This is a genomic window from Anaerosolibacter sp., assembly GCF_029240175.1.
GTDB lineage: Bacteria > Bacillota > Clostridia > Peptostreptococcales > Thermotaleaceae > Anaerosolibacter.
This window is the reverse complement of sequence record NZ_JARBTM010000026.1, coordinates 57,672-101,057: the sequence shown is the minus strand read 5'-3', so window position 1 is coordinate 101,057 and position 43,386 is coordinate 57,672. Positions and strand designations below refer to the sequence as shown.

The following is a 43,386-nucleotide window of genomic DNA, read 5'->3' as shown; positions in this document are numbered from 1 at the left end:
GGGGTCACACCTGTTCCCATACCGAACACAGAAGTTAAGCCCTTCAGCGCTGATGGTACTTAGGGGGTAGCCCCTTGGGAGAGTAGGTCGTCGCTGGTTGTATCCCGGGCGCATAGCTCAGCTGGGAGAGCACCTGCCTTACAAGCAGGGGGTCATAGGTTCGATCCCTATTGCGCCCACCATTTAAATAAGTTTAAGGTTAAGATTAAGGTTAAAACCTCAACCTTAAACTCAACCTATATTTACATCATGCGGGTGTGGCGGAATTGGCATAAGCAGAGAACCCAAATCTATGATTTGGAGTGAATCGCTTAGTTATATCCCACATTCAAGAAAAACAGTAGTTGGCAAAAGTTAAGCTTTTTACCATGCGGGTGTGGCGGAATTGGCAGACGCACTAGACTTAGGATCTAGCGCCACGTGCGTGGGGGTTCAAGTCCCTCCACCCGCACCATTTGCTTTTTTGAGCAATATTTATGGAGAAGTACTCAAGTAGGCTGAAGAGGACGGTTTGCTAAACCGTTAGACCGGGAAACTGGTGCGAGGGTTCGAATCCCTCCTTCTCCGCCAATAAAAAAACATCTACTAAAAGTAGATGTTTTTTTCTGTATATATATATAAGTTTGTATTTATAGGAATAAAAATATGTAGGCATACACCCTAATAACGTCGATGTACTTCATGATTTGTCATCCTGAGCGGAGTACAACGGAGTCGAAGGATCTATGACTTAAAAGAAATAGCCTGTAAAAGTATTAAAGGATATAATTTGTGGACAAACAGATTCTTCGCTATCGCTCAGAATGACATCCACAACAGGACTTTTAGAGGAATTTAGATAGAATTATTCTGTAGGATGCCAAAGGTGCTTTTTCATATCAATGGCACCGCTTTTTAGAAAAGTAACACCTTCATCCTCCAACAATGCTCGCTGTACGCTTTGGCTGCCGAAGGCATAGTGAGGCGCGAGGAATCCTGATTGATTTACCACACGATGACAGGGCAGGTCTAACCCATCAGGGGCAGACCTCATGGCCCATCCCACAACCCGAGCACTTCGTGGATGACCGAGTAAGGCGGCAATTTGACCATAGGTAGCTACGTTACCCTGGGGGATCATGGCTACGACTTCATAAATTTTTTCAAAAGATAGTTTCATGTTTTTCGCCTCCTGAGGGAGAATATATAGTAGAACGCAGCATATCTATTTCATTATACTTTCTGTATCATGGAAAAGCTAGAGCACAACTATAGGCCGGAAGGAAAGAAATCTTTAGGAAAGGAATCGAACATGGTATAATGAATGGTATGGATGTTATACTGTATCGTAGAGGAGCGCAAATAGGATGAGAAGAAGAAAGAAACCTGGTGCAAAGGAAAAATTATTGACCCATGAACTGCACCTTTGTAAGGAACCAGAAAAATATAAAGGCCATTGGCAGGGATATTTTTTAGAAAAGAAACCCATTCATGTAGAGTTAGGAACTGGTAGGGGACAATTCATTACAACCTTGGCAGCAAAACATCCAGATATCAATTTTATTGGTATTGAGATTAAGGAGGAAATTTTGCTGAAAGCAGTGGAAAAGGCTGTTGCTCAGGGACTAAGGAATGTCACTTTCCTCTGGTATGATGTAAATAAATTAGATCAAGTATTTGCTGAGGGTGAATTAAATAGAATATATATTAATTTTTGTGATCCATGGCCCAAGGCTAGGATGGCCAAAAGAAGACTTACCCATAGGAACTTCATAGAGAAATATAAAACATTTATGGGAGAACAGGGTGAGATTCACTTTAAGACAGATAATGAGAAGCTCTTTGAGTTTTCTTTAAACGAGTTTGCCGCCTGTGATCTTCGCTTAAAGAATATTATCTTTGATCTGCATCAAAGTGATATGAAAGATAATACCACCACAGAATATGAAGATAAGTTCGCAGCTATGGGAATGAAAATATATCGATGTGAAGGTAGAAAAAGAAACTAAAACTTCAACAAGCCTATGATCTGATAGGTTAGGGCTTGCCTTGAAAATAGTATACATATAAACCGATAAAATATAAAATAGTTATACAGAGTGGGGTGGAAAGAAATGAGTCGTGTAGGTGAAAGATTAAAGCAAGAACGCTTAAAAAAGGGAATGACCCCGAAACAATTAGGGAAGAAATGTGGTGTAACAGAATCTTTTATTTTAGATATTGAGACAGGGAAGAAGATTGTTAATGAAAAGCTTTTGGCCCAAATATCTAAAGCACTAGGGGCAAATCTAGAGGAGGACATGGTATTGGAAGCTCCTGCTGAGGAAGCTAAGCTTCAGACGGAAAACCAGCCTAAACCTATGAAGGCGGTGGAGGCAGTATCTCAACGGCGGCCTGAGGTGGTACCTTTAAATCAGTGGGAGGATGCACTTTCTAATATTATTAAGAAGGTACCCGTCTATGATATAGAGATGAAGCAGATAAAAGGCCATAAAAACTTTCCAATTATCGATAAGAAGGTGGAGGGATTTCATCCTGATAAGCTCGTTTATATAGAAGTATCTGATGATACTATGCTGCAGTATAGAATAAAAAAAGGTGATCGAGCACTGATTTATCTAAACCATGAATTTATGAATGGTGCTTTTCAGGTGGTGGAGTATGACGGAAAACGAAGGTTACGAAAGCTAAAAAAGATAGAAGGAAATAAAATGCAACTCCTTGACGGTGAAGGACAGGGCATAACAAAGGAAATGAAAGCGGTTAAGATCATTGGAAGAGTTATTCGGGTAGAAATTGATTTTTAGACCATAAAGCTATGGAGGACGGGATTCTTCATAGCTTTTGTTATTAGTAGTGACATTATAAGAATTTTGGGTATTTGTACTATAAATAAGAAAAGGAGGACAAGAATTCTCGGTGATACCATGGGTATACTAATATAGTTATAGAATATATCTACAGACATAGCAACAAACAAAAATGAAGTATCGTATAATAATAATAAAAGGTGAGATGGCGTGGTGATTAGGGTGAAAAATCTGCCAATAAAATGGGTAGTCGGATTTGTGATATTGCTATTTGTAGTTCTGCCGATTTCAGCAGATGCAATGGATCGTGATATGTTAATGGGCGGGGAAACTGCCCAAGGAGAAGTAGGAAGCTTTTTTCATCGGTTTGAGATGCTTATAGGAACAGTGTTTACGTTCTACACAATATTTATTGCACTGGTTATTTTTATGGAAAATAGAAATCCATCCAAGACCATTGCATGGCTACTGATATTATTCCTTGTACCAGTGGTAGGATTCATTTTTTATTTATTTCTAGGACAGAATTTTCGTAAGAGAACTATTTTTAAAAAGAAAAGAGATATAGATTTTGAAAAATTTCAAGATATTGCAAAACATCAGCGGCAAGCCATTAAAGACAGAGACTTATTTAAAGACGATGAAAGCTTCGTAAAAAAACGGCTGATCAGTCTTATTTTGAATAATGCCAATGCACCCTTTACCGTAAATAATCAATCTAAAGTACTCACAAACGGCGGTGAGACCTTTGAAGAGATTACCCAGGCTTTAAAGGCTGCAAAGCATCATATACATCTGGAGTATTTTATTATCAAAGAGGATGGTATCGGCGGTGTAATCAAGCGGATACTGATAGATAAGGCCAAAGGCGGCATAAAGGTTAGATTGATTTATGACAGCGTTGGGAGCTGGCGTTTGAGCAAAGCATATTTGAATGAAATGAAGGAAGCGGGTATAGAAATACACAGCTTCTTACCTGTGTATTTCCCTATTATGAGCCGCGAATTAAACTATCGAAATCATCGAAAAATTATTGTAGTAGATGGAAAAACAGGGTTTTTAGGGGGATTAAATATTGGGGATGAATATTTAGGCGGAGATCCTCATCTTGGATTCTGGAGAGATACCCATCTGCGAATTGAAGGAGAAGCAGTCTACGGGTTGCAAAATATTTTCTTTAAGGATTGGCATTTCGTTTCAAAGCAACAACTCCCTTATGATGATGTATTTTTTCCAAAGCTGCCTCATTTCGGAGAACAGTTGATTCAGATCGCAGCCAGCGGGCCAGATTCCGACTGGGAATCAATCATGCAGGCTTATTTTGCCACCATATCATCGGCAGAAGATAGAATATGGATTAATACGCCTTACCTAGTGCCTGATGAGAGTATTATGATGGCATTACGAACAGCGGCATTAAGCGGTGTCGATGTGCGGATTATTCTACCCAGTTATCCAGATCACCATATGGTGTTTTGGGCATCCATGTCAAACATTGAAGAGCTCCTTCGCGCTGGAGTGAAAGTCTACAAGTATACCAAGGGCTTTATGCACGGAAAGATATTGCTGGTGGATGGTATCGCTGCATCCATAGGAACAGCCAATCTAGATATACGAAGTTTTCAAATAAATTTTGAGGTAAATGCTTTTATTTATGACAAGGAAATTGTTGAACGAATGGAGAAAGACTTCTATATGGATATTGAGGACAGTAAGGAACTGATTTTGGAGGAGTATTTAAAAAGGCCCATACTGGAGAAGATTAAAGAAGCCACAGGAAGATTAATGTCGCCGCTTTTATAGGACGAAGTTAAGGAATGAGGGGGAGCAAAGACTTGAGCACAAAGGAAATTACACTAATTGCAGGCACAGAAGAAACACGTAAAACCTTATTAGATCAATTAAAAGGATATATTGGTGAATATACACACATGAAAAGCTATGCCATCGACGAAGGGATTACGGAGTCCATTCAGTCAGACTTAATCATTGTTTCTTCGGATTTGGTCTATGGGGAAGCAGCGCCTTATCTGGAGGACTACAATAGGCATAAAATTATTTCTGTAAGAAGAACCATCAATTATAATTTTATTGATAAATTGCTATTTATCCCAGAAGGAACAGAAATACTTTTTGTAAATGATGTGGCAGAAACAGTTTTTGATTCTATTGCAAAATTAAAAGAGATGGGCATTAACCATATTAAGTATATTCCCTATTATCCTGGGATCAAGGGAGTCAAGCCTGTTAAAATTGCAGTAACACCTGGAGAACTAGATAAGGTGCCTTCTTTTGTAGAGGAAGTCATTGATATTGGGCCGAGATTGATAGATATGACCTCCATGACAGAAATTCTAAGACGTTTGGATATGTTGGAGGAAAAGGCGGATGAAGTATCACAGAAATACATGGGGAAAATTATTCAATTGGGAAAACGTCTGGTGGAGTCTACCAAAGAAACCCATCGGTTTAATAGAAATCTAAATATTGTCCTTGAAGGTGTAAACGATGGTTTACTAGGGGTAGATACCAAGGGCGAAATCAAGGTATCCAATGGCAATCTAGAGAAGATTATCAATACCCCTATACCCTTGACCATGGGAAAAAATATTAAACAGATTATAAAGAATCGTGAGTTGATTCATTTTTTACTCACCCATGGAGAGAGCAATAATATGATTCTTAATATTGATAATGTAGACATTCTCATTAATAAGTTTTTTATTGAGGAAGAGAATCTAATCGTGACGACCTTTAAGAATATCAAAGAAACCATGGATATGGAGCGGCAGCTTCGCCGGGAGCTAGTCAAAAAGGGACATATCGGTAAATATTCCTTTGTAGATATCATTGGGAACAGTGAGGGAATGAAGAATAAGAAAAAAATAGCTGTCAAGCTGGCCGCCAGTGAGCTAAATATTTTGATCGAAGGTGAGAGCGGTACAGGGAAAGAGCTATTCGCCAGTGCTATCCATAATGCATCCCCTAGGAGGGATGGACCTTTCCTTGGTGTTAATTTTAGTGCACTGCCGGAAGATCTAGTGGAGAGTGAGCTTTTTGGGTACGAAGAAGGTGCCTTCACAGGCGCAAAAAGAGGTGGTAAGAAAGGCCTTTTTGAGCAGGCAGATCGAGGAACACTTTTTTTGGATGAAATCGGCGATATTTCACCAAAGATACAGGCCAGACTTCTACGTGTGCTTCAAGAAAAGGAAATTATGCGGGTAGGAGGTTCTCAAATCATTCCTGTTGATGTGAGAGTTATCGCAGCCACCAATAAAAATCTAGTAGAAATGATTGAAAATGGGAAGTTTCGCCAAGATCTATATCATCGACTAAAAGTACTATATCTTCAGCTGATCCCCCTCAGGGAGCGTAAGGAGGATATTGAGGATCTGATCCAATGCTTTATCCGTCAAAGCAGGAAGAATCATGCCATGATTAAGGACGAGGTTATACAGAAATTAAGGTATTACAACTGGTATGGGAATGTAAGAGAGCTAAAAAATACCATTGAGTATATGCTGGCTGTTTGTGAAGATGACGTGATAAAACTCAATGATATACCAGAGGATAGCTTTTTTCAGATAAAGTTGTTTGACAGATTTCAGCAGCAGGATGAGGATGAAATTGAAAATCTAGGAAATCCTGAAGAACTCTATTTTATACTGAATATGCTGTATGAAAGTATGTTAAGCCATCAGTTGCTGGGAAGAAAACAGATTGCACAGATGGCCAGGGAAAATGGTCTAAATCTCACAGAACCACAGGTACGGCAGCGAATGAATATTTTGGAAGAACATGGATATCTTTTGAAAAGCAAAGGAAAGGCTGGAACCAAGCTTACCAGAAAAGGGAAAAGAGCTGCAGAAAGACAACAGTAAATGGTGTATAAAGGTCACTAATGGTGATTTGCTTACAAAATCTCTGTCCATTTGAGTCATAAAATAAAGAAAATTCCTCAGAAACCCAATGGCATAAGAATTGCATTGTACATAGGGCATTGCATTGAATCGATAATAAGCTTATGCCACTTCATTTGCAGCATATGCCTTTAATTGGAAAGGGGAACAGTTATGATAAAATTGATCAAAGGTGGGGAAGTCTACGGACCTCACTATATGGGGAAGATGAATATACTTATTGTTTCAGACAAGATCGGGGCGGTAAAGAAGGACCTGTCCGTAGGAGATGATACACTGGAGATAGAGGTCATTGATGCTGCAGGAAAGTATGTAATGCCTGGATTGATAGATGCTCATGTCCACATCATTGGTGGCGGAGGAGAAGGAAGCTTCCGCACGAGAACACCTGAGATTATGCTTTCTCAAATTACTTTGGGCGGAGTAACAACCGTAGTAGGATGTCTTGGTACCGATGGTACAACACGGGATATGAAGGGATTATTAGCTAAAGCAAGGGGATTAGAGGAGGAAGGAATCAGTACCTATATATATACAGGTTCCTACCAAGTACCAGTGAAAACCATTACAGGCAGCCCAATGGACGATATTATTTTGATTGATAAGATTATTGGCGTAGGGGAGATTGCCATATCTGATCATCGGTCCTCTCAGCCCACGGTTGAAGATATTGCAAAGCTCACCGCCGAGGCTAGGGTAGGGGGAATTCTTTCGGGGAAAGCAGGAATTGTTAATATCCATATGGGGGACGGTGAACGCCAATTGGATGATCTGATAGAAATCATAGAAAACACGGAGATACCAACAACCCAGTTTTTGCCAACCCACATCAATCGCAGTATTAAATTGATGGAAAAAGGAATTGCCTATGGAAAGATGGGTGGTTTAATGGATTTAACCACAAGCTCAGATCCTGACTTCTTAGAAGAGGATGAAGTAAAGGCCAGCACTGGACTAAAAATGGCCTTAGATGCAGGGGTTCCTATTGAGCAGATTACTTTCTCATCTGATGGACAGGGAAGTATGCCGATTTTTAATAAACACAGAGAATTTGTTGGTCTAGGGGTTGGAAAGGTATCTTCCCTATATAGAGAGATCAAAGATGCAGTGCTCATAGATGGGGTATCCATGGAAGATGCACTAAAGGTAGCCACATCAAATCCTGCCAGAATTCTAAAACTTAAAAATAAAGGAAGTATTGAAGTCCGTAGGGATGCAGATCTTATCCTAGTGGACCAGAAAACCTTGAGCATCGATACGGTGATTGCCAAGGGAAAGGTCATGGTTCAGGGAGGGCAGGCTGTTGTTAAGGGTACATTTGAAGAATAGAAAAAGGCACACGATGTGTGCCTTTACTAATTTCTAGAAGCTTTCGCTCTAGCATTTTTATCTAATAGTTTTTTACGAATACGGATGCTTTTCGGTGTTACTTCTACCAATTCATCCTCGGCAATAAACTCAAGGGATTGTTCTAAAGACATAGGTTTCGGCGGTGTTAGCTTCATAGAATCATCAGAACCAGAAGCTCTCACGTTTGTAAGCTGCTTACGCTTGCATACATTGACAGCCATATCGCCAGCCCGTGCATTTTCACCGATGATCATACCCTCATACACCTCTGTACCAGGAGCTATGAAAAGGGTTCCTCTCTCTTGCGCATTAAACAGACCATAGGTTACTGCCGTTCCTGATTCAAAAGCAGTAAGCGAACCTCTTAATCGGGATTTAATATCACCTTTATAAGGCGCATAACCATCGAAGATATGATTCAATATACCATTTCCTCTAGTATCCGTTAAAAACTCGGAGCGGTAGCCAATCAAGCCTCTAGCAGGAATCCTAAATTCTAGCTTTACGGAACCATTAGAATTCGTAACCATATTGACCATTTCACCTTTTCTTTGGCCTAAGGTTTCAATGACAATACCCATGTATTCTTCAGGTACTTCTATGGTAACATGCTCCATAGGTTCTTGAAGAACACCATCGATAGTTTTCATAATTACCTCAGGTCTAGAAACGGAGAGCTCGTAGCCTTCTCTACGCATAGTCTCAATTAAGATGGAGAGATGTAATTCACCTCTGCCTGATACCTTAAAACTATCAGCGGAATCTGTCTCCTCTACTCGAAGGGCAACATTGGATAACAATTCCTTTTCCAATCGATCCTTTAAATGCCTGCTGGTTACATATGTGCCCTCTCTACCAGCAAAGGGGCTATCATTGACGATAAAGTTCATGGCAATTGTCGGCTCGTCAATCTTTATAAAAGGAAGAGGCTCTATTTTATCGGTAGAGCAGATGGTTTCTCCGATATTGATGTCATCATTTCCAGCTAAGGCCACAATTTCACCGAATGCTGCTTCGTCAATTTCTACTTTACTCAAACCTTGGAAATTATAAAGCTTACTTGCTCTGAAGTTTTTGAACTCTCCTCCAGCGGTGCACAATACAACTTCTTGGTTTTTCTTAATCTTACCGCGCGTAATCTTTCCGATACCCATTCTGCCAACATACTTATCATAATCGATGGAAGAGATCACCAGCTGAAGGCCATCATCTGAAGTACCCTCTGGCGCAGGTACTTCACGTAAAATCATCTCAAAAAGGGGCTTCATATCTTGGTGTTCATCATGTAATTCATACTTGGAAATACCTTGTTTTGCCGATGCATAGATGACTGGGAATTCCAATTGGTGTTCTTCGGCTTCAAGGTCGATGAACAAATCAAGAACCTGATCAATGACTTCATCGCATCTGGCATCAGGACGATCAATTTTATTGATCACAACCACAGGTTTTACACCTGATTCCAGGGCTTTTTTCAATACGAATCGTGTTTGAGGCATGGGACCTTCAAAGGCATCCACAAGAAGTAATACACCTTCCACCATTCTCATGATTCTTTCCACCTCACCACCAAAATCAGCATGACCTGGGGTATCGATGATATTAATTTTTACATCATTATATATAATGGATGTATTTTTCGCCAAAATGGTAATGCCACGTTCCCTTTCTAAGTCATTGGAATCCATGACTCTTTCATCTACCTGTTCGTTACTGCGAAAGGTACCGCTTTGCTTTAACATTTCATCCACCAAAGTGGTTTTGCCATGGTCTACATGGGCAATAATTGCGACGTTTCGAATATTATTTTGTATCATTGAATACTTCCTCTCTGTTAATTATCAACATACCATTGTAACATAAAGAGATTCATAAAAACAAGAACTTTAATAATATCATTGTGAATATAAAAAAAGGAGGATATAAATCCCCCTTTTTAGTATTGTCTTAATTCATCCATTAATTCATCAATCAGTTCTCGAACAGATACAATCTTATTTACCATATGAACTTTTGCACCAGCAAAGGCGAATCCTTTATCAAGATTTCCTTTTTGAGCATTGATCAACGCGTCGGCAATACAATATAAGGTTTCCTTTGGATTGCATGGCTTTAAGCAGTTGATACATTTGATATCCTGACGCTTTTGATCACGATAAACCATGTTGATAAATTCGTTTCTAATGGCTCTGCCAGGCATGCCCACAGGGCTTTTAATAATGGCTACGTCACCTTCGGCGGCATCAAGATAAGCCTGCTTAAAGGCATCTGAAGCATCACACTCATGGGTTGCAACGAACCTTGTGGCCATTTGGACACCCGCCGCACCAGCAGCCAGTACATCGCCGATATCTTTTCCATCATGGATTCCGCCGCCGGCAATAATAGGAATCTTACGGCCATACTTCTCTTCAAAAGGAGCAATGGCTTCTAATACTTCCTTTACCAGCTTAACGAGGGAGAAGTTCTCTATGTCATCTAATTGCTCTAGGGAAAAACCAAGATGACCACCTGCCTCCGGCCCCTCAACGATAATAGCATCAGGTAAATAACTATGCTTTTTGTCCCACTGTCTGCAAATGAGCTGTGCAACCTTGCCAGAGGAAACAATAGGCGCAATTTTAGTCATAGAACCTTTTACCAGTTCAGGCAGCTTCATCGGTAAACCTGCTCCTGAAAAAATAATATCTACCTTTGCTTTCACTGCAGTCCTTACCATGTCATCAAAGTTGTTGATAGCTGTCATGATATTGACACCAATAATACCCTTTGGTGCTAATTCTTTGGCTTTTTGAATATGATAAGCGAGGGCATCAAGATTGGTTTGATACTTATTTTTCTCATAGCCTTCAAAATTAAAGCCAGGCTCAACACCAGAGATGACTCCAATGGCACCACAATTAGCTACGGCAGCAGCAAGGTTAGAAAGAGAGATTCCTACACCCATACCGCCCTGTATAATAGGCACGGAAGCCGTTAAATTTCCGATCTTCAATTCTGGTATAATCATTTCAACACTCCATTCTGTGATATGCATACTTAGAAATATTATATAATAAATTTGAGGTATGTACAATTTAAATTATGAATGGGAAATGTTTGGGAAAAAAAGCCAGATATCTTAAATTTATTTTAAGAAAATGAAGAAATAAATATACAAATGAACTGAAAAAGAATATAGAAAATTTGGAAAATAGTACTATATTTTGATAAATATTAATTGCAAGAAAAGGAAGAAATAGGTATAATATAGGAGAATATATAATCATATCACTACATCCTTTCCCGTTCCTATGGCTAGGTTGTTTCATAGTGTAGTATTATATGTTCCTAGGAGACCATTTAGGAAGGGAGGATGTTTAGGATGTATGAGGATAAGGCAATAGTATGCAAGGATTGTGGATCTGAGTTTACATTTACGGCAGGTGAGCAGCAATTCTACGCAGAAAAGGGCTTTGATAATGAGCCAAAGAAATGTAAAGAATGTCGCCAAAAAGCAAAAAGAGGCTTCTCAAGACCAAATAATGGTGGACAGAGAAGATCTTACGACAGATAGTACAGAAAAACCCGTACCAGTAGGTACGGGTTTTAAATTTCCACAGCTGCATCTTGACATATAATGCTAGAAACCAGGTACGACGGAACCTTCAAAGGTTGCATCAATGAACTCTTTGACTTCATCGGATTGGTAGAATTCTACTAGCTTCTTAATTCTTGGATCTTCCTGCTGATCAGGTCTTGTGACGATGACATTTACCCATGGAGAATCCTTGGGCTCAATGAAGATAGAGTCTTTGGTAGGTACAAAGCCAGCCTCAATCGCAAAGTTGGTATTGATAACTGCCACAGCCACATCATCTAGAGAACGGGCAACCATTGGGGCATCTAATTCAATAAATTCGATATTTTTAGGATTTTCCACAATATCTTTAAGGGTTACTTTGATACCTGCACCCTCTCTAAGTTTAATAACATTCGCTGATTCAAGTAAGATCAGTGCTCTTGCCCCATTGGTAGGGTCATTTGGAAGGGATATTTGATCACCATCTTTTAATTCATCTAAAGATTTTAGCTTCTTGGAGTAAACACCCATAGGAAAGTTTACAGCGGAAGCGATGGATACAAGATCCATTTTATGATCCGTGTTAAACTGATCTAAATAGGGCTGATGCTGAAAAATATTGACATCAAGCTGCTTTTCAAACAATTGGATATTTGGCTGTACATAATCAGTAAATACCACAAGCTCTATTGTAAGATTATTTGCATCGGCGATTTCTTTTACCTTTTCAGCTACTTGCTCATGGGGTCCTGTTGTAACACCAACCTTTAAAGGCTGCTCCGGTTGAGAAGCAGGCTTCGCGCCGCAGCCAGTAAGTACAGAAAGAATCAATAAAGTACTAATTGCCAAAATAAAAAATTTTTTCACAAAAAACAACTCCTTTACATGTTTTGATTTTGAAATTAGGATTTGAAATGTTCAGGAAATTGCATTCTGCCTGGCCAGGCGCACAGCTTGATTTCCAATTAAATAAAAAGGCCTTTCTGAAAACAGAAAGGCTTTGTCAACACTTCTATCTTCCAGAATTGAATTCTGCAGGATTTAGCACCGTGCGTAAATATACAACTGCCGGTTGCCGGGTTTCTCAGGGCCAGTCCCTCCACCACTCTTGATAGACATTATTTAATTGTTTTTAATTATAAGGATAATTATGCACGCTGTCAACATAGATATGACAAATATTTTTGTGCATTTTTAGCTGAAGAACAGGAAAACATTTTTTTCAATAGATACAGGCAGAAAAAAATTTAAGCCTCTGTGTCGACCTGTTGGATCACTCGGGCAATGATTTGGGGTACTTTGGCACAATGATCCTTAGGAACTGAACAAACTGCAAAACGAATACCTTTCCCTAGGGGAACAGCGAATATATATTCTTTTTGAAGTTCAGCAGCCACAAGGTCTGGATTTTTGCAAGGAATCGTGATAAAGAAACCTGCCTTATAAGGACAAATCTTCAGATTTGCTTTTTCTGCTTCTTGAATAAAAGCATCTGCTCTTTCTGTCAGCATATCCTGTAATAGCTGTCTCTCATCCTCAACCTTCTTTAAAAGCCCTGGATCATCAAAAATCTTTGCTAGAACAGTCATTGCTGGTCGTGTACCATTGGACCATACACCTCGATTGGAAAATTGATTTGCAGATTTAAACTCTTTCACTACATCAGGATTAGAAGAGATTCCTATCATGGCACCGCACCTCATGCCGTAAAGGGTATAACCCTTGGACATGCTGAAAGCTACAATGGTTAAAATATTTTGAGGCAAACCGCCGAATAATTCCATGAAAGACCTAGAATTATCGTCATTTCCTGCAAAATCAATGTAGGCAATATCAGAGAATAGAATGATGCGTTTTTCTGGATTGGCAGCTTGTGATTTTAAAAACGCCACAACTTCCTTCCACTCATCCATGGATAAACTATATCCTGTAGGATTATGGGCAGGGGCATTTAGTAAAATTACCAAGGAATCTTGCTTTTCCAGTAAAGAAATAGTCTTCTCTTTAAAGGATGCAATATTGAAGGTATCCTTTTCATCAAAAAGCGTATAGGTTACAATTGTACGACCATGTTCTTCCGCCACGGTTTTATAAGGGCCCCAATACCAGTCAGAAGTTAAAATAGCGTCGCCTATATTACTGTAATTCCAGATCGCATGACGAATAGCACCACTACCGCCAGGGGTAGCCACGGCTTCAGTAAACCCCTCAGGTATATGGTTTCGGAAGACAGCCTTTTTAGCAGCCTCTAAGAAGCTTGGAAGACCGGCAATCGGTGCATAAGCCGCATATTCTTCGGCAGGCAGCGTTCTTAATAACTCGATAACCGTAGGCAGTACAGAGAGGGAACCGTCTTCATTCAATAAAGCACCTATAGATGCGTTCACAACACGGCTGGCGCCTACTGTCTTTGCGGCGCTTAGGGCAGCGTTATTGGTGGCGAAGATTTTATCTTCTCCCTCCGTTCGTCGAGAGTGGTGTGCGACCATTGAAAAGCTCGTTGCCATAGAAAGACCTCCTTATATAAAATTGGCAGCTGTCTATGAGTTTGACTCTTCGAAGCGCGGATTTTCTAACGAATTAGCTTCCTCATGATCTGAAGTGGAAAGGTAGTTTAAAATCCCTGCAATAATTACAAGCAGTCCACCGGTGACACTAAGAAGATCCGGAAATTCAGCCCAAAGCAGCATACCGAAAATAGTTGAGAATATTATATCTGCATAATTATAAATTGTCAATTGGGTAGCGGGGGCGTATTTATAACTGTGAGTCATTAGAAATTGCGCAGTTGTTGCGGAAATACCAATGATAATTAATACAACCAGCTGTTTGAAATCTGGCACGACAAATTGACCAGCGGCCATAAATGGCACTGTGGCTAGGCTACTGAATAAACAGAAGTGGAAAACAATCACATGGGTGGAATCGGTTTTCTGAAGTTGACGGATCACAATATAGGCAGCGGCTGCAAAAACCGCCGATAAAATACCGATCATTGAGGGGATGAATGTATAATCGAACTGAGGCTTAATGATAAATAGGGTGCCTAAGATCACAATGATAAAAGCAGGTATTTGTAGTTTTTTTATGCGTTCATCTAAAAAAATATAGGCCAGTATAATCACGAAGAAGGGAGAAAGTTTATTTAGGATCACTGCATCAGAAAGAGGTAATCGACCAATGGTATAATAATAGGTGGCAACCCCAGATACACCAAAGATTGAACGCGCAAACAGCAATTTTGTATTGTTTCCAGAAAAGCTTTCTTTGTTTTTATATAGTACGAATGCTGAGATGAATACACCAAGGATATTACGGACAAAAATTTTCTCAGCCACGGGAATTTCAGGGATGCTCTTTACAGCGATGGCCATGATGGAAAAGAAGAAAGAAGATAATAGTATAAAAAAGATACCTTTCGATCGAGTATGCATGTCTAACCTCCTACAACAGTACTTCTTCTATTATATTGTTTAATGGATAAAAAAGTAAGCCGTTTTAAAAAAGATGAACAAATTTTTAAAAAGTGATGAACGCCACTTAATATTTTGATATATATCACAGGAATTGTGATATAATGCGGCTATAATTGAATTAAGATAACAAAGAAAAAGGAGGACATAAAAATGGCCATGAGAAAAATTGTTCAAATAGATGAAAACAAATGTAATGGATGTGGCGTGTGTGTGCCATCCTGTGCGGAGGGTGCGATTAAAATTATTGATGGTAAGGCAAAGTTATTATCTGATAATCTTTGTGATGGATTAGGTGCTTGTCTAGGAGACTGTCCGATGGATGCCATTACCATCATCGAACGGGAAGCAGAAGAATTCGATGAGGAAGCAGTAAAAGTGCATTTAGGACATGACCAAAAAGATGCCCACCAACAGGGGCATCATCATGGACACCACCATGGTGGAGGATGTCCTGGAAGCCAGTTGAGAATGCTAAACAAATCAAGTGCCCAATCTACTGCTGTGGTAGAGAACGGTGATGTGGAGATCAAAATCAAATCCCAGCTGCAACAGTGGCCTGTGCAATTGATGCTGGTGCCGCCGACAGCGCCATACTTTGAGGGAGCAGACCTGCTAGTAACGGCCGATTGTGTTCCATTCGCTTACCCAAACTATCACTTAGACATATTAAAGGGTAAAAAAGTTGTGATCGGATGCCCTAAGCTGGATGATGTGTCTTTCTATGCCACGAAGCTAACACAGATTATGAAGATGAATGAAATCAAGAGTGTGACTGTGGCCTTTATGGAGGTTCCATGCTGTACAGGAATTGTAAGAGCTGTGGAAAAGGCCATCGGAGATTCAGGAAAGAACATTCCTCTTCACCGTGTAAGAATAGGTATTGAGGGAGAGGCGTCAAAATTTTAATTGAGATTACAAATAGAAACCAGCGCAGATACTAACCATAAAGGCTAGACTGCTCTGGTTTTTTTATTGGAAAGATGTCAATGAGTGAGATTATTGTAGGGAATGCCCCCTGTGGCATTCCGTTTTAAGTAGAAATGTCATTGCAAATGCCGTGTAAACTCGTCCGCATACAATTTTCATAATACAACACGGCGGAACGGCACAGGGGCACGTTCCCTACGATAAATAAGGACTACATTCAATAATTAATATGAAAGATCAACATGACTCAAAAATATGGAAATTGACAAAATATAAAAATAATAGTACGATATACGTATAATACGATTATCGTATTATACTTTTTATGATAAGGAGATGATTGTTTTGGATGAGATGAAATTAATGCACAGTTTGATAGACATCTTCAAATACAAAGAACAGTATCAGCTGGAAACGTGCCAGCTGCATCCTCAAGACATGTACGTATTGGAAAGGATTTATTTCGAAAAAAGTATAAGAGTGATGGATATTTCCAAGAACTATCATATTCCTCCATCAACATTAACAGGCATTATAGACCGCCTTTATGAAAAGGAATATATTCAACGGATTCGCAGTGAAAAAGACCGAAGGGCAGTGGCGCTGATGGTGACAGCATCAGGAGAGAAGATCGTAGAACAGCATATCATGGAAGATCGTAACTTCGTAAAAAATTTCTTTCATACCATTGAACCTCAAAGGAGAGAAGCGTTACAGCAGCTGCTAGTGGAATTGGTTATGAAAATTGATAAAAATACATTGTTTATGGACAAGTAGGAAACTATGAGGTTGGGAGGTTAGAGAATGGAAAGTGTTTTTCAGTTAAAAGAGATTCAATATAAAGATATATTACAGGTAGAGCGCATGGACATACCCCTCCATAAGATTACCTGTATCATAGGAGAGAGTGGCAGCGGGAAGTCCACGCTGCTGAAGATGCTAAATAACCTGATTAGTCCTTCAAAGGGAGAGATATTTTTTAAGGACGAGAGTATTCAAAACATGGACTCCGTGGAATTAAGAAGAAAGGTGATCATGCTGGGACAAAACCCCGTGGTCTTTCCATCAACGATCCGGGATAATTTTCATATTGCACTAGGTTTCTCTGAGAAAGAATTACTGCCTGATCAGAAACTAGAGGAATATTTACGAATGGTTCACTTGAATAAAAGCTTAGATCAGACAGTGGAAACTCTTTCGGGAGGAGAAAAGCAACGGCTTGCCCTTGCCAGGGTGTTTGCATTAGATCCAGAGGTATTACTGCTGGATGAGCCATCTTCAGCCCTAGATGAGGAAACGGAAACACTAATTATAGAGGAAACGGTGAATTATACAAAAAAATATAATAAGACCTTAATCATGGTAACCCATGCCAAGTTAATTGCAGAAAACTATGGCGAGAATATTGTAAGGATTAGTAAAGGTCGATATGTGATGAAGGAGGAGAAATAAATGAGCGGCATTGTCGATTTAGGTATTTGGCAGCTTTTGTCTGCATATATATTTGTGATCTTCCTCTTGGTGATTGTACGCATCAAGGGAATATCTAGGGAAAAGGAGATATTAATCAGTTCTATTCGAATGACCCTGCAGTTGATTTTCGTGGGATATATATTGGCCTATTTATTTGAAAACGACCATCCAGGTTATACACTATTGGTGATTGGGGTCATGGAAACCTTTGCCATATTCAACATCTATAAGCGGGTGAAAGGAAAGCTGTCTATGGGTCTAAAGAAGGTGATTGCCCTGTCTATGGCATCAGGTACCCTTCTTTCAATCGCATATTTTTTATTTGTGGTCATACAAATTAGCCCTTGGTACAAGACACAGTATTTTGTTCCTTTGGCAGGGATGATTATCGGAAATTCCATGACGGGGATCGCCCTAGGTGTAGACCGGCTGGTTGATGGGATGAGAGCGAAAAAGGATATGGTGGAAACTGCTTTGATGTTGGGAGCTACCCCTAAAGCGGCTTCTAAAACCATTGTAGATCATGCCTTTGATTCTGCTATTATGCCTACCATCAATTCCATGGTAGGCATGGGGATCGTATTTTTACCAGGCATGATGACAGGGCAAATCCTATCGGGAACATCACCACTGACAGCCATAGAATACCAGATTGCCATTATGCTTGGAATTTTGGGCAGTGTATCCTTGACAGTATTTTTATTCGTTCAGATGGGATATCAGTCCTTTTTTAACAAGGAAAAGCAGCTGGTAGTGAATGAATAAAAAAGAAAGATAAAAAAAGAAATAAGGAACTTTTCCTTATTTCTTTTTTTATGATATTAAAATATAATGGAAATATATGTAAAAAAAGCGATTTCTAAAGGGAGGAGAATATTTGATGCGTTATCTGAGAGAAAGACATTTGGGGTTATACGTACTTATTGTACTTGCAGCATTCATTTTTCAATTGTATTTACGTATAAACCCAATCAGTAATCTACAGGCCTCCTTCAGGGCTGTCCATTTTGAAAGCAGTAGCGAAGATCCAAGTATAAAAGAACTTCGTTATATGCTAGGGATCAAAAACTCTTCCAATCAGGAACTCCGGTGTCATGCAGTCATCGTGAGGCCAAAAGCAGATTGGTATCCATACCTCGATAGTATTCCAGAAAAATACTATTCTGATCTTATCATCATCCCACCAGATCACGGAGAATTTTATGAAATAGAAGCCACGTACAATTCTCCGGATGATAGGATCACAGGGGGAAGTTTAGGTGATTTTAGAGTTGAGTTTATCACTGAAGATGAGTATCAGAAAGTTATAGGACAATAGTAGAAAGATGCGGCATAAATGCCGTAGATCAAGATCGAGATCCAGATTGAAACCCGTAGGGGCAGGGTCATCCTGCCCTTCTTCTGCTGATCTCTTGAGTCTTCGGGCGGGGAAACCCGCGCCCCTACCGTCTTTACTCGATCTCAATCTTGATCTCGATCTTATGTCGCATCTTTTTTCTATTGTGATACGGGTTGTGGATTTTGAATACCAATGGTAATCGAGTCAATACCCTATCATGTAAATGAGTAAAAATATTACAGTTGCATTACATTTTATGGTAATGTAACTTTTTTTCCATATTACTGTAGTATAATTTAAATGGAAAAAATTTGTATTGATGGGGTGATGTGGATGACAGCCTTTTTTTATATTCTCTTTGGGGTAGGGGTCTTATATTCAGTGATTACTTTTTTATTGGGCCAGCTGCTGGACTTCATAGAGGTAGACATAGATTTTGATGATGAGGGTCTGTTTGATGCTCAAGTTTCCCCCTTTAAACCCATGATGATTGCCACCTTCCTAACAACGTTTGGAGGATTGGGATTGATTTTTCAACATAAGGGGCAATGGCATCCCATCATCATTGTACTTGTGGCATTGGCAGGAGCTTTAGCCCTCTGTGCTGTTATCTATTATCTTGTGATGGTTCCTTTATATAAGGCTCAGAATACCAGTGCTGTTGCCCAAAGCAGGGTCATTGGGTATCGGGGACGAGTGACAGTGCCCATAAGGGAAGGAAAATATGGGAAGATTACCTATACGATCAATGGTAACACCTATTCAGCTCCTGCAAAATCCTTCTCAGGTAAGGATTTACAGGTGGGTGAAGAGGTGCTAATCATAGATATACAAAAAAACGTCTACTATGTAGATGGAACAAAAAAAGGGGGCATGTAAATGAACATTACAGGATTCGTAGGGGTGGTACCAATTCTTATTGTCGCAGTGGTGATTTTACTGATGGTTGGTATTGTAACCATGTGGCGTAAGGTATCACAGGATAAGGCACTGGTTGTAACAGGTTTGAAGAAACGTGTTATTTCAGGGGGCGGGGGATTGGTTATTCCTCTCTTTGAAAAAACAGATAGAATCTCCTTGGAGAACATGAAGATTTATGTGAAAACCGATGGAGCATTGACAGAACAAGGTGTAGATATCAAAGCTGACGGGGTTGCCGTTATGAAGGTTAAATCCGATAGAGAATCCATATTGGCAGCCATGGAGCAGTTTAACACGGGAAATGAGAAAGAGACCATCGAGGTAATTAAGGAAACTGCTAGGGATGTATTGGAAGGAAAATTAAGAGAGATTATTTCTACCATGACAGTGGAAGATATTTATAAGAATAGGGAAAAATTTGCTTCTCAGGTCCAAGAAGTAGCAGCCCTAGATTTGGCTGAAATGGGTCTTGAAATCAAAGCATTTACAATTCGAGATATTTCAGACAATAACGGATATCTAGAAGCTTTGGGTAAGAAAAGAATAGCAGAGGTAAAAAGAGATGCAGAGATTGCAGAAGCCAATGCAAGGATGGAAACTAAAGTCAAAACAGCTGAAGCCAATCGTGAAGGAGAAGCGGCCAGCCTGATCGCGCAAACGCAAATAGCAGAATCCGAGAAGATAAAAGAACTGAAGGTGCAAGCCTATCGAAGAGAGCAGGAAAGTGCCAAGGCAAGCTCTGACCTAGCTTATGAAATTGAATCCAATAAAGTAAAGAGAGAAGTAACAGAGACCCAAATGCAGGTAGAAATCACAAAAAAAGAAAAAGAAAAAGAATTGACGGATGTAGAAATGCAGGTTCAGATTGCCAGGAAGCAAAAAGAAATTGAGCTAGCTGAGCAAGAAGCTTTGAGAAAAGAAAAGGAATTGGAGTCCACAATTAAGAAACAAGCTGAGGCTGAAAAGTATCGGGCTGAGAAACAAGCTGAAGCAGAGAAATACAGAGAGATTCAAGATGCTGAAGGAAAAGCCAATGCCATTCGTTTGGAGGGCCAGGCACGAGCCGACGCTCGAAAAGCAGAAGGTATGGCTGAGGTAGAAATTATTCGTGAGAAGGGTAAAGCTGAAGCAGAAGCTATGATGAAGAAGGCTGAAGCATATAAGCAGTACAATGAGGCTGCGGTGACCCAGATGATTATTGAGAAACTGCCAGAACTGGCAAAGGCTATTGCAGAGCCATTATCAAAGACAGAGAAGATTGTCATTGTAGATTCTGGAGAAGGTGGAAAGGGTGCAGGGAAGATAACTTCCTATGTAACAGATATCATGTCATCCTTGCCTGAAACTGTTGATGCCGTTACGGGAATCAATCTGCTAGAGATGTTAAAGTCAAAGAAAATTGATCCTACCAAGCTGGAGAGTGTGGCTATTAAGCCGATAGTGACATTGTCAGAAGAAAACAAAGAGAGCTAGTCGCATAAAAGAGAATTCTTTTCACTGAAGAATTCTCTTTTTATATATATGTATATATGTATATTTGATAACGAAAATGATTATCTATGGCGGTGAAGGGTATAATGTTAAAGGAAAATGATCTTTGAGAGGAGAGCAAGCTGATGAATACAAAAAGAACAGGCATTGTTACCATGAAAGGGAATCCCTTGACTTTGGTGGGAAATGAAATAAAGGTAGGCGATAAAGGGCCAGATTTTACGGTATTAACCAATGACATGCAGCTGTACAGTTTAAAGGATGCTGGTAACAAGGTGAAAATTGTTAGTGTGGTACCATCCCTAGATACAGGCGTGTGTGAGCTTCAAACGATTCACTTTAATGAAGAGGCTGCAGAATTAGGCGATGTGGTCATATTGACCATTAGTGTGGACCTTCCATTTGCTCAGAAAAGATTTTGCGGTGCCAAGGGCATTGATAAGGTGATTACTTTGTCAGATCATCGAGATTTATCCTTTGGCCTTCAATATGGATTTGTTTTGGAAGAGTTACGGCTGTTGGCGAGAGGCGTTATCGTTATCGATCAGGAAAATGTGGTACGATATGTGGAGTATGTGGGCGAGGTTGCAGCGCAGCCAGACTACGATAAGGCCCTAGAGGCAGTAAAGCAGCTAGTATAAATCAATAAAGCGATTCCAGGAAGTAAAGGGATGTTCCATAGATCATAACCATATACATCTGTTATCACGAAAATCGGAGACTGCTGAGAAATGGTAGTCTCTTTTTTATTTACTAGGAAGTTCTACTTTCCTAGTAAATAAAAAATCAGGGGTGCAGGAGAAGTATAATGGTTGCAAATGGATGAGATAAAGAGCCAAAAAAGGACAAAAAGGTTGTAAGAATGCCATAATCATGGTACAATCAGCGAAAATATGATTGGCATAGTTCATGCATTATTCATGTTTGCAATTCATTATCTATTTATAAGGAGGGACTAATGCATGTCAGTTGAAGTGAAGGAAAAGCAAGAAAAGAAGCCGAAGGCGGTGAAGGTGCCCCATACCTATGTCATCATTTTTGCCGTAATTTTATTGTGTGCTATTTTAACGTATACAGTTCCTGTAGGGCAGTTTGATGTCCAAGAGGTAAAGTATATGCAGGGGGAAAGTGAAAAGACAAAAACAGTGCTCGATCCAGCCAGCTTTAGATTGGTAACGGATGAGAGTGGAAACACTGTGAAAAACCCGGTTCCTATTTTCGGAACGGAAGATTTTGGCGGCATAGGGATGTTGAACTATGTGTTTGAGGGTCTTGTTTCTGGGGATAAATGGGGTTCTGCTGTAGGTATTGTTGCATTTATTTTGGTCATCGGAGGTGCCTTTGGGATCGTATTAAAAACAGGGGCAGTAGAAGCCGGTATCTTGGCGATGATCAGCAAGACAAAAGGGATGGAAGTTATTATTCTACCTGTAATATTTATTCTATTCTCCCTAGGTGGGGCTGTATTCGGCATGGGTGAAGAGGCGATTCCCTTTGCTATGATTCTGGTACCATTGGTGATTGCCATGGGATATGATGCCATTGTGGGAGTATGTATCACCTATGTGGCTACGCAAATCGGGTTTGCTGCATCTTGGATGAATCCATTCAGCTTGGCAGTAGCGCAAGGTGTGTCAGGCGTACCCGTAATGTCAGGTGCAGGATTAAGAATGGTGGCGTGGGTGGTGTTTACTGCCATCGGTATTGCATATACCATGGTATATGCAAGAAAAATTAAAAAAAACCCATTGGCGTCTGTATGCTATGAGTCTGATGCATACTATAGAAATGATTTTCAAGGGAAAGATCATTTTGAAACAAAATTTACAACGGGTCATGGATTGGTATTATTGACAATCGCCTTGACAGTGGTTTGGACAATTTGGGGTGTTGTGAAGAAAGGTTATTATATTCCAGAATTGGCTTCCCAATTTTTCGTAATGGGCCTTATAGCGGGTATTATCGGAGTGATTTTCAAGTTAAATGATATGAAGCTGGATGATATTGCTTCTTCTTTCCAAAGCGGGGCTGCGGACCTTGTGGGGGCAGCCATGGTTGTAGGTATGGCAAAGGGGATTATCATCATTTTAGGAGGAACAGATCCTGCCAGTGGAACGGTTCTAAACACGATTCTCCATAGTATGGGAAGTGCGGTAGGAAATCTTCCGCCTATGATTTCTGCGTGGTTTATGTATATCTTCCAGTCTGTATTCAATTTCTTTGTTGTATCAGGCTCTGGTCAAGCTGCGTTAACCATGCCATTAATGGCACCTTTAGCAGATATCGTGGGGGTAACAAGACAGGTAGCTGTATTGGCATTTCAGCTTGGTGATGGTTTTACAAACCTAATTGTACCAACTTCCGGCTGTTTAATGGGTGTGCTGGGTGTAGCTAGAATGAGCTGGGGAGATTGGGCTAAATGGCAAATCAAAATGCAAGCTGCATTGTTTGTGGTTGCTTCCATATTTATGTTTGTGGCAGTGGCGATTGGATATAACTAAAATTGATTTTTGTGAAAGACCTACGATTGTAGGTCTTTTGCTATTTATTCCATAATGAGCATAAATGTGCCTTGTAAGAGTGAAAATATAAGAGAATATGCATCATTACAGGAGGCTGTTATGGAAAATACTACGAACAATCGATTGCAAAAATATAGGATGTCGATTTTTAAAGAGGTAGCCAAGTTAGCATGGCAGGGAAGGCTAGAAGAAGGAATTGAAGAATTGCCAGATCAAATACTCGGAGAAAAAGCTGACGATGAAAAGGAACGGAAAATTGTAAGAAATTATATACGGATGGCCATGGGAGTAGATCCTAGTCGTGAAGAGCACAGCCTCATAGAGGACGTAGAAAAGGCATTACAGCTGAGTCAAGTGGAAAGTCCTTTGGTTGCAGTAATAGAAAATATTTGTGATGAATGCCATCGATACCATGGAGAAGATACCTATGATGAGGAATGTCCAAGGGGTCACTTAGACTGTACGAAGGGAGAGCACAAATGTCTTGGCTGCGGAAAGTGTATGGGTGAATGTCCATTAGGCGCCATTTCTGATAAGATTGAGTTCATTCCTTTCATAAAGATGCTTCAAGATAAGAAACAACCCATATATGCTACCATTGCGCCGGCTTATGTAGGTCAATTGGGAGACAATATGACACCAGGGAAGCTGCGGGCTGCCTTAAAGTGGATGGGATTCACAGATATGATTGAGGTCGCAGTATTTGCAGATATCTTGACGGTAAAAGAAGCCTATGAGTTTGATCATATGGTAAAAACAGAAAAGGATTTTTTTATTACAAGCTGCTGTTGTCCTGTGTGGGTAGGACTGATACAGAAGAACTTTAAGGATATTGAAGATCATGTATCTCCCTCTGTATCACCTATGATTGCATCAGGAAGGGTAGTAAAAGCTTTAAATCCAAATGCCAAGGTTGTTTTTATCGGGCCATGTATTGCTAAAAAAGCTGAGGCAAAGATTGAAGATTTAAAGGATGCCATCGATTATGTATTGACCTTTAGAGAGCTTCATGAAATCTTTGGGGCATTGGAAATTGATTTGGAAACATTGGAGGATGATGATCGAGAGGAAGCTTCCTTTTCTGGACGAGTATACGCCCGGACTGGCGGTGTAAGTAAGGCAGTAGAACTATCGGTGGAAAGAGTAACCCAAAGGGATATTCCCTTTAAATCCGTGTGCTTTGATGGGGCCAAAGACTGTAAAGAGGGATTGCATAGGCTGTTAGAAGGAGAGATTCAGGCCAACTTTATTGAAGGCATGGGTTGCGTAGGCGGCTGTGTAGGCGGGCCCAGGACCATTGCCTCGGTTGAGAAGGCAACGGAAAAAGTAAATCGTTATAGCGAATCTACAACGATGAAAACGCCCTTCGATAACAATAATGTACTGGAGCTGATTACCAGCTTAGGTCTAAAACGATTAGAATCTCTAGAACATGGAGAAAGTATCAAAAATCTGCTCGTGAGAAACTTGAATAGATAGGAAAATCCCCTAAGGTTTGATCATGAGAATCAAATCATAGGGGATTTATCATTAGATATAAAAGGTACTAAAAGTTATAGGATTCACCGGGCTTTAGGGAAACTACCTCTACATCCTTTACACGGTCTTTAAAAACACCAGGGTCAGCTTTGATGACAGGAAACGTATCATAGTGCATAGGAATAACTTTTTTTGGCTTGATAAATTCTACAGCTCGCACAGCATCTGTAATGTCCATGGTAAAATTACCACCGATAGGTAATAGGGCAACATCGATATTTTCTGTTTCTAATAATTGCATGTCCATGGTCAAACCGGTATCACCGGCATGGTAGATTTTTTTGGCATTAACCTCAATAACGAAGCCGCAGGGATTGCCTCCATAAATGAGTCCGCCGATGGTCTCTATCCCTGAACCATGAAGGGCGGGCGTCATCTTCACAGTACCAAAGTCAAACTTCGTTCGACCGCCGATATGCATGGCATGGGTAGGAATGTCCTTCCCGCCTAGGTAAGAAGCAATTTCATAGTTAGTAATTACAGTGGCATTGCTTTTGCTAGAAATTAAGGCAGCATCACCTAGGTGATCACCGTGGCCATGGGTCACGAAAATATGGGTAATATGCTGAAAGTCAGGAAGTGATTTTGGTGCTTGGGGATTGCTAGATAAAAAAGGGTCAATCAATGCTTTAAAGTTACCTTCCTCTATGTAAAAGCATGCATGACCAAGAAACTGGATTTTCATAGGAAAACAACTCCTTTTATTCTTACTCTATTTTATCATACCATATAGCTAGATAATCTCACAGATGGTTTGAGACAAAAGAGACGATATCTTCAAAAATCATGGATGTTTCAAAGCTATCGCAAAAACGATGGGTGGTCTGATCATAGTATCTAATTTCTTTTTGAGTGGTTTGTGCATGATCATAAATATATTGGGCGCTTCTTGCCCTGACCAAAGGATCTTTTTTACCCTGGACTACCAGCAAGGGAACATTCAATTTTTTCACCAAGGGTTTTGCGGAACGCAGTGTTTTGACAAAGTGATAATTAGCTTTTAAAGGAATTCTGAAGAACGTTGTATAGTCAAGGAGGCGAAGATAGTTTTTACTTTTGACAGCATGGGAGATATCTTCAAAGATATTTATTCCGTCTAGGCAGTATATAGGGGTACCCATGGTTACCATGCACTTTGGCTGATACTGCTGGGTTAAATGGAAGGCAAGCAATCCACCCATGGAGAAGCCTATGACTGCAATCTCACTGCATTGGCGAGATAACTCTTCGTATCCTTGTTGGGCCGATGCGATCCAATCAAGGTAAGTCGATCGATGAAGATCTTTTTTCGGATTGTCATGGCCATGGAGGGTAGGACAATGGGTGATAATATTCTCTCTATTGAACATATCTCCAAGGGGAGCCATGTCACAAGATCCACCGGTGAAACCATGAAGCAGTAAACAACCTTTCAAAGGATATCAGCTCCTTTCTGTCAAATCATATCTGTCATAGTTATAGTATTGACACAAAACCGTAGTACTTATGATATAATTTAAAACAATTATGATGGAGGGAATAAAATATGGGTAACATAACTATATGTAATTTTGCCATTGGGAGGCTCAGAAAGAATGAGAAGAAGTGATATCATATGGACTATGGATGGGGACGCTCAATTTTTGAGAACGGAGATTGCGGAGGGAGTCCCATTAAAGTTGAAGAGGATGATAAGACATGGCTAAAGTCAATGATCAACCTATGGAGCATTTTATCAATCGAGAATTGAGTTGGTTAGAATTCAATGATCGTGTTCTGCAAGAAGCGAGAAACAGTAAAAATCCTCTTTTTGAGCGCTTAAAATTTCTGGCCATTGTAAGCTCCAATCTTGATGAATTTTTTATGATTCGCGTTGCTTCTCTAAAACAGCAGGTGCACGTTGGTTTTCACAGACCGGACCCTTCGGGATTGACACCAAAACAGCAATTAAAGAGAATATCCCTTAGAACGCATAAAATGGTAGATGAACAATATACCTCGTTTCATCGTGCCCTTGTTCCTGGGCTAAAGAAAAATGATGTTTTGATAGCAGATAGAGAAAGTTTAACCCTTTCCCAAAGAAATTATCTAGAAAACTATTTTACGGAAGTGGTATATCCTGTGTTAACACCTATGGCGGTAGACTCCAGCAGGCCCTTTCCGTTAATTTTAAATAAAAGTCTAAATCTAGGGATTTTAATTGACAAAAAAAAACCTGAAAAAGATTTCACCTTCGCAACGGTACAGATTCCATCCGTACTGCCTAGAATGGTTCCATTGCCAGGAGAAAAGTCAGCAAGAAAAAGCTTTATTTTTCTAGAGGAGATTGTGGCCATGTTCATTGGAAGGCTATTTGCTGGGCACGATGTGATCTGTGCATATCCATATAGAATCACTCGAGATGCAGATTTAAGCATACAAGAGGAGGAAGCGGAAGATTTGTTGATGGAGATTGAAAAATCATTAAAGAAAAGGAAATGGGGTTCTGCCATACGACTAGAGGTGGATTTCCATATGGATGAACGGTTGGTAGATATCCTTAAGACAGTTTTAGAAATTCATCACGGAGATATATACTATATCAACGGTCCAATAGATCTGACTTTTCTTATGAAGATGTATGATTTAGAGGGGTATGAAGGATTGAAGTATCCCCATTATGTTCCTCAAATACCGCGGGCTTTCTTAGAAGAGGAAAATATTTTCCGTGCTATACGCAAAGGGGATATTTTGCTGCATCATCCCTTTGAATCCTTTGAACCTGTTGCAGCCTTTGTTCGTAGAGCGGCTGGGGACCCAAAGGTACTAGCGATCAAACAAACCCTCTATCGTGTCAGTGGAGATTCGCCCATCGTCAAGGCATTGGCAGAAGCTGCCGAAAGAGGAAAACAAGTGACAGTCCTTGTAGAAGTAAAGGCGCGGTTTGATGAAGAGAACAACATACAATGGGCAAAACGCTTGGAAAAGGCAGGCTGTCACGTGATCTATGGCTTGGTTGGCCTCAAAACCCATTGTAAGATTACCTTGGTGGTAAGAATGGAATCCCATGGGGTTCGGAGATACGTTCATTTGGGAACGGGAAATTATAATGACATTACGGCAGATTTCTATACGGATATAGGATTATTTACCTGTAATGAATATTATGGTGCCGACGCTTCGGCTTTGTTCAATATGCTCTCAGGATACTCGGAACCCCCTGGGTGGCACAGGTTGGAGGCTGCCCCAAAGGGACTTAGAAAAAGGTTTATCCAATTGATAGAAAATGAAATAAGAAATGCCATGGATGGAAAAAGTGGACACATTATTGCCAAGATGAATTCCCTCGTTGATACGGAGTTAATTATGATGCTGTATAGAGCTTCTATTGCCGGGGTAAAAGTTGATCTAATTGTACGGGGGATCTGCTGCTTAAAGCCAGGAATACCTAATATTAGTGAAAATATTACCGTGAGAAGTATTGTGGGAAGGTTTTTAGAGCACAGCAGAATTTTTTATTTCTACAATAATGGAAATGAGGATATTTTTTTATCGAGTGCAGACTGGATGCCTCGAAATTTAGATCATAGAGTAGAATTGCTCTTTCCCGTGGAGGATAAGCTGTTGCGTCAGCGGGTGATAGAGATTTTAAATATGAACTTAACAGACACAGTAAAGGCAAGGCTGCTGAATCGTGAAGGAAGGTACAAAAAAATAGACCGAAGAGGAAAGAAGCGAATCGATTCACAAAGCTATTTCTGTGAGGCAGCTTACCATACCAGGAAGAGATATGATGAGGAAAAGACGGCACCAATATTTCGACCTGTTTTATCAAACCATTCTACATTACAACAAGAAATAGCAGTGGAATGTGAAGAAGAATAAAGGTGGGGTGAACGATGAACAACAAAGTTGCGATTATAGACTTAGGTTCTAACTCGATTCGAATGATTATCATGAAAATCTATGGAGATGGGTCCTATAAGATGGTCGACCAGGCGAAAGAAATGGTACGGCTCAGTGAAGGAATGGGTGGAGAAATGACCCTAAAGCCCTTAGCCATTCAGAGAACCCTATACGTCTTAAAATTGTTTAAAAAGCTGATAGAGGTCCATCAGGCAGATAAAATATTTACGGTGGCCACTGCAGCCGTAAGAAATGCCAACAATCAAAAGTTCTTTTTAGATAAGGTAAAACAGGAAACAGGATTTGACTTTGAAGTAATCTCTGGTGAGATGGAGGCTTACTATGATTATTTAGGTGTAATCAATACCATTGATATAGAGGATTGTATAATTATTGATATAGGCGGTGCCAGTACAGAATTGATTTGGGTTGAGAAACGACGGCTGAAGGAAGCAGTGAGTTTACCCTATGGGGCAGTGGTCTTAACAGAAAAATTTTTTGATAAGGGTGATATTACCCAGGAGAAGTTAAAAAAGCTTGAGCAGTTCATGGAAAAACAGTATGAGCAAGTGAAATGGCTAAAGCAGGTTACAGGATTACCTATCGTTGGGCTGGGTGGCTCCATTCGTAGCCTAGCCAAAATAGATAAAAAGAAGATAAGATTCCCTTTAGAGAGTCTCCATAATTATCAGATGGAAGAATGGGAAGCGGCCCATGCCTATCAATTGGTAACGAAGGCAAATTTGGAGGAAAGAAAAAATATTCCGGGAGTAGGAAAAGAACGGGCAGACATCATTGTAGGAGGATTGGTACCGATAAAGGTATTGATGAATTATCTAAAAGCAGAAAAGCTGATTGTTAGCGGCAATGGACTGAGAGAGGGTATATTTTTCCAAAATTATCTTAAGGTATTGAATTATGGGGATGAGATTATTCAAGATGTGTTGTTTCATAGTGTGGAAAATAATCTAAGAAACTATGAAGTAAATATGGATCATTCTTTCCATGTACAAAAGCTGGCCCTATCGATTTTTGATCAAACAAAGGAAATTCACGGAATGGGAGCATGGGAGAGAAAGCTCTTAGCAGCTGCAAGCCTCCTCCATGATATTGGCATGTACGTGGATTATTATAATCATCATAAACATGGATTCTACCTTACTTTGAATGCAAGGCTAAACGGCTTGCGCAACAGGGAGTTGGTAATGTGTGCTTTTATCGTAGCCATGCATCGAAATGAAGAGTTCAAGAAGGATTGGAAAGGGTACAATATGCTCATAGATAAAAACGATTATGAAATCGTGAAAAAATTAAGCTGGTTTGCCCGTGTCGCCGAGAAATTAGACCGTAGCGAGTATGGCAGTGTAGAGGATGTGGTGTGCTATCTTGATCAAGATAGTCTTCAGATTATGCTAAAAACCAATAGCGCTGCAGAACTGGAGATTGCCGCCGCCATGAAAAGCGAGAAGGTATTTGAGAAGATGTTCCGTAAAAAATTATACATCGTGTGAAATAGCTAGAGACAATGGGCTCTAGCTATTTATTTACCAATTTAATGATGGCATTATCCATAACCTCCACTTCACAGGCCAAACGATAGCCCTTGGATAATTTATCTTCGCCGAGAAGCTTTTTTTCTTGCTTTGTAGGCTTGGACACAGTGCCTTCCAGAACTTTTACGATGCACTTTCCGCACTTACCTTTACCGTCACAAGAATCCTTTATCTTTACCCTTGCAGACTTGGCTATCTTTAATAAGTTATTTGGCTTTTCAATTTCAATATTGCTTATAAATTTCACTTTCATACTCAAGATAACCCTTCTTTCTTTGTAAATATAATGGGAAACAAAATTTATTCTTAGAATTATCATACCCAGGACGAAGATAATAAAATCATCATTCCTATGGGTGCTAGAATCAAATAATTCAGCTAAGAATCATGAAAGTAATTATAGAAATGAAATGAATATACTGACAATAACGAAAAATGGAATATATAGGGATAAATCAACAAGATATGAAAAAATATTATTACATCATGCAGAATTCGACAAAAAAAACCACTCCCTTTTGCTAAAATATACTAGAATACAAGAACAAGGGGAGAGGGTCTGTGTGAAGGTTGGGGGTAAAGTGAAATTTGGCATTGGGCGGCAGTTTCTATTATTTTCTATTTTATCGATTACAATTCCGTTAATACTTCTGGGAGTAATCTCTTATTCAAAGTCTGTACAAGTCATTGAAAGAAATTTAAAGTATTCCACCCAGCAGATGATGGATGAGATGAAATCATCGATCGATATCTATATGGAGTCATTCGGAAATGGTCTAGAGAAGATGTCCAAGCAATCCAGTGTTCAGACCTTAACAGCGGCACCAGACACAGTATCTTCGGCGTCCCAAGCAGAGGCGGAAGAACAGAACACTACTGGATTAAATCAAGAAGCCCTAAAATGGTTAATGAAGGATTTTGTTAGTTATATTGAGGCCAACAAGGATATAAAGCATGTGTATATTGGTACAAAAAACAAGGATATGATCATATACCCAGAAGCTAAATTTGAGCAAGGCTTTGATCCTACCACCAGAGAATGGTATAAAGAAGCAATAGGCAAGAAAGGACTGGTATGGACAAATCCCTATCAGGATTCTATAACAGGCGAAATGATTATCTCTGCAGCATTGCCCATTTATTATGAAGATCGACCACAGGAGGTTTTTGGTGTTTTGGCCATTGATCTTTCCATGAAGGAATTGGCGGCGAAAATCAACAAAACAAAGGTTGGAAAGAGGGGGTACCCTGTCATCCTAGATGATCAAGGAAACACCCTGATCCATAAAGACCCTGGGATGATCGGAAAGCCCCTCCCATCTGAAGCCATTAATAATGCCATTAGCAAAGTGAACGCTGGACAGGTTGATTATATTTGGCATGAGGATGGTAAAAACTTTGAGAAGTTTGCAGTATATACAACGATTGATAGATTGAATTGGACAATCCTAACCACCATGTATGTAGATGAGATTGAAGAAGACGCCAGCGGGTTGTTGCAAAGTGCCTTGATCATAGGGGGAATATCCCTCCTCATCGCATTGATTCTTTCCGTTTTGTTCTCTAGAAGGCTGACAAACCGGATGGAAGGGTTTCTCCAACATATGGATCGCGTGAAGGCGGGAGATCTTCGTGGCAATTTTATAACCAGCGCAAAGGATGAAATAGGCAGTTTGGCCGTATCTTTTAATGGCACTATCGGTGAAATAAGCAGTCTTATTGAGAAGGTACAGCACGTTGTACAAGATGTAGAGGAAGCCTCTCTAAGATTAGCTTCTGCTTCCCAAGAATCCAGTGCATCCATCGAAAGCCTCAGCCATACGGTAGATGAAATTGCTGAAGGTGCCACCAAACAGGCGATAGATGCTCAACTAGGTGCCGAGCAGGTTCGAGAGATTGCCCAGGAATTTGACCGATTGGCCTTGGATACAGGAAATATGTTGGATGCCACCAAGGAAATTATGGATATAAATCAAACTAGTTTAGGGGATTTAGAGTACTTAGATGAAAAGACGCGTTTCAATCATGCAGCTACCGAAAAGATTGAGATGGCTGTAAAGGAATTGGAAAATGACAGTAAGAATATTGGTATGATCATCGATACCATTGGCAATATTGCAGAGCAAACCAATTTGTTGGCGCTAAATGCATCCATTGAGGCTGCAAGAGCTGGAGAGCATGGCAGAGGTTTTGCTGTTGTCGCAGATGAGATAAGAAAGCTGGCGGAGGGGTCTAGGCATGCTGCCGAGGAGATTAGAGGCATTATTCTAAGCATTCAGCAAGAAAGCCGAAATACCTCTAAAGTGATGGAAGAAGTGAAGATCAGTTCCTCGGAGCAAGGTCAAGCTGTTGAAAAGGTAAATGAGAGCTTCGGCAAAATATTCAAATCTATCGAAGGTATCATGGAGAGGATTGAATCCATCGGAAAGATGACAGGACATATCAATCATAAGAAGAATGAGCTGGTGACAGTGATTGAGGCTATTTGGTCTGTGGCCCAAACAGCATCAGCAGCTACTGAAGAAGCTACTGCTTCCATGGAACAGCAATCAGCTGCTGCTGAGGAAGTATCCCAGGAGGCTAACGCTCTAAATGAGCTGGCAGTGAAGCTGGCAGGAGATGTGAGCAGATTTAAAACAAAATAATAGCAGATAGGAAAATATATCAAGAAAGCCCTGGACTTAAGTCCAGGGCTTTCTTGATATGCCAAGATAACCATATAGAATCGTAAAAGCAGGCAGCAAATATGGCAACAACGCATAGGGACTAAACTGAAGCACAGATATACCAAACATTGCAGTAATCATGACGCCATTTACATTCCATGGAATGAGCGGTACGAGGACAATACCAGAATCAGCGATGGTTCGTGCCAAGGTACTACGAGATATCTGATTTTTCTCATAGGTTTTTTGCAGAAACTTTCCAGGGATAATTACTGCCAGGGTTTGATTGCAGGTAACCACAGCGATCATAAAGCTTAGAAAGGCCGTATGAAGGATGAGTGAGCCGATTCCTTTTATTTTTATAACGAACTGGTGAATGAGAGGTTCGATCATGTGGGTTCCGTCTAGTATTCCATTTAGGGCGGTAGAAGCAGCAATGATTAAAATGACATTTTTCATAGAAATCAATCCACCACCCGATAAAATGCTGGAGATATCCACATTGGTGGGGTGAAATCCAAACAGGGAAACTTTAAGGACTTGAGAAAGCGTAAACTGATTTTGAAATAAGATACATACCAAGGTGGTAAGAAGTCCCATACCTAAGCTTTTTACCATGGTAAATCGAAAGATTGCCATGATCATGATGGTTAAAGGTGGAATCAGCAGCACGATACTTACCGGAAAATTAGCCATCAATTTTTGCTGAATATCCGTCAGGCCAGTATGGGGACCACTCACCAAAAATGACCTCCCTAGAATGCCATAGAAGGCAGTACATATGATAAAAACGGGTGCTGTAGTTGCCATCATATGCCAGAGGTTGTCCACTAGCTTTGTTTCCGTAATAACGGCTGTTAAATTGGCACTGCTGGACATGGGAGAAGTCCGGTCACCTAGATAGCCCCCTGATACAATGGCGCCTACCAAAAGGGGGAGGGGAATGTCTAATCCTTTTCCAATACCCACCAGGGCCATGCCTACGGTGCTGATGGTACCCAAGGAGGTACCTAAGACCATGGAGATCATACTGGTAATGAGAAAAGTAGCCAAGAGAAAATTAAGATTTGCTAAGTATTGAAAACCCAAATACATCATCGTAGGAATTGTTCCGCCCATCATCCATAATCCAACCAGGATACCGATCAATGCCATCATGGCAAGGACAATCCAAGCACTCTTGACCCCTTTAAATATCATAAAACAGATTTCACGGGGCGTATAGCCGTGCAGATATACCATATATGATGTAAACAGCAGTCCTATGAGTAAGCCATAATAGGCAGAATAACCCAATTGTATAGCCAGGAGAATACCAAATACAATCACGAAGATGATACCATAGGTTCGTCCGATACTGATTTTCTTTTTCATGGAAGACCTCTTTTCTTTTTCCGATGGCGAACAACTCTAAGACATGATCAATAAATCAAAGATTTATGATCCCTGCTTATACAAGCGGGAGACAAGAGTTGTACAGCCCCTGGATAACACGACTTGGCGTTCAGGTGGAGTTGCAAACTCCATCTGAACTGAGTCTTAGTTGATAGGGTACATCCTTATTATACGTCATAAGGCAAGAAATGGAAATGGAGAAACGAATAGTCTGGAAAATGAATGTAACCGTAGCAACGATTTCATGGGCATGTAGGAAAGCAAAAACACATATCTTTTAAAGTGATCATTCGCTGTTTAGATAGTGTGCGAATGGCTATATATGGAATATATGTTATAAAGGAGGGAACGTCATGCTTGTTGATCAGTACAGTCCATTCGAAGGAAAAATGCTTCAAATTCTGGATAAAGACGGAAATGTGCTGGATGAAAGTTTGGTTCCGCAGATTCCAGACGAAGACCTAGTAAAACTTATGAAGACCATGTTATATACAAGGACAGCGGATCGGAAGGCCCTAATGTATCAAAGACAAGGGAGAATGCTTACCTATGCGCCAAATGAGGGGCAGGAGGCATGTCAGGTAGGCAGTGCCTATGCGTTGGCCAAGAAGGACTGGATGGCACCTGCTTTCCGAGAATTAGGGGCTTGGCTGCAAAGAGGTGTAGATTTGAAAACGATTTTTCTTTATTGGTATGGAAACGAAATGGGAAGCAAAGTAGCTGACGATATACGAATTCTCCCGGTATCGATACCTATATCCTCCCAGTGTCTCCATGCTGTAGGATTGGCCATGGCGGCAAGAAAGCGAGGACTGGATGAAGTTTCCATCGCATACTTTGGGGATGGCGGTACTTCTGAAGGGGATTTCCATGAGGCTTTGAACCTTGCCGGTGTATATAAAGCAGCCACTGTATTCTTCTGTCAAAACAATCAATGGTCCATATCGGTACCAAAGCACTTCCAAACAGCATCAGAAACCTTTGCACAAAAGGCCTATGCCTATGGATTCAAGGGAATCAAAGTGGATGGTAACGATATTCTGGCTGTTTATGTAGCAACAAAGGAAGCTGTTGAGCGGGGTCGAAAAGGTGAAGGCCCTACGTTGATCGAAGGGTATACCTATCGTCTAGGACCTCATACAACCTCTGACGACCCCACACGGTATCGTGAGGAACAGGAAGTAGATGAATGGCGAGAAAAGGACCCAATCAAGCGTTTCAGAATCTATCTGGAACGTAGAGGACTCTGGAGTGATGAGATGGAAAAACAGTTTGTCCAGGAAGCAGACGAAGAAGTGGAGCGCGCCTTTAAAGAAGTGGAGCAGTCGGGAAATACACAGTTTGATGACATCTTCAAATATCAGTATGAAAAAATGACACCATTATTGGAAGAGCAATACGCAGAATATAAAGCCTTCTTTCAGGAAAGGGGGATGCTATAATGCCAGTGTTAAATAACGTGCAAGCTGTAAATTATGCTTTGATGCAGGAAATGGAAAGAGATCCTTCTGTGGTTGTATTTGGAGAGGATGCAGGATATGAAGGCGGCGTTTTCAGAGCTACCGTAGATCTACAGGAAAAGTTTGGCGTTGAACGATGCTTTGATACACCGATATCCGAATCGGGAATTGTAGGTGCGGCAGTGGGTATGGCTATTAATGGACTAAAGCCTGTGGTGGAGCTTCAATTCTGTGGATTTACCTATCCGGCATTTAATCAGATCATCAGCCATGTATCACGTATGAGAAATCGATCTAGAGGTCGGTTTACACTGCCTATGGTGATTCGTTTCCCATCAGGAGGCGGCATTAGGGCCCTGGAGCATCATTCAGAGAGTCCTGAGGTATTATTTGCCCATATCCCTGGATTGAAGATTGTGATGCCTTCAACGCCGTATGATACCAAGGGGTTACTGACAGCGGCCATTCGGGACCCAGACCCTGTGATCTTTATGGAGCCAAAGCGGATATACCGTGCCTTTAAACAGGAGGTACCAGAAGAGGATTATGTGATAGAAATCGGAAAAGCCAATGTCGTAAAGGAAGGGGAAGATCTAACCATTGTTACCTGGGGTGCCATGGTAAAGGATACCCTTAAGGCGGTGGAAGAGGCCAACAAGAAAGGTATTTTTCCAGAGGTCATTGATTTGAGAACCATAGCACCACTAGATCGGGAAGCTATTATTCAATCAGTAAAAAAGACGGGAAGAATCCTTGTGGTACAGGAAGCTGTTAAGAGTTTTGGCGTAGCCTCAGAAATTATTGCCTTGGTCAATGAAAAAGCATTTCTCCATCTGGAAGCACCTCCTGCAAGGGTAGCAGCACCAGATATTATCGTACCGCTGCCAAGGGGAGAACAATATTACATGCCTAACCCCGATATGATTTACGAAAAAATTCTTGAAGTAGTAAATTTCTTAACATAGGGGGTGAGGATATGATTCAAGAATTTAAATTTCCAGACATTGGCGAGGGAATCCATGAGGGAAAATTACTGAAGTGGCATATGGAGGTCGGGGATACGATTCAAGCAGGAGATACCATTGCAGAGGTGGAGACTGATAAGGTTAATGCAGAGCTTCCATCCCCTTATTCTGGGAAAGTGATAGCTTTGCTTGCTGAAGAAGGTGGGATCATCTATGTAGGGCAAGTATTGATTAAGGTAGATACAGGAGAAGTCGGAAAGAGCCAAGACCAAACGGTTGAACCTGTAGCAGAGGAGAATGCAGGGGTTGTGGGTGCTTTAGAAGCATCTTCGGAAGTAATTCCTGCCAGTGCGGAGGGAAGAAAGCAGGAAGCAGCAATCCCGCCGAAAAGGAAAGTGTTGGCTACACCTGTGGCTAGAAAGATGGCATATGATTTAGGGGTTGACCTTAGGAACGTAACTGGTACAGGACCAGGAGGCAGGGTAATGAAGGCGGACATTGCTGCTGCAGCGGAAAAAACTACAGCAGGGGATTCTGAAGCCTCTAAACCAGAGCAAAAGCATGAAACTAAGCTGGAAGCAGCATCAAAGGATAGGAATCAGATAGAGAGGGTACCCCTCAGTATGATAAGAAAGACCATCGCAAAAAAAATGGTTCAATCAAAACATACAGCTCCCCATGCCACGGCTATGGATGAGGTTGATGTGACGGAACTGGTGAAATTCAGAGAAACTGCAAAAGGTCATTTCGATGAAGATATTCATTTGACCTTTATGCCATTTATCATGAAAGCGATCGTGTTGGCATTAAAGAAAAATCCCAAAATCAATAGCTCATTGGATGACGAAACCGAAGAGATTCTATTGAAAAAATACTATCACCTAGGGATTGCTGTGGATACGGAAGAAGGTTTAACCGTACCTGTGGTCCGCAATGTGGATCAAAAGAGCATTGTTAGATTAGCCAAAGAATTGAATGATTTAGGTCAGCGGGCAAGAAATAGGAAATTGACGATAGATGAACTAAAGGAGAGCACCTTCTCCATCACCAATTATGGGGCAGTAGGATCGATCTTTGGGGTACCTGTGATCAATTATCCTGAGGTTGCCATCATGGGTATAGGAAAGATCAGCAAGAAGCCAGTTGTCATAGAAGATGAGCTTGTCATTCGCCATATGCTGCCCCTATCCATGTCCTTTGACCACCGGGTTGTAGATGGCGGTGATGCAGGACGCTTTATGAATGATGTGAAGAAGTATTTGAGTGATCCCTATAGATTGTTGCTTCTGTAGGCACAAGGAGTGATGTACAAATGTATGATGTAATCGTAGTAGGCGGAGGACCTGGGGGTTATGTGGCAGCCATTAAGGCTGCCCAACTGGGCATGAAGGTTGCCTTGGTGGAAAAGGATGAAATTGGCGGTGTCTGCTTGAATTGGGGTTGTATTCCCACCAAGGCGCTGCTTAAAAATGCCAGAGTTTATCAGGAGATACTGAAAGGTGATTTCTTTGGCATTGAGGGCATTGACAAAGACAGCTTAAAGATTAATTGGCAGCAGATGGGCAACCGAAAGGACATGGTAGTAAAACGCCTTGTGAATGGTGTAAAGGGCTTGCTAAAGAAAAATGGAATAGACGTTTTTATGGGCACAGGTGTATTTAAAGATAAACAAACCATCGTTGTAGGGGATAAAACCTTAAAAACAAAAAACTTAATCCTTGCTACTGGATCAAGACCGTTTATCCCAACGATTGAAGGGCTCCATGCAGCTATGGAGAAAGGGATTGCCATTACGAGTAAAGGGGCCCTGCAATTGACAGATTTGCCCAAAACCATGGTAATTTTGGGCGGCGGGGTAATTTCTGTTGAGTTTGCTACCCTATTTAACGCCTTGGGGACAAAGGTCATTCTGCTCCAGCGCTCTGGTCGTATTCTAAAGGGCACGGAGGAAGAACTAGCGCTGGCCTTGCAAAAGCATTTGATGGATCAAGGGGTTCAGATTGTTACCAACTGTCAATTGAAGAAGGTAGAAGGCAGCAAGGTTATCTGCGAAGTAGAGGGCAGAGAAATAAGCTACATGGGAGAAAAAATTCTGGTAAGCTTAGGGAGACAGCCCAATGTGGAAGGGATGGAATCCCTAGGAATCACCTATGATCAAAAAGGAATCAAAGTAGATGCTTATTTACAGACCAATGTATTAGATGTCTATGCCATTGGTGATGTAAATGGCAAGTATCAGTTGGCCCATTTAGCCTCTGCTGAAGGAATCACAGCGGCAGAGAATATTGCAGGGAAGAAAAACAGTATCAATTACAAACTGGTACCATCCTGTATTTATAGCTTTCCAGAGTTGGCAGCTATAGGATTGACGGAAGCAGAAGCAAAAGAAGAAGGATATGATGTGGTAGTGAGCAAGTTTCCTCTCAGTGCCAATGGAAAGGCATTGGCGGAGGGGGAGAGTATTGGATTTGTAAAGATTATTGCCGAAAAGAAGTACGGAGAAATATTAGGGGTTCATATCATGGCAGTCCATGCCACAGATATGATCTCTGAGGCTGTGGTATCCATGGAAATGGAAGGAACCATCTACGATGTGGCTAAGGCCATCCATCCCCATCCAACCCTATCAGAAATTGTGATGGAGGCAGCCCATGGTGCCATTGACAAACCAATACATTATTAGAGATTGAGGTTAAGGTTGAGGTTAAGATTGATGGTGCCCATTGGGCACCTAAAAAAATCAGGATATCAAAAACGGACGTGTAATGCACGTCCGTTTTTTTAACCTCAGCCTCAAACTTAACCTGTGCACTATGGTGCACATCTATGCTGGAAACAAAATCTGTTTCTCAACACAAAGGCTGATAGACAAATCTCTATTCCCTACGGAATCAAAGCGGACTGTCAAGATGTCCTTACGGAGGTCTTTGATCTCCCCCATACCAAACTTTGGATGGACTACCTTTAAGCCAATGGAAAAAGGATGATTAGATCCAGGGGAGATATTGGGAGAAGGTGCTGTTGTTTGAACTGGAATAATAGAAGTCAGCTGCAGCCTTTCGGCACAATTTCCCACTTCTTCCACAAATCGAGACACCTTCATCAGTTCACCATTTTTTAATTTTACGACCAAAAGTCCTAAGCTTTCTTTGGCTCTGGTCATACCCACATAGAACAGCCTGCGCTCTTCCTCTAATAAAGACAAATCCCCCTTACGGGCCTGCTCAAGACTAGATTTTCCAGGAAAATGCTGCTCGAATAGATCCACCATAAGAACGCGATCAAACTCCAAACCCTTGGCGGAATGAATGGTGGACAATACTACCGCATTTGTATATCGATTGTACTGGCAATCCTCCAAAACCCTTTGGAGATCATCGAAGCGGGATAGAAATTCCTGGATGGTATCGGTCCCTAAAGCGATGGTTTTTAATTGAGATAGAATCAAATCTATGCCGTCCAGAGAATTCTTTTTACTATGGGACTCTAAATAAGCCCTATAGTTCAAGGTGTATGCGATAAAATCAAAGGCATCCTTTGGTGATAAGGTGGATAGCTCCGTAAAATTCAGGGAAATACGGTGGATATTGTCTCGCTGATAACTTCGAAACTCCGGAAAATTTAATAATCTATCAAAAACAGAGGCATAGTGAGATGCTTTGCTGTACTGAATGGCTGTTTTAGGAATATATCCGTTCATTTTATAATAAATTCGTTCAAGGCTCTCAAAATCGCCAAAATCTAGAGATAGCCTAAGAAAGGAGAGGACATCCTGGACAACCCAATGACGGAAGAATAGATTTTTACTATCTCGAATATAAAAAGGGATGCCATGGCGGTCCAATTTATCGGCTAAGGAAATAGCAGATAAATTATTACGATAAAGGATCGCTGCATTGGACAGATCATCTCGATCAGATAATTGGTTAATCAAATAATTCAATTGATCCTGTTCATCCCTCAAATGAATGATTTGCATGCCCCGGCGATCCTCCCGGTTAGAAAACAGCTTCTTAGGGTATCTCGCCTGATTGGTCTGGATAAAAGCATCACTAATTTTCACGATGTCATTGGGGCAGCGGTAGTTTTGCTCCATAAAAAAAGACTTAGCGCCAGGATATGTATCTTGAAAACAAAGAAGCATCTCAGGACATGCACCTCGAAAGCCGTAAATGGATTGATCATCATCTGCTACCATAAACAGATTGCATTGAGATCCAGCAAGAAGACGAATGATTTCATGCTGTACCCTAGACGTATCCTGGGCCTCATCCACTTGGATGTAGGGATATTGCTGGCGATAATACTGAAGTAGTGCCGTATCTTTTTCCAAAATCTCCAGGGTCAAGGTTAACATATCATCGAAATCAAGAAAATGATGCTTGCGCTTATAATTCTCATATTGAGTATAGATTTCATAGAGATGATCAATATCTCGATGCTCTTCGCAGTAGGCTTTCAAAGGAGTTAAGGAATTTTTTATATAGCTGATGGTGCTGATTAATTCCTCTAGCTGGTCATCAGAAATATAGTCGCCGCTGATCTGGTGAAAAAGTTGCTTCAGTAAGACGGTTTTGTTCCGTGCAACCTGGTCTCCTTCTATTAAAGTATATTGAATCTGATGCTTCCTTCCATGTTCACGGATGAGCTTATAGGCGAAGCCGTGAATTGTAGAAAAAGGGACTGTTCCCTTAACAGCCGATCCAAATAGACTGTTAAATCTCTTGCTCATATCCTTTGCAGAAGCCTTGCTGAAGGTAATGGATAAAATCTGTTCTGGCTTCACCTTGTGATAAAGAATCAGATAAGCCGTCCTACAAATCAGCATTGTTGTCTTACCTGCCCCTGGGACAGCTAAAACAATGGCAGGGCCATCCTTATGCAAAACAGCAGATTTCTGCTGTTCATTTAAATTTACTTGAAATTTATTCTGTAGAAAAAGGAAAAAAGAATTTTGCAACGGTAAAGCCTCCTCCTAAGTAGTCCATAAAATCATTTGTCTCGTTCAAAACTAGTATATCATATTTGTTCATGCTTCTAAAACTCAGCTTATGGAAAGTGAATTCTTTGTCTAAGCTAACTGTATATATGATTCTGATAAAGAAGGAGTTTAGACATGGAACGAAAGCATTATCAGGGAAAAATACGAAGATTTTATTTATCCCACTTTGGGAAAGACTATGTTGAGAGTCAGCTGGAAAAAAGAGAGGGAAATTGTAAAATGTGCGGCCGCTGCTGTCAATTGGGATATAGATGTCCATTCCTAAGAACTGACAATTCTTGTGGGGTCTATAACGATCATCGCTGGATGAGACCAGCTCAATGTGCCTTCTTTCCTTTGGATCAGCGAGACATGGAAGAAATGAACAATTCAGCGTGTGGATATTATTTTGAAAATTGATGAACAGATGAAAAGCCTGAAGATTACTCTTCAGGCTTTTCATCAGGAGCGACCTCTTGATCTTCGGAAGCTGCTGGCGAAGGGTCTGCAACCTCTTCTACCATAACAGAATTCCCAAGGATTTCTATGACCTCTTGTGTAGGTTCAAGCTTGTTACCACACTTTGAGCAGAACTTGGCCTCTTCATCAAAAATAGTGCCACACTGGGTACACTTTACAATACCCTTTAACTGCTCAATCTTACTTTCATATTCTTTGATATTTTTGACCGCCGCTTGTGCCTCATAAAGGATGAGCAGGGCAGCTTCAGGCAAAATTTCAGCGTGATCACTGGCAATCTCAGGGTGTATGATCGCTTTGCCTAGGTCATAATATAGCTCTTCTAATTTACCTTTTTCTTTGGTAAGAGCTACTTTCATTTTTGACATTTCCGACATTTCACTGGAGATTTCTTTAATCACTTTTGTACTTTCTAACATTCCTTGTTTAACCTTATCCAATAGATTCATGGCAGGAACCTCCCTTTATAAGCTTTACTACATAAATATTGCAAGAAGTCATAAAAAATACCTCTACTGATGAAAAGTAGAGGTATTTATATTTTCTGTTATGCAGTTTTTTGAGATTGATTTTGTGGAAGCTTCTCCATAGTAATGCCTGTGAAACCGTAGAAGATAGACACCAATGGATTGATTAGGTTTAGGAATGCATATGGAAGATATGCAAATGGATGAACCCCTAAAGTACTAAACATGAAGGCACCACATGTGTTC

General features: G+C 40.6%; 37 protein-coding genes, 3 tRNA genes, 1 rRNA gene and 1 riboswitch (1 of these 42 cut by a window edge). Of the genes, 28 read left to right on the top strand and 13 right to left on the bottom strand.

Features of this window, described 5'->3' with window-relative positions:
• From rrf to K0R93_RS16385, 4 genes are all read left to right on the top strand, one after another.
• A 5S ribosomal RNA gene (rrf, locus tag K0R93_RS16400) occupies positions 1-99 on the top strand; the annotation flags it as partial.
• Between the two features lie 7 nt (positions 100-106).
• Positions 107-182 (top strand) — tRNA-Val (locus K0R93_RS16395).
• 188 nt (positions 183-370) lie between these two features.
• Positions 371-454: transfer RNA gene (locus K0R93_RS16390), tRNA-Leu, on the top strand.
• Positions 455-478: 24 nt separating this feature from the next.
• A tRNA-Ser gene (locus K0R93_RS16385) sits at positions 479-570 on the top strand.
• A 274-nt stretch (positions 571-844) separates the two neighbouring features.
• Here the strand turns inward: K0R93_RS16385 and K0R93_RS16380 are convergent.
• The gene (locus tag K0R93_RS16380) at positions 845-1,159 is read right to left on the bottom strand and encodes an MGMT family protein (protein WP_300303493.1); all 315 of its coding nucleotides are present in this window, start codon (positions 1,157-1,159) and stop codon (positions 845-847) included.
• 187 nt (positions 1,160-1,346) lie between these two features.
• Between K0R93_RS16380 and trmB the strand changes: the two genes are divergently transcribed.
• The 5 genes from trmB (at position 1,347) to iadA (ending at position 8,038) form a co-directional block, all read left to right on the top strand.
• Positions 1,347-1,988, top strand: coding sequence for a tRNA (guanosine(46)-N7)-methyltransferase TrmB (gene trmB / locus K0R93_RS16375; RefSeq protein ID WP_300303490.1), 642 nt, complete (start codon positions 1,347-1,349; stop codon positions 1,986-1,988).
• A gap of 105 nt (positions 1,989-2,093) precedes the next feature.
• The gene (locus K0R93_RS16370; protein WP_300303487.1) at positions 2,094-2,786 is read left to right on the top strand and encodes a helix-turn-helix domain-containing protein; all 693 of its coding nucleotides are present in this window, start codon (positions 2,094-2,096) and stop codon (positions 2,784-2,786) included.
• 216 nt (positions 2,787-3,002) lie between these two features.
• Positions 3,003-4,592 (top strand): cardiolipin synthase, encoded by a 1,590-nt coding sequence (gene cls / locus K0R93_RS16365; RefSeq protein ID WP_300303484.1) that lies wholly within the window; start codon positions 3,003-3,005, stop codon positions 4,590-4,592.
• A 32-nt stretch (positions 4,593-4,624) separates the two neighbouring features.
• Positions 4,625-6,670 carry a sigma 54-interacting transcriptional regulator gene (locus K0R93_RS16360; RefSeq protein ID WP_300303481.1) on the top strand — a complete coding sequence of 682 codons (2,046 nt, stop codon included), beginning with the start codon at positions 4,625-4,627 and terminating at the stop codon, positions 6,668-6,670.
• Between the two features lie 192 nt (positions 6,671-6,862).
• Complete coding sequence (gene iadA / locus K0R93_RS16355) at positions 6,863-8,038, top strand: beta-aspartyl-peptidase (RefSeq protein ID WP_300303478.1); 1,176 nt, start codon at positions 6,863-6,865, stop codon at positions 8,036-8,038.
• Between the two features lie 26 nt (positions 8,039-8,064).
• On the opposite strand, the gene typA is transcribed toward iadA, so the two are convergent.
• Both typA and K0R93_RS16345 read right to left on the bottom strand, forming a co-directional pair.
• Positions 8,065-9,876, bottom strand: coding sequence for a translational GTPase TypA (gene typA, locus K0R93_RS16350; RefSeq protein WP_300303475.1), 1,812 nt, complete (start codon positions 9,874-9,876; stop codon positions 8,065-8,067).
• A 119-nt stretch (positions 9,877-9,995) separates the two neighbouring features.
• Positions 9,996-11,069, bottom strand: a complete 1,074-nt coding sequence (locus tag K0R93_RS16345; protein WP_300303472.1) for an NAD(P)H-dependent flavin oxidoreductase — start codon at positions 11,067-11,069, stop codon at positions 9,996-9,998.
• 354 nt (positions 11,070-11,423) lie between these two features.
• On the opposite strand from K0R93_RS16345, the gene K0R93_RS16340 reads away from it, so the two are divergent.
• Entirely contained in the window at positions 11,424-11,615 is a 192-nt protein-coding gene (locus K0R93_RS16340; protein WP_330685190.1) for a zinc-ribbon domain-containing protein, read from the top strand.
• Between the two features lie 66 nt (positions 11,616-11,681).
• Here K0R93_RS16340 and K0R93_RS16335 read toward each other — a convergent pair whose 3' ends face one another.
• The 3 genes from K0R93_RS16335 to K0R93_RS16325 all read right to left on the bottom strand — a co-directional run bounded on the left by K0R93_RS16335 (position 11,682) and on the right by K0R93_RS16325 (position 15,055).
• A complete protein-coding gene (locus tag K0R93_RS16335) occupies positions 11,682-12,488 on the bottom strand; it encodes a MetQ/NlpA family ABC transporter substrate-binding protein (protein WP_300303469.1) in 807 nt (268 codons plus the stop codon).
• A 142-nt stretch (positions 12,489-12,630) separates the two neighbouring features.
• Positions 12,631-12,739, bottom strand: a riboswitch (SAM riboswitch).
• 129 nt (positions 12,740-12,868) lie between these two features.
• Entirely contained in the window at positions 12,869-14,128 is a 1,260-nt protein-coding gene (locus tag K0R93_RS16330; RefSeq protein WP_300303466.1) for a pyridoxal phosphate-dependent aminotransferase, read from the bottom strand.
• Positions 14,129-14,161: 33 nt separating this feature from the next.
• Positions 14,162-15,055 (bottom strand): DMT family transporter, encoded by an 894-nt coding sequence (locus K0R93_RS16325; RefSeq protein WP_300303463.1) that lies wholly within the window; start codon positions 15,053-15,055, stop codon positions 14,162-14,164.
• Positions 15,056-15,247: 192 nt separating this feature from the next.
• Between K0R93_RS16325 and K0R93_RS16320 the strand changes: the two genes are divergently transcribed.
• The 10 genes from K0R93_RS16320 to K0R93_RS16275 all read left to right on the top strand — a co-directional run bounded on the left by K0R93_RS16320 (position 15,248) and on the right by K0R93_RS16275 (position 25,249).
• Positions 15,248-16,003 carry an ATP-binding protein gene (locus K0R93_RS16320; protein WP_300303460.1) on the top strand — a complete coding sequence of 252 codons (756 nt, stop codon included), beginning with the start codon at positions 15,248-15,250 and terminating at the stop codon, positions 16,001-16,003.
• Between the two features lie 375 nt (positions 16,004-16,378).
• Positions 16,379-16,801 (top strand): MarR family winged helix-turn-helix transcriptional regulator, encoded by a 423-nt coding sequence (locus K0R93_RS16315; RefSeq protein ID WP_300303498.1) that lies wholly within the window; start codon positions 16,379-16,381, stop codon positions 16,799-16,801.
• Between the two features lie 27 nt (positions 16,802-16,828).
• Positions 16,829-17,476 carry an ABC transporter ATP-binding protein gene (locus K0R93_RS16310; protein WP_300303457.1) on the top strand — a complete coding sequence of 216 codons (648 nt, stop codon included), beginning with the start codon at positions 16,829-16,831 and terminating at the stop codon, positions 17,474-17,476.
• Positions 17,477-18,262, top strand: coding sequence for an ABC transporter permease (locus tag K0R93_RS16305; RefSeq protein WP_300303454.1), 786 nt, complete (start codon positions 17,477-17,479; stop codon positions 18,260-18,262). It abuts the gene before it with no gap.
• 115 nt (positions 18,263-18,377) lie between these two features.
• Positions 18,378-18,815: a hypothetical protein gene (locus K0R93_RS16300; protein ID WP_300303451.1), complete on the top strand. Its 438-nt coding sequence runs from the start codon at positions 18,378-18,380 to the stop codon at positions 18,813-18,815.
• Positions 18,816-19,169: 354 nt separating this feature from the next.
• Complete coding sequence (locus K0R93_RS16295) at positions 19,170-19,715, top strand: hypothetical protein (protein WP_300303448.1); 546 nt, start codon at positions 19,170-19,172, stop codon at positions 19,713-19,715.
• Entirely contained in the window at positions 19,716-21,230 is a 1,515-nt protein-coding gene (locus K0R93_RS16290; protein WP_300303445.1) for a flotillin family protein, read from the top strand.
• 143 nt (positions 21,231-21,373) lie between these two features.
• Positions 21,374-21,889, top strand: a complete 516-nt coding sequence (tpx, locus tag K0R93_RS16285) for a thiol peroxidase (protein ID WP_300303442.1) — start codon at positions 21,374-21,376, stop codon at positions 21,887-21,889.
• Positions 21,890-22,210: 321 nt separating this feature from the next.
• Positions 22,211-23,749 carry a putative basic amino acid antiporter YfcC gene (gene yfcC / locus K0R93_RS16280; protein ID WP_300303439.1) on the top strand — a complete coding sequence of 513 codons (1,539 nt, stop codon included), beginning with the start codon at positions 22,211-22,213 and terminating at the stop codon, positions 23,747-23,749.
• A gap of 120 nt (positions 23,750-23,869) precedes the next feature.
• Positions 23,870-25,249, top strand: coding sequence for a [Fe-Fe] hydrogenase large subunit C-terminal domain-containing protein (locus tag K0R93_RS16275; RefSeq protein ID WP_300303436.1), 1,380 nt, complete (start codon positions 23,870-23,872; stop codon positions 25,247-25,249).
• Between the two features lie 67 nt (positions 25,250-25,316).
• On the opposite strand, the gene K0R93_RS16270 is transcribed toward K0R93_RS16275, so the two are convergent.
• Together K0R93_RS16270 and K0R93_RS16265 are read right to left on the bottom strand one after the other, a co-directional pair.
• A complete protein-coding gene (locus K0R93_RS16270) occupies positions 25,317-25,994 on the bottom strand; it encodes a metal-dependent hydrolase (RefSeq protein WP_300303433.1) in 678 nt (225 codons plus the stop codon).
• Between the two features lie 58 nt (positions 25,995-26,052).
• Complete coding sequence (locus tag K0R93_RS16265; protein ID WP_300303430.1) at positions 26,053-26,724, bottom strand: alpha/beta hydrolase; 672 nt, start codon at positions 26,722-26,724, stop codon at positions 26,053-26,055.
• Positions 26,725-26,986: 262 nt separating this feature from the next.
• Here K0R93_RS16265 and K0R93_RS16260 point away from each other — a divergent pair, with 262 nt between their 5' ends.
• Entirely contained in the window at positions 26,987-29,152 is a 2,166-nt protein-coding gene (locus K0R93_RS16260; protein WP_300303427.1) for an RNA degradosome polyphosphate kinase, read from the top strand.
• Between the two features lie 14 nt (positions 29,153-29,166).
• Entirely contained in the window at positions 29,167-30,684 is a 1,518-nt protein-coding gene (gene ppx / locus K0R93_RS16255) for an exopolyphosphatase (protein WP_300303424.1), read from the top strand.
• Positions 30,685-30,709: 25 nt separating this feature from the next.
• Here ppx and K0R93_RS16250 read toward each other — a convergent pair whose 3' ends face one another.
• Positions 30,710-30,979: a 2Fe-2S iron-sulfur cluster binding domain-containing protein gene (locus tag K0R93_RS16250; RefSeq protein ID WP_300303421.1), complete on the bottom strand. Its 270-nt coding sequence runs from the start codon at positions 30,977-30,979 to the stop codon at positions 30,710-30,712.
• 310 nt (positions 30,980-31,289) lie between these two features.
• On the opposite strand from K0R93_RS16250, the gene K0R93_RS16245 reads away from it, so the two are divergent.
• Positions 31,290-33,371, top strand: a complete 2,082-nt coding sequence (locus tag K0R93_RS16245; protein WP_300303418.1) for a methyl-accepting chemotaxis protein — start codon at positions 31,290-31,292, stop codon at positions 33,369-33,371.
• 36 nt (positions 33,372-33,407) lie between these two features.
• Here K0R93_RS16245 and K0R93_RS16240 read toward each other — a convergent pair whose 3' ends face one another.
• Entirely contained in the window at positions 33,408-34,766 is a 1,359-nt protein-coding gene (locus tag K0R93_RS16240) for a Na+/H+ antiporter NhaC family protein (RefSeq protein WP_300303415.1), read from the bottom strand.
• Positions 34,767-35,140: 374 nt separating this feature from the next.
• On the opposite strand from K0R93_RS16240, the gene pdhA reads away from it, so the two are divergent.
• Genes pdhA through lpdA form a run of 4 tightly spaced genes read left to right on the top strand, consistent with a single transcriptional unit; the run spans position 35,141 to position 39,895 of the window.
• A complete protein-coding gene (pdhA, locus tag K0R93_RS16235) occupies positions 35,141-36,229 on the top strand; it encodes a pyruvate dehydrogenase (acetyl-transferring) E1 component subunit alpha (protein WP_300303412.1) in 1,089 nt (362 codons plus the stop codon).
• Entirely contained in the window at positions 36,229-37,212 is a 984-nt protein-coding gene (locus K0R93_RS16230) for an alpha-ketoacid dehydrogenase subunit beta (RefSeq protein ID WP_300303409.1), read from the top strand. Before pdhA ends, K0R93_RS16230 begins: the two co-directional genes overlap by 1 nt.
• Before the next feature lie 11 nt (positions 37,213-37,223).
• Positions 37,224-38,504, top strand: a complete 1,281-nt coding sequence (locus K0R93_RS16225; protein ID WP_300303406.1) for a dihydrolipoamide acetyltransferase family protein — start codon at positions 37,224-37,226, stop codon at positions 38,502-38,504.
• 20 nt (positions 38,505-38,524) lie between these two features.
• A complete protein-coding gene (gene lpdA / locus K0R93_RS16220) occupies positions 38,525-39,895 on the top strand; it encodes a dihydrolipoyl dehydrogenase (RefSeq protein WP_300303403.1) in 1,371 nt (456 codons plus the stop codon).
• A gap of 141 nt (positions 39,896-40,036) precedes the next feature.
• On the opposite strand, the gene K0R93_RS16215 is transcribed toward lpdA, so the two are convergent.
• Complete coding sequence (locus K0R93_RS16215; RefSeq protein WP_300303400.1) at positions 40,037-42,172, bottom strand: ATP-dependent helicase; 2,136 nt, start codon at positions 42,170-42,172, stop codon at positions 40,037-40,039.
• A gap of 156 nt (positions 42,173-42,328) precedes the next feature.
• Here K0R93_RS16215 and K0R93_RS16210 point away from each other — a divergent pair, with 156 nt between their 5' ends.
• The gene (locus K0R93_RS16210; protein ID WP_300303397.1) at positions 42,329-42,613 is read left to right on the top strand and encodes a hypothetical protein; all 285 of its coding nucleotides are present in this window, start codon (positions 42,329-42,331) and stop codon (positions 42,611-42,613) included.
• Between the two features lie 23 nt (positions 42,614-42,636).
• Here K0R93_RS16210 and K0R93_RS16205 read toward each other — a convergent pair whose 3' ends face one another.
• Complete coding sequence (locus K0R93_RS16205; RefSeq protein ID WP_300303394.1) at positions 42,637-43,122, bottom strand: zinc ribbon domain-containing protein; 486 nt, start codon at positions 43,120-43,122, stop codon at positions 42,637-42,639.
• A 98-nt stretch (positions 43,123-43,220) separates the two neighbouring features.
• On the bottom strand, positions 43,221-43,386 hold the 3' portion of the coding sequence (gene nhaC / locus K0R93_RS16200; RefSeq protein ID WP_300303391.1) for a Na+/H+ antiporter NhaC. The gene runs 1,247 nt beyond the window's last position; only the last 166 of its 1,413 coding nucleotides appear in the window; its start codon lies off the right edge, out of view; it ends in the stop codon at positions 43,221-43,223.

Excerpts from the sequence above, each read along its gene's own strand:
- K0R93_RS16305 (WP_300303454.1), top strand. The coding sequence starts at position 17,477 with ATGAGCGGCATTGTCGATTTAGGTATTTGGCAGCTTTTGTCTGCATAT.
- lpdA (WP_300303403.1), top strand. The coding sequence starts at position 38,525 with ATGTATGATGTAATCGTAGTAGGCGGAGGACCTGGGGGTTATGTGGCA.
- K0R93_RS16225 (WP_300303406.1), top strand. The coding sequence starts at position 37,224 with ATGATTCAAGAATTTAAATTTCCAGACATTGGCGAGGGAATCCATGAG.
- K0R93_RS16260 (WP_300303427.1), top strand. The coding sequence starts at position 26,987 with ATGGCTAAAGTCAATGATCAACCTATGGAGCATTTTATCAATCGAGAA.
- pdhA (WP_300303412.1), top strand. The coding sequence starts at position 35,141 with ATGCTTGTTGATCAGTACAGTCCATTCGAAGGAAAAATGCTTCAAATT.
- tpx (WP_300303442.1), top strand. The coding sequence starts at position 21,374 with ATGAATACAAAAAGAACAGGCATTGTTACCATGAAAGGGAATCCCTTG.
- K0R93_RS16270 (WP_300303433.1), bottom strand. The coding sequence starts at position 25,994 with ATGAAAATCCAGTTTCTTGGTCATGCATGCTTTTACATAGAGGAAGGT.
- ppx (WP_300303424.1), top strand. The coding sequence starts at position 29,167 with ATGAACAACAAAGTTGCGATTATAGACTTAGGTTCTAACTCGATTCGA.
- K0R93_RS16290 (WP_300303445.1), top strand. The coding sequence starts at position 19,716 with ATGAACATTACAGGATTCGTAGGGGTGGTACCAATTCTTATTGTCGCA.
- K0R93_RS16240 (WP_300303415.1), bottom strand. The coding sequence starts at position 34,766 with ATGAAAAAGAAAATCAGTATCGGACGAACCTATGGTATCATCTTCGTG.
- K0R93_RS16380 (WP_300303493.1), bottom strand. The coding sequence starts at position 1,159 with ATGAAACTATCTTTTGAAAAAATTTATGAAGTCGTAGCCATGATCCCC.
- K0R93_RS16275 (WP_300303436.1), top strand. The coding sequence starts at position 23,870 with ATGGAAAATACTACGAACAATCGATTGCAAAAATATAGGATGTCGATT.
- K0R93_RS16210 (WP_300303397.1), top strand. The coding sequence starts at position 42,329 with ATGGAACGAAAGCATTATCAGGGAAAAATACGAAGATTTTATTTATCC.
- K0R93_RS16310 (WP_300303457.1), top strand. The coding sequence starts at position 16,829 with ATGGAAAGTGTTTTTCAGTTAAAAGAGATTCAATATAAAGATATATTA.
- K0R93_RS16205 (WP_300303394.1), bottom strand. The coding sequence starts at position 43,122 with ATGAATCTATTGGATAAGGTTAAACAAGGAATGTTAGAAAGTACAAAA.
- yfcC (WP_300303439.1), top strand. The coding sequence starts at position 22,211 with ATGTCAGTTGAAGTGAAGGAAAAGCAAGAAAAGAAGCCGAAGGCGGTG.
- iadA (WP_300303478.1), top strand. The coding sequence starts at position 6,863 with ATGATAAAATTGATCAAAGGTGGGGAAGTCTACGGACCTCACTATATG.
- K0R93_RS16315 (WP_300303498.1), top strand. The coding sequence starts at position 16,379 with ATGAAATTAATGCACAGTTTGATAGACATCTTCAAATACAAAGAACAG.
- K0R93_RS16250 (WP_300303421.1), bottom strand. The coding sequence starts at position 30,979 with ATGAAAGTGAAATTTATAAGCAATATTGAAATTGAAAAGCCAAATAAC.
- K0R93_RS16295 (WP_300303448.1), top strand. The coding sequence starts at position 19,170 with ATGACAGCCTTTTTTTATATTCTCTTTGGGGTAGGGGTCTTATATTCA.
- K0R93_RS16230 (WP_300303409.1), top strand. The coding sequence starts at position 36,229 with ATGCCAGTGTTAAATAACGTGCAAGCTGTAAATTATGCTTTGATGCAG.
- K0R93_RS16300 (WP_300303451.1), top strand. The coding sequence starts at position 18,378 with ATGCGTTATCTGAGAGAAAGACATTTGGGGTTATACGTACTTATTGTA.
- trmB (WP_300303490.1), top strand. The coding sequence starts at position 1,347 with ATGAGAAGAAGAAAGAAACCTGGTGCAAAGGAAAAATTATTGACCCAT.
- K0R93_RS16330 (WP_300303466.1), bottom strand. The coding sequence starts at position 14,128 with ATGGCAACGAGCTTTTCAATGGTCGCACACCACTCTCGACGAACGGAG.
- K0R93_RS16320 (WP_300303460.1), top strand. The coding sequence starts at position 15,248 with ATGGCCATGAGAAAAATTGTTCAAATAGATGAAAACAAATGTAATGGA.
- typA (WP_300303475.1), bottom strand. The coding sequence starts at position 9,876 with ATGATACAAAATAATATTCGAAACGTCGCAATTATTGCCCATGTAGAC.
- K0R93_RS16370 (WP_300303487.1), top strand. The coding sequence starts at position 2,094 with ATGAGTCGTGTAGGTGAAAGATTAAAGCAAGAACGCTTAAAAAAGGGA.
- K0R93_RS16340 (WP_330685190.1), top strand. The coding sequence starts at position 11,424 with ATGTATGAGGATAAGGCAATAGTATGCAAGGATTGTGGATCTGAGTTT.
- K0R93_RS16325 (WP_300303463.1), bottom strand. The coding sequence starts at position 15,055 with ATGCATACTCGATCGAAAGGTATCTTTTTTATACTATTATCTTCTTTC.
- K0R93_RS16345 (WP_300303472.1), bottom strand. The coding sequence starts at position 11,069 with ATGATTATACCAGAATTGAAGATCGGAAATTTAACGGCTTCCGTGCCT.